We start from the raw sequence: 54,205 nt of genomic DNA on the forward strand, positions 1-54,205 counted from the left end.
TCCCATCCCGAACTCAGTAGTGAAACGATGCATCGCCGATGGTAGTGTGGGGTCTCCCCATGTGAGAGTAGGTCATCGTCAAGATTCATTTCGCAAAACCCCTATCTGCGCAAGCAGGTAGGGGTTTTGTCTTTTCCGCGATCCATAAGATCCAGAGCTGCTGCGCAGCCTAAAATTGTCGCTCCAGCTACCATTCCCGGCACTTTTACCCCATCCAGCGCTCATAACGAAGTGCCAGTATGCTTATGTCTCGCATCAGGGCGGCCACGCGTCTCCCACAATGCGAGCCAGAACACTAGAATAGAGCCCACGCTTCCACTCAGACGCCCATATGCCCAACCCTGCCGACCCCGAAGTGCTGGCCAATCTGCCGCTGGACGACCTCATCGCCTGCCATGAGTGTGACCTGCTGCTGCGCAAGCCGCCCCTGCAGCACAATGAGAAGGCGCTGTGCCCACGTTGCGGCTACGAGCTGTACGCTCACCGCCATAACGTGGTCAATCGCAGCCTGGCGTTGGTGCTGGCTGCGCTGCTGCTTTATATACCCGCCAACTTCTTGCCGATCATGCAGCTGCACCTGCTCGGGCAGACCTCCGACGATACCGTCTGGAGCGGTGTGCTTGGCTTGTACAACTCACAAATGCACCTGATCGCCGTGGTGGTGTTTCTCTGCAGCATGGCCATCCCCTTGCTCAAGCTGCTGTGTCAACTGGCAGTACTGCTGAGCATCCGTCTGGACATCGGGCGCAGCTACGGCTTGCTGATCTACCGGATGTACCACCACCTGCGCGAGTGGGGCATGCTCGAGGTGTACTTCATGGGCGTGCTGGTGGCCATGGTCAAGCTGCTCGACCTTGCCCAACTGAATATCGGTATTGGCCTGTTCTGCTTCATCAGCCTGCTGCTGGTGCAAGTCTGGTTGGAAGTGGTGATGTCGCCGCATCAGATCTGGGTGGCGTTGTCCGGGGAGGATCTGCATGCGGGCGATTGATGCCGGGATTCTGGTGTGCAATGAATGCCACGAGCTGAACCGTCAGGAAGGCGATGACGCTGGGCAGACCTGTATCCGCTGCGGTGCCATCCTCCACCCTCGACGGCCTAACAGCATCGTGCGCACCTGGGCACTGCTGATCACTGCGTTCATCCTGTATATCCCAGCGAACCTATTGCCGATCATGACGGTCAGCTCGCTGGGCAAGGGCAGCCCCGACACGATCATGTCCGGGGTCATCACGCTGATGCACCACGGCATGTTGCCTATCGCAGCCGTGGTGTTCATTGCCAGTATCCTGGTGCCGACCTTCAAGTTGGTCGGCATCGGCCTGCTGCTGTACTCGGTGCAAAGACATCAGCCGCTGTCGGCCCGGCAGCGCATCTGGATGTACCGCTTTATCGAATTCATCGGGCGCTGGTCGATGCTCGACATCTTTGTCATTGCCATTTTGGTGGCGGTGGTCAATTTTGGCCGGATCGCCAGCGTCGAAGCTAATCTGGGCGCCATCGCTTTCGCCTGCGTGGTGATCCTGACGATGTTTGCTGCCTTAACTTTCGATCCCCGACTGATCTGGGATAACACGGAGTCGGATGACGACCATGAGTGACGTGCCTACGGCAAAAACCCGACCTGCCTCGAACTGGTCGGCCATCTGGATCCTGCCCCTGATCGCGTTGATCATCGGCGGCTGGCTGGGCATTCAGGCCTACCGTTCTGCCGGGGTGGAGATCCAGGTGCGCTTCAAGACTGGTGAAGGGATCGTCGCCAACAAGACCGAGGTGATCTACAAGGGTATGCCAGTCGGCAAGGTTACCGAACTGGAGCTGGATGCCACCGGCAGCAACACCGGGGTGATCGCCACCATCGAGATGAACAAGGCGGCAGACACCCAGCTGACCACCGGCACGCGCTTCTGGCTGGTCAAGCCGAGCGTTACCCTGGCGGGCATCTCCGGCCTGGAGACACTGGTATCGGGTAACTATATTGCCGTCGACCCGGGCAAAGGCGAGCCGACCAAAAGCTTCAAGGCGCTGGCCTCGGCGCCGCCGCTGTCTGACTCCGAGCCCGGCCTGCACCTGACCCTCAAGGCCGATCGACTTGGCTCGCTCAATCGCGACAGCCCGGTGTTCTACAAGCAGATCCAGGTCGGTCGGGTGAAGAGCTACAAGCTGTCAGAGGATCAGGGCACCGTTGAGGTCAAGGTGTTCATCCAGCCCGCCTACGCCAGCCTGGTGCGCAAACATACTCGCTTCTGGAATGCCAGCGGCATCAGCATCGATGCTGACCTGTCCGGGGTCAAGGTGCGCAGTGAGTCGCTCAGCAGCATCGTTGCCGGTGGTATTGCCTTTGCTACCCCTGAGCACCGCAAGGACAGTCCGCCGACTGATCCAAGCCTGCCATTCCGCCTCTATGAAGACTTTGACGCTGCCCAGGCGGGTATCCGCATCAAGGTCAAACTGACTGATTTTGAAGGCCTGCAGGCAGGGCGTACGCCAGTATTGTACAAAGGCATTCAGATCGGCTCGCTGAAGACCCTGAAGATCGAAGACGACCTGGCCAGTGCCTCAGCCGAACTGACCCTTGATCCTCTGGCCGAGGATTATCTGGTCGAGGGCACGCAATTCTGGGTGGTCAAGCCGTCCATTTCCCTGGCGGGCATCACTGGCCTGGAGGCGCTGGTGAAGGGCAACTACATTGCCATCCGTCCAGGTGACAAGGGCGCACGGCCGCAGCGCGAGTTCGAAGCACGGGCCAAGGCGCCGCCGCTCGATCTGAAGTCGCCAGGGCTGCATATGGTGCTGTTTGCCGACAGCCTCGGCTCGCTCGAGGTCGGCAGCCCGGTGATGTATCGCCAGGTCAAGGTCGGCAACGTGCAGAGCTATCAGTTTGCCCGCAACAGCAAACGTATCCTGATCGGCGTGCACATCGAGAAGGAGTACGCCAATCTGGTCAACGGCTCAACGCGCTTCTGGAATGCCAGTGGTATCACCCTGACCGGCGGCCTGTCCGGGATCAAGGTCAAGAGCGAGTCATTGCAGACCCTGATGGCGGGCGGCATTGCCTTCGATACGCCGAAGCCGGATGTACCGCTCAAGCGTCATATCCCGCGCTTCCGTCTGCATGAGAGCGAAGAGGCAGCCAATCGCGCCGGTACCCTGATCACCATCCGTGTCGAGCGCGCTGATGGCCTCAAGCCGGGCACGCCGATCCGCTTCCGCGGCCTGGAGGTGGGCAGTATCGAGAGTACCGACCTGACCGACGATCTGCAGGCGGTACTGCTGCGTGCGCGCATCAACGAAGCTGCCGACCGCATCACCCGTGTCGGTACGCAGTTCTGGGTGGTCAAGCCAGCATTGGGGCTGGTCAAGACCGAGAACCTCGATACGCTGATCGGTGGGCAGTACATCGAGGTGCAGCCAGCCGCCAGGAGCCAAGGCTCACAGCGTGACTTCATCGCTCTGGCGGAGGCGCCAGAGGTGAAAGGTCAGGAGATCGGCTTGCCGATTACCCTGAGTGCTCCGCGACGTGGCTCGATCAAGCCGGGCGTGCCGGTCACCTACCGCGAGGTGGCGGTGGGCAAGGTCACTGGCTTTGAATTGGGACAGAACGCTGATCGAGTGCTGATCCACATCCTCATCGAACCGCGCTATGCCGGGCTGGTGCGCGGTGGCAGCCGGTTCTGGAACAGCAGCGGCTTTGGCTTCGACTGGGGCTTGTTCAAGGGGGCAACGGTGCGTACCGAGTCGCTGGAAACGCTGATCGACGGCGGCATTGCCTTTGCCACGCCAGAGGGCGAGCAGATGGGTAACCCGGCACGACCGAAGCAGACCTTTGCCTTGTTCGACAAGCCTGATGACGTGTGGCTGCAGTGGGCGCCGAAGATACAGTTGGGCAAGTAAGCAATACGGCTGCGCTGCAGATCTTGCAGCAGCGGCCTGTGTCGCGAAAGGGGTGCGCAGCGCCCCCAGCAGTTCTGCGGCCTTGCCTAAATCGCGGGGCCGCTGCGCGCCCCTTTCGCGACACAAGGCCGCTCCTACAGGGGTCGCATCCAGGCGGGGATAAATCGCAGGCAATAAAAAACCGACCCTAGGGTCGGTTTTTAACAAGCGCGTCGCTTAGGCAGCTGCAGTTTCTTTCAGCGCCTTGATGTGGCCATTCAGACGGCCTTTATGGCGAGCAGCCTTGTTCTTGTGGATGATACCTTTGTCGGCCATACGGTCGAGGACAGGCACAGCCAGGGTGTAAGCGGCTTGCGCTTTTTCGGCGTCTTTTGCGTCAATGGCTTTAACTACATTCTTGATGTAGGTACGAACCATGGAACGCAGGCTGGCGTTGTGGCTGCGACGCTTCTCAGCCTGTTTTGCGCGTTTCTTGGCGGAAGGTGAGTTGGCCACCGTCGAGCTCCTTGAAAGACTTTAGGGAAATAGCAAACAAAATAGGCCGCGAATCATGCCGATGCGTACGACAGATGTCAAGGCCACCTGCAAGGTTCCGCCGAGTGGTGGGTCCGCGAGAGGGAAATATTCCTTTCTGCGCCGCGACCTGTAAACTCGGGAATTTTGGCTCCCCTGCGAAGGCGCGGGAGTATCGCACATCTTGGCGGCTTTAGTAGCGTCCTCCGTCCCCAGCGTGAAAATTTTTCGATGAACCTGCTCAAATCCCTGGCTGCAGTCAGCTCCATCACCATGATTTCACGGGTGCTGGGCTTTGTCCGCGACACCATCCTGGCGCGCGTATTCGGTGCCGGCGCGGCAACCGATGCGTTCTTCATCGCCTTCAAACTGCCCAACCTGCTGCGGCGTATCTTCGCTGAGGGCGCATTCTCGCAGGCCTTCGTGCCGATCCTGGCCGAGTACAAGACCCAACAGGGTGAAGAGGCGACGCGCACCTTTATTGCCTACGTCAGTGGCTTGTTGACTCTGGTACTGGCCGTTGTTACTGCGCTGGGCATCTTCGCCGCGCCGTGGATCGTGTGGGTCACGGCGCCGGGCTTTGCCGCCGACGCCGAGCGCTTCGCCCTCACCACCGACCTGCTGCGGGTGACCTTCCCTTATATATTGCTGATCTCGCTGTCATCGCTGGCAGGGGCGATCCTCAATACCTGGAACCGCTTTGCGGTACCGGCGTTCACCCCGACCCTGCTCAACGTGGCGATGATCGCCTTCGCCCTGCTGCTGACGCCGTACTTCGAGCAGCCGATCATGGCCCTGGCCTGGGGTGTGTTGGCGGGCGGCCTGGCGCAGTTGCTGTATCAGCTGCCGGCATTGAAGAAGATCGGCATGCTCGTGCTGCCGCGCCTGAACCTGCGCGACAGCGGTGTATGGCGGGTGCTCAAGCAGATGCTGCCGGCGATTCTCGGCGTGTCGGTCAGCCAGATCTCGCTGATCATCAACACCATCTTCGCTTCCTTTCTGGTGGCCGGATCGGTGTCGTGGATGTACTACGCCGACCGCCTGATGGAGCTGCCCTCAGGCGTGCTCGGGGTAGCGCTCGGCACTATCCTGTTGCCGACCCTGGCCAAGACCTACGCCAATCGCGACCGCCACGAGTACTCGCGGATTCTCGACTGGGGCCTGCGCCTGTGCTTCCTGCTGGTACTGCCGTGTACCCTGGCCCTGGCAATTCTGGCCGAGCCGTTGACCGTGTCGCTGTTCCAGTACGGCAAGTTCAGCGCATTCGACGCGGCCATGACCCAGCGCGCCTTGATCGCCTACTCGGTCGGCCTGCTGGCGATCATCCTGATCAAGGTGCTTGCGCCGGGCTTCTATGCGCAGCAGAACATCCGCACGCCGGTAAAGATCGCGATCTTCACCCTGATCTCGACCCAGCTGCTCAACCTGGTGCTGGTCGGCCCGCTGGCCCATGCCGGGCTGGCCCTGGCCATCAGCATCGGCGCCTGCCTCAACGCCGGCTTGCTGTACTGGCGCCTGCGCCGCCAGGACCTGTTCCAGCCGCAACCAGGCTGGGCGCGGTTCCTGCTCAAGCTGATCCTCGCGGTCAGCCTGATGTCGGCCGTGTTGCTGCTGGGCATGCATTACATGCCAGCCTGGGAAGAGGGCGGCATGCTCGAGCGCTTCCTGCGCCTGGGTGCCCTGATCGGTGCCGGCGTCGTGACCTATTTCGGTTGCCTGTTCGCCTGCGGCTTGCGTCCTCGGCAGTTTGCCCGCAATGCCTTGCATTAAGGTGCCAGGCGGCCAGGCGTCGGTTTTACACATTAGTCGCCACCCCAGGGCGCTGCTGCCTGTCACCAGCGCCCGGGTGTGGTTATAATCGACCACTTTATGAGCAAGAAGCGCGTTATGCAGCTGGTTCGAGGTCTTCACAACCTGCGCCCCGAGCACCGGGGGTGTGTCGCCACCATTGGCAACTTCGACGGGGTTCACCGTGGCCACCAGGCAATCCTGGCGCGCCTGCGCGACCGCGCCCGGGAGTTAGGCCTGCCCACCTGCGTGGTGATCTTCGAGCCACAGCCGCGCGAGTACTTTGCCCCCGAGACTGCGCCGGCACGCCTGGCGCGGCTGCGTGACAAAGTGCAGCTGCTGGCCGCCGAAGGCATCGACCTGGTCCTGTGCCTGGCCTTCAACCAGCGCCTGAGCCAGCTCAGCGCCGATGAATTCGTCAAGACGATCGTGGTCGATGGCCTCGGCGTGCGCCACCTGGAGGTCGGTGACGACTTCCGCTTTGGCTGCGACCGTGCCGGCGACTTTGATTTTCTGGTCGAGGCCGGCAAAAGGTACGGCTTTACCGTCGAGGCCGCCAACACGGTCGTGCAGGACGGCTTGAGGGTCAGCAGCACCAAGGTGCGTACCGCCCTGGCCAATGCTGACTTTGCCCTGGCCGCACACCTGCTGGGCCGCCCGTACACCATCACCGGGCGCGTCCTGCACGGCCAGAAGCTGGCTCGTCAGCTCGGCACGCCGACCGCCAACATCCAGCTCAAGCGCCGCCGCATCCCACTCAGCGGGGTCTACCTGACCAGCGCCGAGATCGACGGCAAGCGCTGGCCGGGTGTTGCCAATATCGGGGTACGACCCACCGTTGCTGGTGATGGTCGTCCTCACCTGGAGATTCATCTTCTTGATTTTGCCGGCGACCTGTATGGCCGGCGTCTGACGGTGGAGTTCCACCAAAAGCTGCGCGAAGAGCAGCGATTCGCCTCCCTGGAGGCGCTGAAGTCGGCGATCGACGCGGACATCGCCGCCGCACGTGCCCACTGGCACGCTCAACCGCTAACCAAGAGCCTGAAATGACCGACTACAAAGCCACGCTTAATCTTCCGGACACCGCCTTCCCGATGAAGGCCGGCCTGCCCCAGCGCGAACCGCAGATCCTGCAGCGCTGGGACAGCATTGGCCTGTACCAGAAGCTTCGCGAAATTGGCAAGGATCGTCCCAAGTTCGTCCTGCACGATGGCCCGCCCTACGCCAACGGCAAGATCCACATCGGTCATGCGCTGAACAAGATTCTCAAGGACATGATTGTCCGCTCCAAGACCCTCTCCGGTTTCGACGCGCCGTACGTCCCGGGTTGGGACTGCCACGGCCTGCCGATCGAGCACAAGGTCGAGGTCACCCATGGCAAGCACCTGAGCCCGGACCAGACTCGTGAGCTGTGCCGTGCCTATGCCGCCGAGCAGATCGAAGGGCAGAAGACCGAGTTCATCCGCCTGGGTGTGCTGGGTGACTGGGACAACCCCTACAAGACCATGAACTTCGCCAACGAAGCGGGCGAAATCCGCGCGCTGGCCGAAATCGTCAAGCAAGGCTTCGTGTTCAAGGGCCTCAAGCCTGTGAACTGGTGCTTCGACTGCGGCTCGGCCCTGGCTGAAGCTGAAGTCGAATACGCCGACAAGAAGTCCTCGACCATCGACGTCGCCTTCCCTATCGCCGATGCCGACAAGCTGGCCAGCGCCTTTGGCCTGGCCGCGCTGGCCAAGCCTGCCGCCATCGTCATCTGGACCACCACGCCGTGGACCATTCCCGCCAACCAGGCGCTGAACGTCCACCCGGAGTTCACCTACGCCCTGGTCGACACCGGCGAGCGTCTGCTGGTACTGGCCGAAGAGCTGGTCGAAGCCTGCCTCAAGCGCTGGGACCTGCAAGGCTCGGTCATCGCCACCGCGCCAGGTTCGGCGCTGGAACTGATCAACTTCCGTCACCCGTTCTACGAGCGTATGTCGCCTGTCTACCTGGCTGAATACGTCGAGCTGGGCGCCGGTACCGGTGTTGTCCACTCGGCACCTGCCTACGGCGAAGACGACTTCGTGACCTGCAAGCGCTATGGCATGGTCAACGACGAAATCCTCACCCCGGTGCAGAGCAACGGCGTCTACGTGCCATCGCTCGAGCTGTTTGGCGGCCAGTTCATCTGGAAGGCCAACCCAGCCATCGTCGACAAGCTGCAGGAAGTTGGTGCGCTGCTGCACACCGAAACCATCAGCCACAGCTACATGCACTGCTGGCGCCACAAGAGCCCGCTGATCTACCGCGCCACCGCGCAGTGGTTCATCGGTATGGACCGCGAACCGGCCAGCGGCGACACCCTGCGTGAGCGTGCGCTCAAAGCCATCGAAGAAACCAAGTTCGTGCCGGCCTGGGGCCAGGCGCGCCTGCACTCGATGATCGCCAACCGCCCTGACTGGTGCATCTCGCGTCAGCGCAACTGGGGTGTGCCGATCCCGTTCTTCCTCGACAAGCAGAGCGGCGAGCTGCACCCGCGTACAGTCGAGCTGATGGAAGAGGTCGCCAAGCGCGTTGAACAAGAGGGCATCGAAGCCTGGTTCAAGCTCGACGCCGCCGAACTGCTCGGTGACGAAGCCGGCCAGTACGACAAGATCACCGACACCCTCGATGTCTGGTTCGACTCCGGTACTACCCACTGGCACGTACTGCGTGGCTCGCATGACATCGGTCACGCCACCGGCCCGCGCGCCGACCTGTACCTGGAAGGCTCCGACCAGCACCGCGGCTGGTTCCACTCGTCGCTGCTGACCGGCTGCGCGATCGACAACCATGCGCCTTACCGCGAGCTGCTCACCCACGGCTTCACCGTCGATGAGAACGGCCGCAAGATGTCCAAGTCGCTGGGTAACACCATCGAGCCGCAGAAGGTCAACGACACCCTCGGCGCCGACATCATGCGCCTGTGGGTTTCGGCCACCGACTATTCCGGTGAAATGGCCGTCTCCGACCAGATCCTCCAGCGTAGCGCCGACGCCTACCGACGCATCCGCAATACCGCGCGCTTCCTGCTGTCGAACCTGTCCGGCTTCGATCCGGCCCGCGACCTGCTGCCGGCCGAAGACATGCTTGCGCTGGACCGCTGGGCCGTCGACCGCGCGCTGCTGCTGCAACGCGAGCTGGAGGAGCACTACAGCGAGTACCGCTTCTGGAACGTCTACTCCAAGGTGCACAATTTCTGTGTGCAGGAGCTGGGCGGGTTCTACCTCGACATCATCAAGGACCGCCAGTACACCACCGGCGCCAACAGTGTTGCCCGGCGTTCGTGCCAGACCGCGCTGTACCACATCAGCGAAGCGCTGGTGCGCTGGATCGCGCCGATCCTGGCGTTCACCGCCGACGAGCTGTGGCAGTACCTGCCAGGCGAGCGCAACGAGTCGGTGATGCTCAACACCTGGTACCAAGGCCTGACCGAACTGCCAGAAGGCTTCGAGCTGGACCGCGCCTATTGGGAGCGGGTCATGGCGGTCAAGGCAGCGGTCAACAAGGAACTGGAAAACCAGCGTGCGGCCAAGGCCATCGGTGGCAACCTGCAAGCCGAAGTGACCCTGTTTGCCGAAGAAAGCCTGAGCGCCGACCTGGCCAAGCTTGGCGACGAACTGCGCTTCGTGCTGATCACCTCGGCCGCGAGCGTGGTGCCGTTCGTGCAGGCGCCGGCCGATGCCGTGGCCACCGAAGTCGAAGGCCTCAAGCTGAAAGTGGTCAAGTCCGGTCACGCCAAGTGTGGCCGTTGCTGGCACTTCCGCGCCGATGTCGGTGCCAATCCCGAGCATCCGGAAATCTGCGCACGCTGCGTCGACAACCTGAGCGGTGCGGGCGAGGTGCGTCACTATGCCTAATCCTGCAGTGGGGCGCTTCGGGCGCCTCGCCTGGCTGTGGTTGAGCCTGCTGATCGTGGTGGTCGACCAGGTGACCAAGCTGTACTTCAACAGCAACCTGAGCATGTACCAGCAGATCGTGGTCATCCCTGACTACTTCAGCTGGACCCTGGCCTACAACACCGGCGCTGCGTTCAGCTTCCTGGCCGACGGCGCTGGCTGGCAGCGCTGGCTGTTTGCCCTGATCGCGATCGTGGTCAGCGCGGTGCTGGTAGTCTGGCTCAAGCGCCTTGGTCGCAGCGAAACCTGGCTGGCAGTTGCCCTGGCGCTGGTACTCGGCGGCGCGCTGGGCAACCTGTACGACCGTGTCGTGCTCGGTCATGTGGTCGATTTCATCCTGGTCCACTGGAAGAATACGCATTACTTCCCGGCATTCAACGTTGCCGACAGTGCCATTACCGTTGGCGCGATCATGCTGGCGCTGGATATGTTCAAGAGCAAGAAGTCCGAGGAGCCTGCGCATGACTGAGACCCGTATCGGCCAGAACAGCGAAGTCACTCTGCACTTCGCCCTGCACCTGGAAAACGGCGACACCGTCGACAGCACTTTCGACAAGGCTCCGGCCGTGTTCAAGGTTGGCGATGGCAACCTGCTGCCGGGTTTTGAAGCCGCATTGTTCGGCTTCAAGGCCGGCGACAAGCGCACGGTCAGCGTGCCCCCGGAAAACGCCTTCGGCCAGCCGAACCCGCAGAACGTGCAGATCATGCCGCGTTCGCAGTTCGCTGACATGGAGCTGTCCGAAGGGTTGCTGGTGATCTTCAATGATGCAGCCAACGCCGAGCTGCCTGGAGTGGTCAAAGCCTTTGACGAGCACCAGGTGACGATCGACTTCAACCACCCATTGGCTGGCAAGACCCTGAGCTTCGAGGTGGAGATCCTCGCGGTGAAGGCCTTGTAAGCCTGGAGCCGAGCATGCAAATCAAACTCGCCAACCCTCGCGGCTTTTGTGCGGGGGTCGACCGGGCGATCGAGATCGTCAACCGTGCCCTGGAAGTGTTCGGCCCGCCGATCTACGTGCGTCACGAAGTGGTGCACAACAAGTTCGTGGTCGAAGACCTGCGCAACCGTGGCGCGATCTTCGTTGAAGAACTCGACCAGGTGCCGGACGACGTCATCGTCATCTTCAGCGCCCACGGCGTCTCCCAGGCTGTGCGCCAGGAGGCCGCAGGCCGTGGCCTGAAGGTGTTCGACGCCACCTGCCCGCTGGTGACCAAGGTCCACATCGAGGTGGCCAAGTACAGCCGCGATGGCCGTGAGTGCATCCTGATCGGCCACGCCGGCCACCCGGAAGTCGAAGGCACCATGGGTCAGTACGACGCCAGCAACGGTGGCTCCATCTATCTCGTCGAAGGCGAGAAAGATGTGGCCAGTCTGCAGGTGCGCGACCCTGATCACCTGGCCTTCGTTACCCAGACCACCTTGTCGATGGACGACACCAGCCGGGTTATCGACGCCCTGCGCGCGCGCTTCCCCAACATCGGCGGGCCGCGCAAGGACGATATCTGCTACGCCACTCAGAACCGCCAGGACGCGGTCAAGCAATTGGCTGATGAGTGCGATGTGGTGCTGGTGGTCGGCAGCCCGAACAGCTCCAACTCCAACCGCCTGCGCGAGCTGGCCGAGCGTATGGGCACTCCGGCGTACCTGATCGACGGCGCCGAGGACCTGCAGCAAAGCTGGTTCGATGGCATTGGCCGGGTGGGTGTCACTGCCGGTGCTTCGGCACCTGAAGTGCTGGTGCGCGGGGTGCTTGAGCAGCTCACGGCCTGGGGCGCAACCGGTGCCGAAGAGCTCGACGGGCGCCCGGAGAACGTGACCTTCTCGATGCCCAAGGAACTGCGGGTGCGCTCGCTGCTCTGAGCCACCCCTCAGGGGCCTGCGCACAATGGCTCAACGGCCATGTCCGTGCGCAGGCGCACCCTGCCGCTGGGCGCCAGGACGATCTGGCGTGGTTGCCCGCCTTCTGCGTGTGGGCATATCTGCAAACTCCCGCCGTGAAACCCGCCGTTACCGCGCAACGGTACGCCCTGTGCGCTGAAGCGCACACCGTCAGCCAAGTTGCCAACGATCCGTACCCGCTGCGGTAAACGTTGCTCAGCCAGTAACAGCCCGCTATCCGCGTCCACCACGCGCCAACCCACTCCCCAGCCTGCCTCCAATGGCTCGACCCGCACGGCCTGCTGCTGCAACAAGGCCTGGCTACGTGCCGAGCGAAAGGCCTGGAGCAGCTGTTGCGCCGCTGCCGCCCGTTGCAAGTCCTGGCTGAGCGCGGTGTAGGACGGCGTCGCCAGCTGCGCCAGAACCGCGACCAGCGCGAGCGCCAACATCATTTGTATCAGTGTTGCCCCGTGTTGCCACACCGTGCATTCCTCCCTGGAAGTGCTTCGCTGTAGCTTCAGACACGGCGGACATGAGGTCCAGTCGGCCACTTGGCTGGCACATTGCGGGAAATTTCCCAAGGAGCGCATAGATGCGCAAAGGACAGCAGGGCATCACGCTGCTCGAGGTCGTGCTGGGCATGCTGGTGCTGGCGCTTGGCCTGTTTGCGGCAGCGGCTTTACAGGTCAAGGCATTGCAGGCTACCGCCAGCGCTCGGCAGCACAGCCAGGCCACCTATCTCGCCCAGAGCCTGCTGGAGCAGGCGAGGGCGGGCGGGTCAGTGGAGGATTCAGGGCAATGGCAGGCGCAGGTAAGGCTGGCCCTTGGCGCGCAGGCCGAGGGCTGGGTGCGAAGTTCAGGGTCATCGCTGAAGGTCATCGTCGACTGGCCCGATGCGCGTGACCCGGAGCATCAGGGCGTAAGCCTGCAGGGCTGGCCATGAACGGCAGTCAGGCGGGTTTCAGCCTGCTCGAAGGGCTGCTCGCGCTGGCCTTGGGCTTGATGCTGCTGGCCGCAGCGAGCCAGGTGTTTGTCGCTACGGTGCAAGCCTGGCGCTTGCAGGGCGCGCTGGCGCAGCAGCAAGAGGATGCCCGCCTGGCGCTGCAACGGATCGCCCAGGATATCCGCATGACCGGTGTGTTCGGCTGTTTGCGCTTGCACGCCAGCGACTTCGACTCACCCAACGCAGCGGCCGCCTTTGCCAGGCCTGTGCAAATCAACCAGGGTGGCGCACAACTGAGTCTGTTGGTGGGGCAGTTGCCCGGCAGCGGTAGCCGGCCCGACTGGACGGTGTTGAGTGATTGCCGCAGTTGGGCTCAGGTCCGGGCCGACGCCCACGAGGGTGACGAGCAGACCCTGGCCTTGCCGGTCAGCCGCATCACCTACGAGCTGCGCGATGGCAGCCTGCGGGTGGTGCGCCGAGGCTCGCCGCAGGCTTTGATCGACAATGTGCGCAGCCTGCAGGCTAACTTGGTAACGAACGCGCAGGGCCAGCGGGTCGACCTGCAACTAAGCCTGTTCGACCCACAGCACGATCTCGAACAGCAGTACGCCATCAGCGTAGCTCTACGCAATCGGCTGCCAGAACAATGAAGCGCCAACGCGGCATGGTGCTGCTGACCGCTCTCATATTGAGCCTGCTGCTCGGTCTGCTCGCCGCCGCCGCCCTGCGCGAAGCAGCGCTGCAGACACGCATGGCCGGGCTTTTGCTGGCCAGCAGCCAAGCGCTGGAGCAGGCCGAGGCAGTCTTGCTGGAGGGCGCAGCGCGGCTCGCCGTGGCGCCACCCAACGAGTGCCAGCCCTGCTCGCCGCCAGCCGACTCCCATGACGTAAACGCCGCTGGTGGCGACTGGCAGGGAGCCGGGCAGGGCTGGTTCAACCTGCAGAACCTTGGCCAAAGCGACCGGCCCGCGCACCTGCCCGTGGGCACCCAGGCCACCCTCTACCGAGTGACCGCAGTCAGCCAGCAAACCCGCGCGCGGCGTGTGCTCGAAGCCGTATACGCGCAGCCCGTAGACCCGTCGCAGGCACTGCGAAGAATCCTCTGGCGGCAAAGAGTGCAGGAGCCATGACATGCAGCAAGGCCTGAGCCTGATCGAGTTGTTGATTGTCGTCGCCGTCAGCGGCATTCTGGCAGCCATTGCCTACCCCGCTTACAACGAACAATTGCGCCGCGCCGCCCGCAGCGAAGTGGTCGGCCTGCTGCACGACGCTGCGTTGCGTCTGGAGCGCCACCATGCGCGCAGCGGCCAGTACAGCGACACTGACCAGCATCAATTGAGCTTGCCCGCCGATAGCCGCTATTACCGCCTGCAGTTGCAACGCGATGACGCCAGCTTCCGCCTGCAGGCGCAGCGCTTGCCGACCGGTTTGATGGCGCAGGACCAGTGCGCTGACTATCAGCTCGATCAGGCGGGTGTGCGTAGCAACCCGGGCAGCCAGGACGCTGCGGGTTGCTGGAGCGGTTGACGGGGTAGCTCGGTTTTTTCAGGTATTGGATCGACAGATGAACAAGCAAGTAGTGGTTGTCGGCGGTGGCGTGATCGGCCTGCTGACTGCGCTCAACCTGGCAGCAAAGGTCGAGCGGGTGGTGGTGTGTGATCAAGGCGAAGTCGGCCGCGAGTCGTCGTGGGCCGGTGGCGGCATCGTCTCGCCGCTGTATCCGTGGCGCTACAGCCCGGCAGTCACGGCGTTGGCGCATTGGTCACAGGCGTTTTATCCACAGCTGGGCGAGCGCCTGTTCGCCAGCACCGGCGTCGACCCCGAGGTGCACGTCACCGGCCTGTACTGGCTGGACCTTGAGGACGAAGCTGAGGCGCTGGCGTGGGCGGTGCGTGAGCAGCGGCCGTTGACGGCTGTGGATATCTCGGCGGCATATGACGCCGTGCCGGGCCTCGGCGCCGGCTTCACACGGGCGATCTTCATGGCTGGGGTGGCCAATGTGCGCAATCCACGGCTGGTTAAGTCGTTGAAAGCAGCGCTGGCGGCTCTGCCCAATGTCACTCTGCGCGAGCACTGCCAGATCACCGGCTTTGCCCAGCAAGACGGGCGTATCAGCGGTGTGCACACGGCCGATGGGCTGCTCGAAGCCGATGACGTGGTGCTCAGCGCGGGCGCCTGGAGTGGTGACCTGTTGGCCACGCTGGGCCTGACCTTGCCGGTCGAACCGGTCAAGGGCCAGATGATCCTCTACAAGTGCGCCGAAGACTTTTTGCCGAGCATGGTTCTGGCCAAGGGCCGCTACGCGATCCCGCGGCGCGACGGGCATATCCTGATCGGCAGTACGCTGGAGCATGCCGGCTACGACAAGACCCCGACCGAGCAGGCACTGGAGAGTCTCAAGGCCTCCGCCGTTGAGCTGTTGCCCGGGCTTGCTGACGCCACGCCGGTGGCGCACTGGGCCGGTCTGCGTCCAGGCTCACCCGAGGGTGTGCCGTACATCGGCCCGGTGCCGGGGCATGCCGGGCTGTGGCTGAACTGCGGGCATTACCGCAACGGCCTGGTGCTGGCGCCGGCTTCGTGCCAGCTGTTTGTAGATTTGCTGACGGGCGTTGAGCCGATCATTGATCCCACCCCATATGCCCCGGCCGGGCGGCTGGCTTGAGATTTTGGGGCTGCAAAGCAGCCCCCGGCGCCCCTCAGCCGATAACCGGTGCCTGCAGATGGCGAGTCGGGTAATGCTGCTCGTACGCCTTGCACACCCGCAGCACCTGCTCATCGGCGAAGCGCCCGGCCACCACCTGCAGTCCCACCGGCAGCCCTTCGCGGGTGAAGCCACACGGCACCGAGGCTGCCGGTTGTTGGGTCAGGTTGAACGGGTAGCTGAACGGCGTCCACTCCATCCACTGCTCCAATCCCGACCCTGGCGGCACGTTGTGCCCGGCGGCAAACGCCACCAGCGGCATCATTGGCGACACCAGCACGTCGTAGCGCTGATGGAAGGCGTTCATCCGCGCCACCAGCTCAGCCCGTGCTTCCAGCGCTGCGGTGTACTGCTCGAGACTGATGGCCGCGCCTTGCTCGGCAATCCAGCGCAGGCCCGGATCGAGCAGCTCGCGCTGGGCTGACGTCAACTGGCTGGCCAGCCGCGCCGCGCCGGCGAACCACAGGGTATTGAAGGTTGCCAGCGGGTCGGCAAAACCTGGGTCGACTTCTTCGACCTGCGCCCCTAATCGCGCCAGGCGCTGCACTGCCTGAGCGGTCAGAGCCTGAATCTGCGGGTCGACGCTGACGTAACCGAAGTCGGCGCTGTAGCCGATGCGCAGCCCGCTCAAGTCCTGCTCTGCGGCCAGCCAGGGTCGCTGGCGCGGTGCTCCGGCGAGACCGTCGCGCGGATCGGGGCGAGCCACACAGTCGAGCATCAGCACAGCATCGTCGACCGTGCGCGTCATCGGCCCCAGGTGCGAGAGGATGGTCATGGCACTGGCCGGCCACTGCGGCACATAACCAAAGGTCGGTTTGATGCCGAAGGTGCCAGTGAACGCGCAGGGGATGCGGATCGAGCCGCCGGCATCGCTGCCCTGGTGCAACACGCCGAGATTGAGCGCCGCTGCCGCCGCCGCACCGCCCGATGAGCCGCCGGCAGTCAGGCGCGTATCCCACGGGTTGCGCGTGATGCCATACAGCGGGTTGTCGGTGACACCCTTCCAGCCGAACTCAGGCGTGGTGGTCTTGCCCAGCAGCACCGCGCCGGCTTCGCGCATGAACCCGCTGAACGGTGCGTCGACGTCCCACGGCCCAGCTGCCGAAGACGTCAGCGAGCCCTTGCGGGTGGGCATGCCACGGGTCAGGGTCAGGTCCTTGATCGAGGTCGGCAGCCCATCCAGGCGGCCACAGGGCTCGCCGCGCTGCCAGCGCTGCTCGCTGGCGCGGGCGGCGGCGCGGGCGCCTTCGGCATCGACATGGCAGTAGGCGTTGACGGCCGGGTTGTGCTGGTCGATGCGGGTCAGCACGTCATCGATCACCTCGAGCGGAGACAGCTGGCGCCGTTGATACAGGTCGAGCAGCTCGACGGCGGTGAACTCGCCTATAGCGGTTTTGCCGGTCATCTCAATGGGCTCCCTGATTGGCGGCCTGGACCATTGCCCGCAGCAGTACATCACAGCCATCGGCCAGGTCCTGCGGCGCAGCGTTTTCGATTTCGTTGTGGCTGATGCCGCCTTCGCACGGCACGAAGATCATCCCCGCCGGGCCCAGCTCGGCGACGAAGATCGCATCGTGGCCAGCGCCGCTGACGATATCCAGATGGCTCAGGCCCAGCGCGACTGCGCCCTGGCGCACAGCGTCGACACACTGCTCGGCAAAATACAGCGGCGGGAAGTCAGCGGTTGGCGTCAGCTCGAAGCTCAGGCCATGCTTGGCCGTGGTGGCTTCGATCACCGCGCGCACCTCGGCGACCATCGCATCGAGCTGCTGCGGGTCGAGGTGACGCAGGTCGATGGTCATGTGCACCTGGCCGGGGATCACGTTGCGCGAGCCAGGATGCAGGCTCAGGCAGCCGACCGTGCCGCAGGCATGCGGTTGATGGGCATGGGCAATGCGGTTGACCGCGCTGACTACATCGGCGGCGCCGACCAGTGCATCCTTGCGCAGGTGCATCGGCGTAGGCCCGGCGTGGGCTTCGACGCCGGTCAACACCAGGTCGAACCACTTCTGCCCGAGGCAACCCTGCACCACGCCAATGGTGGTGCGCTGGTCTTCCAGCACCGGGCCTTGTTCGATATGCGCCTCGAAGTAGGCGCCGACCGCATGGCCGGTGGGCACACGCGGGCCGGCGTAGCCGATGCGCGTAAGCTCGGCGCCGACTGACAGGCCTTGCTCGTCGCGCTTGGCCAGGGTCTCGTCGAGGTCGAACTTGCCGGCAAATACCCCGGAACCCATCATGCATGGCGGGAAGCGCGAGCCTTCTTCGTTGGTCCACACCACCACTTCCAGCGGTGCTTCGGTTTGCAGGCCGAGGTCGTTGAGGGTGCGGATCACCTCCAGCCCGGCCATCACCCCGTAGCAACCGTCGAACTTGCCGCCGGTGGGCTGGGTGTCGATATGGCTGCCGGTCATCACTGGCGCCAGGTCCGGGTTGCGCCCCGGACGGCGGGCGAAGATATTGCCGATGGCATCGACACTGACGCTGCAGCCCGCCTCGGTGCACCATTGCACGAACAGGTCGCGCGCCTGGCGGTCGAGGTCGGTCAGGGCGAGCCGGCACACGCCGCCCTTGGCGGTGGCACCGAGGCGTGCGAGGTCCATCAGCGACTGCCAGAGGCGCTCGCGGCTGATCAAGGCGCCCTGGCCGAGTGTTGCTTGCGTTGGATCGATAGGGTTTTGGCTGTTCATGGTCGGTCTCCTTCAGGCGCTCAAGGCCAGGTAGCGGTTCTTGATGCTCGGGTCGGCGCGGAACTGCTCGGCGCTGCCCTGATAGGCCACGCGGCCTTGTTCCAGCACGTAGTGACGGTCGGCGAGGGCGTCGCAGACCTTGAGGTTCTGCTCGACCAGCAGGATCGACAGGCCTTCGTCCTTGATCCGCCGCAGGATCTTCACCAGTTCGTCGACTATCACCGGGGCCAGGCCTTCAGTCGGCTCGTCGAGGATCAGCAGCTTGGGCCCATTGAGCAGCGCGCGGGCAATCGCCAGCATCTGCTGCTCGCCCCCGGACAGGGCAAAGCCGCTGTTGCGGCGACGTTCCTTGAGCCGCGGGAACATCGCGTAAACGTCCTCCAGCTGCCAGCGGCTGTGCTTGCGCGCGGCGATCTTGAGGTTCTCTTCGACGTCCAGCTGGCGGAAGATGCCGCGGTGCTCCGGCACCAGCGCGATGCCCTGGCGGGCGATGTCAAAGATCTCGCGACCGACCAGCGGCTGGCCGTTGAAGTGAATCTGGCCCTGGCGCGGGCGGACGATGCCGAGAATGCTGCGCAGGGTGGTGGTTTTGCCGGCGCCGTTACGCCCGAGCAGGGTCACCAGCTCGCCGGCCTCGACCTTGAGCGAAACGCCCTCGAGCACATGGCTCTTGTCGTAGTAGGAATGGATCGATTCGACGCTGAGCATCAGGCGGCCTCTCCAAGGTAGGCGGTACGCACGCGTTCGTCGTTGCGCACCTGATCCGGGGTGCCTTCGACCAGGATCTGGCCGTGGCTCATGACGGTAATGCGTTGGCTGATCGACATGACGATGCTCATGTTGTGTTCGATCAGCAGCACGGTGTGGTCGCGGCCCAGGTCGCAGATCAGGTCGGTCATCACCGGGATGTCATCGATGCCCATGCCCGAGGTGGGCTCGTCGAGCATCAGCAAGGTGGGCTTGGCGCAGATCGACATGCCGACTTCCAGCACCCGCTGCTGGCCGTGCGACAGCTCGCCAGCGAGGGTCTCGGCGCGGCCGTTGAGCTTGAGCCGTTCGAGCACCTGGTCAGCGGTGTCCCAATGGCTGCGCTTGTGCTCGACGCTGCGCCAGAAGTTGAGCGCGCCAAGGCCATCGCGGCCCTGCGCGGCCAGGCGCAGGTTCTCGCGCACGCTGAGGTTCTGGAACAGGCTGGTGAGCTGGAACGAGCGCGCCATGCCCAGAGCGACGCGGCCGTGAGACGGTTTGCGGACGATGTCCTGGCCGTTGAGGAGGATCTTGCCGGCGGTGGCCTGGCGCTCACCGGTGAGGCAGTGGAACAAGCTGGTCTTGCCGGCGCCGTTGGGCCCGATCACGGTGTGGATGGTGCCGGCACGGACTTTCAGGTCGACGCCATCGACGGCATGGAACGGCCCGTAGGCCAGTTGCAGGTTGTGTGTTTCGAGGAGGAATTCGCTCATTACAGCTGCTCCTTGGTTTTGCCATCGACGGCAGGCGAAGGGCGCAGGCGCTTGGCCAGATCAGCCAGGCCACCCCACAGCCCACCGCGCATGAACACCACCACCAGAATCAGGATCACCCCCAGCAGCATCAGCCAGCGCGGCCACAGCTCCGACAGCACGTCCCCGAGCAGCACGATCGCGCCGGCGCCGAGCAACGAGCCGAACAGCGAGCCGGTACCGCCGACGATGGTCATGATCAGGATGTTTTCACTCATCATCAGGTCGATGTTCGACAGCGGGGCAAAGTGCAGCAGCATCGCGTACAACGCCCCGGCGATACCGGTGATGGCGCCAGACAACATGAACACCAGGATCTTGAAGTGGCGAATGTCATAGCCGATGGCCGCAGCGCGGGTTTCGTTTTCGCGGATCGCCAGCAAGGTGCTGCCGAACGGTGAGCGGATCACCCGCAGGGCGCCGGCAAAGATCAGCAGGAACAGCACCGCGACAAACGCGTAGAAGTGGCGCGGGTCGGCAAGGTCGAGCAACACATGCCCGGCAACCGTGATATTCGGCCGTGGCACGTCGAGCAGGCCGTTGTCGCCGCCGGTCCAGCTGCTCAGGGTGTAGGCCAGAAAGTACGCCATCTGGCTGAAGGCCAGGGTCAGCATGACGAAGTAGATGCCCTTGCGCCGAATCGCCAGCGCACCGACCAGCAAGGCCAGCAGCGCGCCGAACAGCGCCGCGCCAACCAGCGCGCCGAGCATGCCCCATTGCAGGTGAATCATCAGCAGCGCCGCGCCGTAGGCACCGGCACCAAAGAAGATGCCCTGGCCGAACGAGAGCAGGCCGGTGTAGCCCAGCAGCAGGTTGCAGGCCAGCGCGGCCAGGCCAAAGATCAGGATCTCGGTGGCGAGGGTGGTCGACGGCAGGATCAGCGGCAAGCCGATCAGGGTCACAAGCAGCAACAGCAGCAGCGCCGGGCCATGCCCTTTGGCCACGGCCAGTGGATTTTTCTCAGTCATGTTCATGCTCTCCCGAACAGGCCGTAGGGACGAACCAGGATCACCGCCGCCATCGCGCCGTAGATCATCAGGCTGGCGCCTTGCGGCCAGAGGCTGCTCATCATGCTTTGCACCACCCCGACCAGCAGGCCGCCAACCAGCGCACCGCCAAACGAGCCCATGCCGCCGATCACCACCACGACGAAGGCGATGCCGAGAATCTCCGGGCCAACGAACGGCTGCGCCCCGCGCAGTGGCGCAAACAGCACCCCGGCCACGCCCGCCAGGCCCACGCCAAGGGCAAAGGTCAGCGAGAACAGGCGGAAGATGTTGGTGCCCAGCAGCGACACCGTCTCGGTGCTTTCACTGCCGGCTCGCACCAGGGCGCCGAAGCGGGTGCGCTCCAGCAGCAGCCACAGGCCAAGGCCGATCAAGGCGGCGAAGCCGATCAGGAACAGGCGGTAATAGGGGTAGATGAAGTCGCCGATGATCAGCACCCCGCGCAGCTCCGGCGGCACCGCGATGTGCTTGCCGACCGGGCCCCAGATCAGCACCGAGGCTTCCTGGATGATCAGCGCGATACCAAGGGTGACGAGAATCTGGAAGGTGTGCGGCAAGTGGTAGATGCGCTTGATCAACACCCGCTCGACCACCCAGGCCAGCGCGGCTACCGCCAGCGGCGCGATCAGCAGCGCTAGCCAGAAGTTGCCGGTCAGCGCCACGGCGGTGTAGCACAGGTAGGCACCCAGCAGAAAAAACGCACCGTGGGCGAAGTTGACGAAGTTGAGCAAGCCGAAAATGATTGTCAGGCCCACGGCAATGAGGAAGTAGATCATCCCCAGGCCAAGGCCGTTGAGCAGCTGGAACAGGTACAAATCGAGCATGAACGTGCCCTCTGCAGCGCGCCGCGCGCCTGCAATTTTGTCGAGTGGGAAGGCGTGGCGTCAGGCCAGGGCGCAACCGGTTTGAGAGACCTCGATGAACGAACGGCCGGCGTGCAGCACTTCGGCCAGGTCATCGTCATCTCGCATCTGTGCTTGAGGTTTGCCGCGCAGCAGGTAGTAGTCCTTGAGCACCTGATGGTCACCCGGGCGGATCAGCTCGTCGCCGGTCGGGCCCTGGAAACTCATGCCCTGCAGGGCTTTGGATACTGCGGCGCCGTCGAGGCTGTTGGCCTTGATGATGGCTTCGAGCATGACCCGGGTGCCGATGTAGTCGGCCGCCAGCGGGTAATTGGGGTTGATGCCGTAGGCCTTGCGCGTGGCCGCGACCAGCTCGCGGTTGAGCGGGGTGTCGACCTGATGCCAATACTGCGCGCCGAGGTACACGCCTTCCAGTACATCGCTGCCCAGCTCCTGGAATTGATCGAGCCCGGCCGACCACACCAGCAGCACTTTCATCCTGTCCTTGATGCCGAAGTTGACCGCCTGGCGCAGGGCATTGGATGACTGGCTGCCGAAGTTGAGCAGCACCAGTACGTCCGGCTTGGCGGCAATGGCGTTGGTCAGGTAGCCGGAGAACTCCTGCTCCTGCAGCGAGTGGTAGCTGTTGCCGATGTGCTCGATGCCGTGTTCGCTGAAGACCTTGCGTGCATTGTCCAGCAGGGCATCGCCAAACACGTACTGCGGGGTGATGGTGTACCAGCGCTTGGCCTCGGGCAGCAGCTTGATCAGCGGCACCAGGGTTTCGCGAATGGCGCCGTAGGTCGGCACCGACCAGCGAAAGGTAGAGCTGTTGCAGTCCTTGCCGGTGATCTCGTCGGCTCCGACCGGGGTCATGAACACGCCGCCGGCCTTGTTGATCTCCTTCGACACCGCCAGCGCCGAGGACGACAGCGTGCAGCCTTGAAAGAACCGCGCTCCGTCCTGGCCGATGGCTTCCTGGACCTTGCGTACCGCCTTGCCGGCGTTGCCCTCGGTATCGATGACCTTGTACTTGAGCGGCTGGCCGAGCAGCTGCGGGTGTTCGGCAATCGCCAGGCGCGAGCCCATGTCGGCATATTTACCGTAACTGGCAAACGGCCCGGACATCGACTTGAGGCCATAGAAGGTCAACGGTTGCTCGGCGAACACCCGCGACGCTCCCAACGGGAGGCTGCCGAGGGCGCCGAGGGCAAGGCCTGCTTTGAGCAGGGTACGTCTTTGCATGAGTAACTCCTTGTTTGTGGTTATTAGGCAGGAGTGGCAATGACAAAGCGGGTACGGCCGGGCCTGTGTGCAGGCCTCTGTCCAGGCGAATCAGTGGTTGTGGCTGAACTCCAGGAGGAAATTGCGGGCGACTTCGCCTTCCAGCGCAGTCATGTGGTGTTCGGCGTCGCACATGTGCTCGTGCATCAAGCGGCGCACGGCGGCTTCATCGTTGGCGCGCAGGGCGTCGAGCAGCTGCTTGTGGTAGTCGATGTTGGCCGCGGCGAACTGCTGGCGCTTGGGCAGGTAGGCTTTTTTCAGCACCACCAGGTCGCGCAGCAGGTCGTTGAGAAACACCGCCATGAAGCTCAGCAGCGGATTGGCGCAGCGACCGGCCAGCAGGGTATGAAACTCAAGCTCGGCCAAACGCTGCTCGCGCTGGCCTTCTTCGCTGTCTTCCGGGGTGCTGCAGAAATCGATGTTGGCTTGCAGCGCGGCATAGTCGGCGTCGCTGAGGCGGCCCATCACTGAAACCGCCAGCTCGACCTCGATGACCTTGCGCAGTTGGTACACCTGCTCGCCATCCAGGTGCTGAAAATGCAAGTAGTTGCGCAGCGCACGGCTGGCCGGTTCGGTGCCGACTTCATTGAGGTAGGCGCCGCCGCTCGGGCCGGTGCGGGTGCTGACCAGGCCCTCGACCTCGAGCGCCTTGAGCGCCTCGCGGGCGGTGCCCTTGGAACACTCGAAGTGCTCCATCAGCTCGCGCTCGGTCGGCAGCCGATCACCGGGGTGCAGCGCCTCGGTGACGATCGAGCGCTTGACCGACTCGACGATCATGTCCGACAGCTTCTGACGTTTGCGCTTGGGTTTGAGCATGCGGGCTATTTTTCATATTTATGCGGATAAATAGGATTTAGCGAATTTGCCGCCGGTGGGTCAAGAGTTGAGGCGGGGAGGGCGTCGTAAATGGAGCGGATGGGTCGGCTACGGGTATGTGTGTTCAGCGAGCGGGCATGAAAAAGCCGCTGTAACCGTGTTACAGCGGCTTGGCCGGAGCAGACCGTTGATCAGTCTTTCGGGCCTTGCTCCAGATGGGCTGGGCTGCAGTACCACTGATTGCCACGGTGCAGCGCCCGGTCATTGGGCAGGTGCACGCCGCAGTGCGCGCAGCGCACCATGGTCAGCGGGTCATCCAGGCGCTGCGCGGGGCGCGCCTGCTGGCTGAGCTTGAATTTGCGCCACAGCCAGAACGCGGCGGCGATCAGGGCGATCCAGAAAAGTAGGCGAACCATGGTGTCCAGCTTGGTCGAGAAGAAGAGCCGACAGTCTAGGACGCGGGCAAAAAAAAAGGGAGGCCTTGGGCTTCCCTTTCTTTTTTGTTTTTTCCGACATCGTGCTTGCTGTGTGTAGGAGCGGCCTTGTGTCGCGAAAGGCCTGCGCAGCGGGCGCCAGCAATTCTGCGGCGCTGCGTAGATTGTGGGGCCGCTGCGCAGCCCTTTCGCGACACAAGGCCGCTCCTACAAGGGCAGCCTGTATCAAATCAATCAAACAGACCAAAGGTTGCGTAGCTGAACCACGAACGGCTCTCTTCGGCTTCTTTCGGACCGGCTGGCAGAATCGGATCACCGTCTTCATCTTTAGGCAGCAAGTCTTGCGGAATCTCCGAACGGGCATCCTTGAACTGGCGAACCACGTCCTGATTGGCGCGGGTCTCACCTGGCGGCAGCGGCGTGTCGGTCTCGATCAGGCCCAGGGTCGCCTTGGACAGCCACGAACGCTGATCACCATCAGCTTGCTTGGGCTCGAAGCTGCCGTCGACCAGGCTTGGGTGATCTGGGTAGTTGAGCTTGAGGGTTTCCAGGCTGGTATTGGCCAGGTCGTCCAGGTGCAGATGCTGGTAAGCCTCGACCATCACCGCCAGGCCGTCACCGACCGATGGGGTTTCCTGAAAGTTCTCGACCACGTAACGGCCACGGTTGGCCGCAGCGACATAGGCCTGGCGGCTCATGTAGTAGTCGGCAACGTGGATTTCGTAGGCGGCCAGCAGGTTGCGCAGGTAGATCATGCGCTGCTTGGCGTCAGGCGCGTAGCGGCTGTTGGGGAAGCGGCTGGTCAGCTGGGCGAACTCGTTATAGGAGTCGCGGGCAGCGCCCGGGTCACGCTTGGTCATGTCCAACGGCAGGAAGCGCGCCAGCAGGCCACGGTCCTGGTCGAACGAAGTCAGGCCCTTGAGGTAATAGGCGTAGTCGACGTTCGGGTGCTGCGGGTGCAGCCGGATGAAGCGCTCGGCAGCCGACTTGGCAGCCTCTGGCTCGGTGTTCTTGTAGTTGGCGTAGATCAGCTCGAGCTGGGCCTGGTCGGCGTAACGGCCGAACGGGTAGCGCGATTCCAGGGCCTTGAGCTTGTTGACGGCACTGGTGTAGCTCTTGTTGTCCAGGTCGGCCTGCGCCTGCTGGTACAACTCGGCTTCGCTGAGGTTCTCGTCAATCACTTCCTTGTTCGAGGAACAGGCAGCGGTAAGCCCGAGGAGGGCGATCAGCAGCAGGTGTTTCACTTGCATGGCGGCTTGCGTCCTTTGACGGCCGCTGTCTTGGGCGGTGCCGTCCTGTTATGATGAGCGCCCCCGGGTTGACCCCAGGGCAAAAGAAGCCGTATTTAACCACAAGCGCGCAGTTGAAACCAAAGGCTGTGCGCCAGCCGAATCGAGCATGTCCGAGATCATCCAACTTAGCGAAGAGGTCCCGTCCGAAATGGGCGGCCAGCGCCTCGACCAGATCGCCGCCCAACTGTTCGGCGAGTACTCGCGTTCGCGCCTGACCACCTGGATCAAGGACGGCCGTCTGACGGTCGACGGTCAAGTCGTGCGTCCACGCGATCCGGTCTATGGCGGTGCCAAGCTGGTCCTTGAGGCCGAGCAGGAAGCCCAGGGCGAGTGGATCGCCCAGGACATCCCGTTGAACATCGTCTACGAAGACGAGCAGATCCTGGTGATCAACAAGCCTGCCGGGCTGGTTGTCCACCCGGCTGCCGGGCATGCCGATGGCACCCTGCTCAACGCCTTGCTGCACCACGTGCCAGACATCGTCAATGTGCCGCGTGCGGGCATCGTCCACCGCCTGGACAAAGACACCACCGGCCTGATGGTCGTAGCCAAGACCCTGCAGGCGCAGACCAAGCTGGTCGAGCAGATGCAGAGCCGCAGTGTCAGCCGCATCTACGAGTGCATCGTGATTGGCGTGGTCACCTCCGGTGCCACCATCAACGCCCCGATCGGTCGCCACGGCGGCTCGCGTCAGCGCATGGCGGTGACCGAGACCGGCAAGCCTGCCGTCAGCCACTACCGCGTGCTCACCCGCTTCCGTTCGCACACCCATGTGCGGGTCAAGCTGGAGACCGGCCGTACGCACCAGATCCGCGTGCACATGGCCCACGTCGGCTATCCGCTGATTGGTGACCAGACCTACGGCGGTCGCTTCCGCATCCCGCCTGCGGCCGAGCCGGAAATGGTCACTGCGCTGAAGACCTTCCCGCGTCAGGCCCTGCACGCACGCTTCCTCGCCCTCGATCACCCGCTCACGGGTGAGCGGATGCAATGGAAGTCGGCGCTGCCGGAAGACTTCGTCGGCTTGCTGGAGCTGCTCCAGGAAGACCGCGACAGCTTTATCGGATGAACGGTCTGACGCAGTTGCTGCGCCCTGATTGGCCAGCGCCGGCCACAGTGCGCGCCTGCGTCACCACCCGTGCGGGTGGCATCAGCCTGCCGCCGTACGACAGCTTCAACCTCGGCGATCATGTCGGCGACGACCCGGCTGCCGTCAGCGAAAACCGCCGACGCCTCAGTGAGCAATTTGACATTCATCCCGCCTGGCTCAAGCAAGTCCACGGCGTGCTGGTGGCTGACGCTGACCCGGCGCAGGTAATCGAAGCCGATGCGAGCTGGACCGACCAGGCGCACATTGCCTGTACGGTGATGACCGCCGACTGCCTGCCAGTGTTGTTCTGCGATCGCGCCGGTACCCGCGTTGCCGCAGCCCATGCCGGCTGGCGCGGGCTGGCGGGCGGCGTGCTCGAGGCTACTCTCGAGCGCCTGGCAGTGCCGGCCGATCAGGTGCTGGCCTGGCTCGGCCCGGCCATTGGCCCGAGCGCATTCGAAGTAGGCGAAGAAGTCCGTGACGCCTTCACTGCCGAGCACCCGCAAGCCGCCGAAGCATTCGTGCCGGGTGAGCGTGCGGGCAAACTGCTGGCCGACATCTACCAGCTGGCACGCATCCGCCTTGCGGCGCGCGGCATCACTGCTGTTTATGGTGGTGGCCTGTGCACGGTCAGCGACCCACGCTTCTATTCGTATCGGCGCACCCCGCAGGGTGGGCGCTTCGCTTCGCTGGTTTGGCTCGATCCGCTCTGCGTCTGATTTGAGAGCGCCGGGGCTGCGTTGCAGCCCTTTCGCGACACAAGGCCGCTCCTACGGGGACCGCGTACTACCTGGAGGAGCGGCCTTGTGTCGCGAAAGGGCGCAAGCGCCCCAGCATTGCCAGCTCCTCATGCAGTCATCGTTCTTGTAGGACATTCCCGTAACTGATCTCGATCAACCCCGCTAAGCTTGAAACTCCCAGAATAAGCCTTATCTATTAGTCATCTCTGGCAGGTTTCTTCATCAGGTGTGTCCATCGCTCCGGCCTGCCCTTATTTAGGAAGGTATCCCCATGCGAATAGACCGATTAACCAGCAAACTGCAATTAGCGTTATCTGACTCGCAATCCCTGGCGGTGGGCATGGACCACCCGGCCATCGAGCCGCTGCATCTGCTGCAAGCACTGATCGACCAGCAAGGTGGTTCGATCAAGCCGCTGCTGATGCAGGTCGGCTTTGACGTCAACAGCCTGCGCAAGGCGTTGAGCAAAGAGCTCGACCAACTGCCGAAAATCCAGAACCCGACCGGCGACGTCAACATGTCGCAGGACCTGGCGCGCATGCTCAACCAGGCCGACCGTCTGGCCCAGCAGAAGGGTGACCAGTTCATCTCCAGTGAACTGGTGCTGCTCGCGGCCATGGACGAGAACAGCAAGGTCGGCAAACTGTTGCTCGGCCAGGGCGTGAGCAAGAAAGCCCTGGAAAACGCCATCAATAACCTGCGTGGCGGTGCGGCCGTCAACGACGCCAACGTCGAAGAGTCGCGTCAGGCCCTGGACAAGTACACCGTCGACCTGACCAAGCGTGCCGAAGAAGGCAAGCTTGACCCGGTGATCGGCCGTGACGACGAAATCCGCCGCACCGTGCAGGTATTGCAACGCCGGACCAAGAACAACCCGGTGCTGATCGGCGAGCCTGGCGTGGGTAAAACCGCCATCGCCGAAGGCCTGGCCCAGCGCATCATCAATGGCGAAGTGCCGGACGGCCTCAAAGGCAAGCGCCTGCTCGCCCTGGATATGGGTGCGCTGATTGCTGGCGCCAAGTACCGCGGCGAATTCGAAGAGCGCCTCAAAGGCCTGCTCAACGAGCTGTCCAAGCAGGAAGGGCAGATCATTCTGTTCATCGACGAGCTGCACACCATGGTTGGCGCTGGTAAAGGCGAGGGCGCCATGGACGCCGGTAACATGCTTAAACCGGCACTGGCCCGTGGCGAGCTGCACTGCGTTGGCGCCACCACGCTCAACGAGTACCGCCAGTTCATCGAGAAGGACGCGGCGCTCGAGCGACGCTTCCAGAAGGTGCTGGTCGAGGAGCCGAGCGAGGAAGACACCATCGCCATCCTGCGCGGCCTGAAAGAGCGCTATGAAGTGCACCACAAGGTGGCCATCACCGACGGTGCGATCATTGCCGCGGCCAAGCTCAGCCACCGCTACATCACCGATCGCCAGCTGCCGGACAAGGCCATCGACCTGATCGACGAAGCGGCCAGCCGCATCCGTATGGAGATCGACTCCAAGCCTGAAGTGCTCGACCGTCTCGACCGTCGTCTGATTCAGCTCAAGGTCGAATCCCAGGCGCTGAAAAAAGAAGAAGACGAGGCGGCGAAAAAACGCCTCGAGAAACTTCACGAAGAAATCCAGCGGCTGGAGCGCGAGTACTCCGACCTGGAAGAGATCTGGCAGTCGGAAAAAGCCGAAGTACAGGGCTCGGCGCAGATCCAGCAAAAAATCGAGCAAGCCCGTCAGGAGCTTGAAGCTGCGCGCCGCAAAGGCGACCTGAGCCGCATGGCCGAGCTGCAGTACGGGGTGATCCCGGACCTGGAGCGCAGCCTGCAGATGGTCGACCAGCACGGCAAGAGCGAGAACCAGCTGCTGCGCAACAAGGTCACCGAGGAAGAGATCGCCGAAGTGGTCTCGAAGTGGACCGGCATCCCGGTGTCGAAAATGCTCGAAGGCGAGCGCGACAAGTTGCTGAAAATGGAAGCGCTGCTGCACCAGCGCGTGATTGGCCAGCACGAGGCCGTGACCGCCGTGGCCAACGCCGTGCGCCGTTCGCGGGCCGGGCTGTCTGACCCGAACCGGCCAAGTGGTTCGTTCATGTTCCTCGGCCCGACCGGCGTGGGTAAAACCGAACTGTGCAAAGCCTTGGCCGAGTTCCTGTTCGACACCGAAGAGGCCATGGTGCGTATCGATATGTCCGAGTTCATGGAGAAACATTCCGTGGCTCGCCTGATCGGTGCTCCACCAGGCTATGTAGGTTACGAAGAAGGCGGGTACCTGACCGAAGCCGTGCGCCGCAAGCCGTACACCGTATTGCTGCTGGACGAGGTCGAGAAGGCCCACCCGGATGTATTCAACGTGCTGCTGCAAGTGCTTGAAGACGGTCGCCTGACCGACAGCCATGGCCGTACGGTGGACTTCCGCAACACGGTCATCGTGATGACCTCCAACCTCGGCTCGGCACAGATCCAGGAGTTGGTCGGCGACCGTGAGGCGCAGCGTGCGGCGGTAATGGACGCGGTGGGTAACCACTTCCGGCCGGAGTTCATCAACCGGATCGACGAGGTGGTGGTGTTCGAGCCGCTGGGCCGTGAGCAGATCGCCGGTATCACCGAGATCCAGCTGGGCCGCCTGCGCAGCCGTCTGGCCGAGCGCGAGCTGTCGCTGGAACTGAGCCCGGAGGCGATCGACAAGCTGATCGCGATTGGCTACGACCCGGTGTATGGCGCACGTCCACTGAAACGCGCGATCCAGCGCTGGATCGAAAACCCGCTGGCGCAGTTGATCCTGGCAGGGCAGTTCATGCCGGGGACGACGATTACCGCCAAGGTCGAAGGCGAAGAAATAGTCTTCGAATAAAAAATAATCTTGAGCCCCGCACGTGCGGGGCTTTTTTTTTGAAAATTTTCTGGGTTTTTTTACCCAAAAACGGCTTTGACCCTGAGAAAAACGCCTGCCACGACGATTATTCTGCCCATCCCGAAGCGAGATTCAGCAGCGTTTTCTGCCCTCCAGTTGGCTCGCAGGGCGCTCGTAAGCTACTGATTATCCCAGTAAAACCCCCAGTTTACGGGGGCTCGCGGCAACCCCGTAAAATTATTGAAATTTATGCTTGCATCTAAAATCGAGTGCTCCTAATATACGCCCCGCTGTCAGCCACTAAGCAGATCGCCAGCGGTAACGACGATCTGAAAACAGTTTGCAAATCAGTAAGTTGAATGCAAATTTGGGGTTGACAAGCAAAACGAAGGATGTAGAATAGCCGGCCTCAGAGACGCAAACGCAGAAATGCAGAGTGTTGAAGAGATCGAAGCTTAAACAGCCTTCGAGATCGGAAGATCGAAGTTTAGTTCCGCGATAGCTCAGTCGGTAGAGCAAATGACTGTTAATCATTGGGTCCCTGGTTCGAGTCCAGGTCGCGGAGCCATTTCGGGGTGTAGCGCAGTCCGGTAGCGCGCCTGCTTTGGGAGCAGGATGTCAGGAGTTCGAATCCCCTCACCCCGACCATTTTCCGGGTCGTTAGCTCAGTTGGTAGAGCAGTTGGCTTTTAACCAATTGGTCGTAGGTTCGAATCCTACACGACCCACCAGTAAGATAAGGGTACCTCGACTGAGGTGCCCTTTTTCTTCGTCTAGTGTTTGCTTTTGTACAGTTTCATTTTCGGGGTGTAGCGCAGTCCGGTAGCGCGCCTGCTTTGGGAGCAGGATGTCAGGAGTTCGAATCCCCTCACCCCGACCATATTCCGGGTCGTTAGCTCAGTTGGTAGAGCAGTTGGCTTTTAACCAATTGGTCGTAGGTTCGAATCCTACACGACCCACCATGTAAGAGAAGGGCACCTCGACTGAGGTGCCCTTTTTCTTTGTCTGGATTTTATCTCTGCAGGTTTTCCCGCCTGCCCCCGCCACCTTGCCGACCTGCCTGCACAGCCTTTCCTGGGCGTGCTCCGACGGCGAGCGCCAGCAAGATCAGCAGCATCGACGCCAACCCCAATGCACTTGGCCATTGCCCCAGTATCAGCATCGAACTGACGATGCCGAACAGCGGGATCAGCAGCGACAGCGGTGCTACCTGTGATACCGGGTATTCGCGCAGCAGCAGGTTCCACCCCCAGTAGCAAAACAGCGTCGCGCCGTATACCTGAAACGCCAGCGAAAACAAGGTAAACCCGTGCAACTGGGCCGGCAGTGCGGTGAATGGTGCTGAGCCGTGTGAAAGCCAGGTCAATAGTAATAGCGGGATTGGCGGGAACAGGCTGGCCCAGACCACAAAAGCAAAGATTTCCTGCACCTTCGACTTTTTGATCAGTACATTGCCGATGCTCCAGGCCAGGGCGCTGGCGATTACCAGCGCTAAACCGACAGTGCTGACGGTGCCTGAGCCATCCACCAGCACGCCGAACAGGCCAAGAGCCGCCAGGCATATGCCGATCAGTTGTGGCCGATTCAGGCTTTCGCCAAACCACAATACGCCCCAGCCCAGGGTGAAAAACGCACTCAGCTGAATCAGCAGCGAGGCACTGCCAGGTGGTACGCCCAAGGCGATGCCCTGGTTGATAAGCGCCCACATGGCCACGCCGAAGATCAAGCCGTAGCCGGCCAGCCAGCGAAACCTTACCTGCGGCCGCTTGACCACGAATACCCAAGGCACGGCGGCAAGGCTGAAGCGCAGCGCGGTCAGCAGCAGCGGATCGATCTCGGCCAGGCCGAGCTTGGTGATGGGGAAGTTCAACCCCCAGATGGCCGTGACCATGACGGCCAGGCACAGGTGCTTTTTCTGCATTGTCAGACTTTTCCCGGAACAACGAGCGCACAGGCGCTAGAGCGGGAAATATGCGAGAAATGGCGCTGGCCTGCTTTCAGCTTGAGGCCAACTATCATTAAAATCAGGCCATGAAAGAATCTCTCGGTCTTGATCCTTACCAGAACGTCCCGCGTGATGCGGTGGTGACGGTGCGTGATTACGCCGACGGCCAGGTATTTGCCGCGCACAGCCATCAACGCGGGCAGTTTGCCTACGCCTCATGTGGCGTCATCACCGTGTTTACCGACAGGGGTAATTGGGTGGTGCCGCCCCAGCGGGCTATCTGGGTGCCGGCGCGGCTGGGTCATGCCATGCACATGCGTGGCCCGGTCACCATGCTCAACACCTATATCCGCGAGCCTGCTGCACTGGCTTTGGGCTTGCCGGAGGCGTGCCAGGTGTACGGTGTATCTGCACTGCTACGGCAGTTGCTGGACAAGGCGATTGAGGTCCCTGCGCTGTATGCCGCAGAGGGGCGTGATGGCCACCTGATGGGCCTGTTGTTGCATGAGATCGCGGCCATGCCGGCGCTGTCATTGAATGCGCCACTGCCGCATGAGCCGCGGCTGGCGCAGGCCTGCCGTGAGTTTCTCGAGCAGCCTTCATTGGAGGTCGGCATTGACGCCATGGCCCAGCGCACGGCCATGAGCCGGCGCACGTTCACCCGCGTGTTCAGGGCGCAGACCGGCATCAGCTTCATCGAATGGCGGCAACAGGCTTGCCTGCACGCGGCGGTGATCAGGTTGGGCAACGGCGAGCCAGTCACGCAGGTGGCAATAGCGCTTGGCTACAGCAGCTCAAGTGCCTTTGCGACTGTTTTCAAGCGGGTGTTGGGCGAGGTGCCGAGCCGTTATATGGCGGAGTCAGCAAGCGGCAGGAGAGGCGGTTAGCGAGGCGTAGCCACCGGGGCCGCAAGGCTGCGGCCCGGCAGTTTTTACATCAGTGCAGCTTGAGTCGCGGTTCGGTGCCGCGGCCGATCTTGCTGCCAATCATCAGCATCGCCGTGCGGAATGCGCCATACAGCGCCATCTGGTGCATGCGGTACAGCGACACATAGAACATCCGCGCCAGCCAGCCTTCCAGCATCACGCTGCCGGTCAGGTTACCCATCAGATTGCCCACTGCCGAGAAGCGCGACAGCGAGACCAGCGAGCCGTAATCCTTGTAGGCATAGGTTGGCAGCGGCTTGTTCTCCAGGCGCGCTTTCAGGCTCTTGGCCAGCATTGAGGCCTGCTGGTGCGCAGCCTGCGCGCGAGGCGGCACATTGCGGTCGCTACCCGGCTGTGGGCATGCAGCGCAGTCGCCAAAGGCGAAGATATCGTCATCCAGTGTGGTCTGCAGGGTAGGGCGCACCACCAGCTGGTTGATCCGGTTGCTTTCCAGGCCGTCGATATCCTTGAGGAAGCCCGGCGCGCGAATACCTGCCGCCCACACTTTGAGGCTGGCCTGGATGACTTCGCCGGAGGCGGTTTTCAGGCCATCTTCGGTCACTTCACTGACCGAGGCGTTGGTCAGCACCGTTACCCCGAGTTTCTCCAGGGTCTTGTGCACTGGCACGCTGATGCGCTCAGGCAATGCCGGCAACACCCGCGGGCCGGCTTCGATGAGGGTGATGTGCATGTCTTGCGGCTGGATCTTGTCCAGGCCGTAGGCTGCCAGCTCGTGCGCGGCGTTGTGCAGCTCAGCGGCCAGCTCGACGCCCGTGGCGCCGGCACCGACGATGGCCACGCTGATTTTTTCGCCCGCTGCATTACCGGCATGGGCGCGCAGGTAGTGATTGAGCAACTGCTGATGGAAGCGCTCGGCCTGCTTGCGGCTGTCGAGGAACAAGCAGTGCTGCGCCGCGCCCAAGGTGCCGAAATCATTGGTATTGCTGCCAACTGCAATTACCAGGGTGTCGTAGCCTAGGGTGCGCGCTGGCAGCAGCTCGCGGCCGTCTTCATCGAGGGTGGCCGCCAGCTGGATCTGCTTGCTCTCACGCTCCAGACCACTCATGCGGCCGAGCTGGAAGTTGAAGTGGTTCCATTTGGCCTGGGCGACGTAGTTGAGCTCGTCTTCCGAAGAGTTCAGCGAGCCGGCCGCCACTTCGTGCAGCAGCGGTTTCCAGATGTGGGTCAGGTTGGCGTCGACCAGGGTGATTTCGGCCTTTTTGCTCTTGCCCAGGCTTTTACCCAGGCGGGTCGCCAGTTCCAGGCCGCCGGCGCCGCCGCCGACAATCACGATGCGATGTGTCATGGAGATATCTCATAAGGTTAAACGAATGCTTGGCCCTGAGGGCCGGCGTCGTGGCCGAGGGGAGGGCGAGCGCAACGCAGCTCATAGCACCAGTCCACTCAACAAACGACTCAAGAGGCCCAGACCGATGGTCACTGCCACCACCAGCGCCAGGAGCAGCCACGGCCGAAAAGGCCTGCGCTCGACTTGGTGCTGAGGGGCTTTGAGATACTCATCGACGCGACGCTGATCTTCAGGATTCAGGCGGCTGGTCATGGTGGGCCTCGTCAGATAGACGCTTGAGACTGCACGAACGCTACAGGGTTCGTGCACCAGGCAGCAACGAATGATAATACTTTCTGTGTATGCCGCCGAGTGTACGCCGCTGCAAAGACTCTCGGCAGTGGATCAAAGACTGATCCCGACATCGAAAACGATACTGCGTCCCAGGTTACCGCGCAGAAAATCCGGCGCGTCCGGGTGGGCGAACAGCACCCGGGCAAAGGTTGGTCCGACCAGCGACAACGACCGCCAGCCCTGGCGCAGGTATTCGGTCGGCGGCGGGAAATGGCTGTTCAGGTCGAGCACTTCACGCTTGAGGCTGGCAAAAGCGATGATATCCAGCTCGTTCAGCTCCAGGCCGCGCTCGCGGTAATTGTGGGCTTTCTTGCGCAAGGTCGGTGCCAGGCGCAGCAGCAATTCCTGCGCGCTGATGCGTCTGGGCCGGGCTTCGCGGCGTACCAGCTGGCTCAGCGAGAAAGCACTGCGCCGCCGTTGCAGCTCTTCGCGCCACTCGTCATTCAGGCGCCGACCCTCATCGAGCACGAAAAATACCTCGAATGCCGCGTCGCGAAACAGCACGTCCGGCGGCTCCTGCCCGGCGGGGGTGAAGTCTTCGTTGCGGTAGGGAATGTTCAGCCCCTGCAGCAGGCGCTGGCAGACCCAACGCTCGCGTTCCCATTTGCGGGCATTGGACAGAAAGGCATTGGCCTGTTCGGCCTGGATAGTAAGCAGGCGCAGGTAATCTGAGTCATCCATGGCTCAAGCTTAGCCGCTAATCTGTGAAGGTAAGATGTTGTTTACCGATGTAAATCAGCCCACCTCCAGGTCAACGCGGTCCCGTAGGAACGGCCTTGTGTCGCGAAAGGCCAGCGAAGCTGGCCCGGCGATATCAGCGGCGAAGCTGAAAATGTGGGGCCGCTGCGCAGCCCTTTCGCGACACAAGGCCGCTCCTACGCCGAGCGCGCCAGGTTTGGAAGAATGGATAGTCAACACAGGAGACATCAAACGTGATCAGCGCACAGGTCCTGTCCACCACCAGCCTCACCCTCGGCTGGCTGGCCTACCTGCCACTGCTGCTCTGGGCCATATCGCGCAGCAGCTGGATCGAACTGTGCAGCGATCGTCGCCGCCAACACCTGCTGTTCGGCGCGATATTCGCCTTGTTTGCGTTATGGCTGGTTCGTCGCGACTTCGACACCGGCGTCTCCTACCACTTCATCGGCATGACTGCCGTAACCCTGCTGCTCGACTGGCCGTTGGCGATCATCGCCGGCTTCATCGCTCAACTCGGGCTGTTGTCGCTCGGCCGGCAGGATTGGGCCGCGCTCGGCATCAACGGCCTGCTGATCGTCGGCCTGCCGGTGCTGGTTACCGAAACCTGCGCGATCCTGGTCGAGCGGGCGCAGCCGCGTAACCTGTTCATCTATATCTTTTCAGGCTTTTTCGCCGCTGCGCTGTCAGCCCTGCTGTGCCTGACGGCTGCGCTGGGCCTGCTCTGGGTCGATGGCCTGTTCGCCATGCCCGAGTGGCTGACGGACTTTGTCGGTTACCTGTGGCTGATGATGTTTCCCGAAGCCTTTATCAACGGCATGGTCATCAGTGCGCTGGTGGTGTTCTGCCCGGAATGGCTGGAGACCTTCAACCGCACCCGCTACCTGCAGGCGCCGTGGAAGGATGACGAGCGCTGAGGCCCATCACCCAGGCATGGACTCAGTGACGCGGCTCCAGATCAGCCGAATACAACTCATCTTCCGATTCCGGCGCGCCGGCAATCTTGTGTTCCTCAGCCGCCCAGGCGCCAAGGTCGATCAATTTACAGCGGTCGGAGCAAAACGGCCGGTTGACGCTGGCCTCGGTCCATTCCACAGGTGCGCCACAGGTTGGGCAATCAACGGACAACGGCTGGCTCATGGCTGGCCTCCTCGTAAAGTCAGGTAAAAGTGGTGCAACTGGTCGATCTGCTCGTGCAGCCAAGGCACATCACGATCATTCACCAGCACATCGTCGGCATGCCGCAAACGCTCCTCGCGGGTCGCCTGAGCCGCCAGAATCGCCTGCACCTGCTCAGGGCTGGTGCCGTCGCGCTGCAATGTACGCTGCACTTGTAGCGCCTGCGGCACATCGATCACCAGCACGCGCTGGGTCTTGCGATACTGCCCCGACTCGATCAACAGCGGCGAAACATACACCGCATAGGGCGACTCGGCCTTGGCCAGGTAGCTGAAGATCTCCTGCCCGATCAAGGGGTGCAGCAACGCTTCAAGCCAGCGCCGCTGTTCAGGGTCGGCAAAAATCAGCTGGCGCAGTGCCGCTCGATCGAGCTGGCCATCGCCTTGCAGCACGCCCGCGCCAAAGCGCTCGACGATACTGGCCAACGCTGGCCGCCCAGGCTCGACCACCCAGCGCGCAGCCTGATCAGCGTCGACCAGGTGCACACCCAGCTCGACAAAACGCTCGGCCGCAGCGCTCTTGCCACTGCCGATGCCGCCGGTCAGGCCCAGGATCCAAGGGGAAAACGCCGCAGTGGTCATCAGATTCCAAGCAGTTGCAGGTAAGAGGCGTACATTTCATCACCCCAGAGCACAGCAATCCACCCCGCAATTGCCAGATACGGACCAAACGGCATCGCCGTGCCCAGCGAAGCGTTACGCCAACGCAGCAAACACAGGCCGATCAACGCCCCCACCAGCGATGACAACAGCAGCGTCAACGGCAGCACCTGCCAGCCACCCCAGGCGCCGAACAACGCCAGCAGCTTGAAGTCGCCATAGCCCATGCCGTCCTTGCCGGTCACCAGCTTGAATAGCCAGAACACCGTCCACAGGCTCAGGTAGCCCATCACCGCGCCCCACAGCGCGTCCGGCAACGGCACGAACATACCCGTGGCATTGAGCATCAAACCGATCCACAGCATCGGCAGCACCAGCACATCGGGTAGCAACTGATGCTGGCTGTCGATCAAGCTCAATGCCAGCAGGCACCAGGTCAGTAACAGCGCAGACAGCGCCTGCAGCCCAGGCCCGTAGTGCCATGCCACCACCAGCGACAGCCCGGCGCAGGCCAGCTCCACCAGCGGGTAACGCCTGCTGATCGCTCCCTTGCAGCCCGCGCATTGCCCCCGCAGCAGCAGGTAACTGAGCACAGGAATATTCTCCCAAGCCCGGATCCGATGCCCACAGTGCGGGCAATGCGAAGCCGGCAGCGCCAGATCAAACCGCCCATGTTCGGCGACCGGCAACTCCAGCACCTCCTGCGCTTCACGCTGCCACTGCCGTTCCAGCATGATCGGCAAACGGTGCACCAACACATTGATGAAGCTGCCCACCAGCAAGCCCAGCAGTGTCGCCAAACAGGTGAAATAAACCGGCTGTGCGGTCAAAAGCGTCCACAGATTCATATTCAGACCAAACTACCCAACTGGAAAATCGGTAGATACATCGCCACCACCAAACCACCGACCAGTACCCCGAGGATCAGCACGATGGCCGGCTCGAGCAGGCCGGTCAACTGATCCAGCGCCTGGCTCACCTGCTCTTCATAATGACTGGCGGCCTTGCCCAGCATCTGGTCCAGCGTGCCACTGGATTCGCCGATGGCCGCAAGCTGCACCAACAACGGCGGAAACAACCGATCCGCACTCATCGCCTGATGCAACCCCAGCCCATTGGCCATGCCCTGACGCAAACGCAGGATCGCCTGCTCATGCACCACGCCACCACTGACCGACGCCACTGTCGCCAACGCATCCAGCAATGGCACCCCCGCTGTGTACGCTGTGCCCAAACTGCGGGCAAAACGCGCCAGTGCCGCCTGCGCCAGCAACCGCCCCAGCACCGGCACCTCAAGTACCCGCAAAGATATCCACAAGCGCGCCACAGCGTTGTGCCGATACAGCCAACGCAGCGCCACTGTGGATAACACCACCAATGCCCCCAGCCAAGGTGCATGCCGCGCCAGCCCTGTGGACAAGTCCAGCACCCACTGGGTGAACGCCGGCAAGCTCTTGTCAAAACCGGCAAACAACCCCTGAAAGCGCGGCACCACCTCCAGCAGCAGCAGCGCCGAAACCCCCAGCCCCGTCAGTAACAACAGCAACGGATAAATCATCGCCTTGCGCACCCTCCGCTGCAGCGCCTGACGCTGCTCCAGCATGTTCGCCAGCTCCTCCAGCTGCCCATCCAGCTTCCCTGACTGCTCACCCACCCGCACCAGGTTGCAGTACAGCCGATCAAACCAAAGCGGCTGGCGCTGCAACGCATCCGCCAATCCCAACCCCGCTGCCACATCCTGCTGCAATTTCACCAGCAACCGCCCCAGGCCCTCGTCGCCACCACTGCGCCCCATCACCTCAAACGCCTGCAACAACGGCACCCCCGCCTTCAGCAGCGTCGCCAACTGCCGACTGAAGCCCGCCGCATCCGGCTTACCCCGCCGCTGCGGCCAACTCAGCTGCCAGCCACCAACCGGACGCAGCCGCGCAATGCTGATGCCCTGCCGCACCAGCCCAGCCCGCACCCACGCCGGGCTGCGCCCCTCGCACTGGCCGCTGACCCGGGCACCGCTGCGGTCGGTGCCCTCCCAGATGTAAATACGCGATGTGGTACTCATGCACAGCTCCTTGCGGCTGATGCGACAAGCCCGGTAACAGCTTGCCGCGCCCATCCATGGGCGGGTTGTGAAGATGCTCACTAGAGTAGTTCAGCGAACATGACGTCCAGCCGAGCAGGGGTGACAAAAGGTGTCTGTTGAGGCCTACTGCGCGCCTGCCAGGCTGACGTCCACAGTGGATGAAGGCTCAGCCGAATCAACAAGGAAACGCGTTCATGAAAGCCCAACAAGGCATCACCCTGATCGAACTGATGATCGTCGTCGCAATCATCGGCATCCTCGCCACCATCGCCGTGCCGATGTACACCAATCACCAGGCACGTACCAAAGCCGCGGCTGGGTTGCTGGAGATATCCGCGCTGAAGACCGCGATGGACTTGCGCCTGAACGAAGGCAAGGACGTGCCCGATGTGGCTGCGCTCGGTGGACAGGCGACTACTGCGCATTGTGCAATTGCTGCCAGTGGCGCTGCGGCTACCGGGGTAGGGAGTATTGCCTGCACGCTGGTGGAAGCGCCGGGGAATGTGGTGGGCAAGGTGATTACCCTGAGCCGGTCGGCGGCGGGGTGGGTTTGTAGTACCGGTATTGAAGAGGATTTGGCGCCTTCGGGGTGTAAGGCTGGCTGAGGCCGTGCTTCGGTCTGTTGCCCTCCGCGCGGGCGGTCTTGAGCTGTGAATCGCGCCTGCGGGATTGAGGAGAAGTAGGGGTTTGCCTAAGCGTTGCGGCTAGTGGTACGTTCGCAACACGCCGGTGTAGCTCAGTCGGTAGAGCAGCGCACTCGTAACGCGAAGGTCGCAGGTTCGATTCCTGTCTCCGCACCATGACATCAGATTACAGAAGTCTGAAACTTTCCAAGCAATACCCAAGAGCCCGCCTACTGCGGGCTTTGCTGTTTCTGATGTCCTCGTTTAGAAGTCTGTTCACGGAGCCGCCGGCCTGCGCAGGCCAGCAAGTTGAAGTGCTGGCGTCTGTCCACACCCACCGGCCAGGAGTCCGTTTTATGCCTACAGATCTGGACGCGTTGCCTTCAAGTGGTCACGACTGCAAAAGTTACGAAGCGAGGAGGCAGCATCCGGTCGCTACTTTTTCAAAGCCTGTCAGCCAGGGGTATAACTGCGAGTCGTTGCGAAAAGACCAGAGATCTAGAGGAACACGTCGTAAGACAGTTTGCTGATCAGGATCAGTAATAACACCAGGAATAGCGCGCGGACAAAAGGCACGCCTTTGTGAACCGCCAGCCAGGTGCCAGTGAGCGCTCCGAGAATGTTGAACGCAGCCATGGGGATCGCGATCAGGTAGAGCACGTTACCCGTCGGAATGAAGAACATCAGTGCCGCGATATTGGTAGCGATGTTCACGAGTTTCGCCGATGCCGAGGCGTGCAGAAAGTCGAAGGCGAAGCAGCGGATAAACAAAAAGATCAGGAAGCTGCCAGTGCCCGGACCGAACAGGCCATCGTAAAAACCGATGGCGCCGCCGATGACGATCGCCAGCAGTTTTTCCCTGGTACCGATGCGCATCGGTTTATGCAGGGCGCCGAAGTCTTTTTTCCAGAAGGTGTAGATCGCCATCAGCACAATCAGCACCAGCACTGCCGGCCGCATCACTGACTGCGGTACGAAAGATACCGTGGCGGCGCCTAAGAACGCCATGACAAAGGCCGCACAGGCCGCAGGGATCACAAGCCCCCAGTCGATCACCACCTTGCGTATGAAGGAGCGAGCCGCGAATGCTGTACCGCAGGCGGCCGCGACCTTGTTGGTACCCAGCAGCGCTGCCGGTTGAGCGCTGGGTAGTACGTTGAACAGTGCGGGTATCTGGATCAGTCCGCCGCCGCCCACCGCCGCATCGATCAGGCCGGCAGCGAAAGCGAACACGCAAAGGATGACAATATCGACCATGAACTAAGGCTCTGACTATCTAGGTGGGGGGCGCATATCGCTGCAACCAGAGGACATGCTGATCTGCCTGACGGGAAGGTTAACGGAAGGGCTTTTTCTGTGTTGCAATGCCGCATTGTGAAAAGTGCAATGAGGTGGAGCGTGGCATTGAACATGTTGGCGGAACTTGAAGCCTTTGCGGCCGTAGCTCGCAAGCGCAGCTTCGTCGCCGCGGCACGTGCCTTGGGACGCTCCCCTAGTGCACTGACCCGCGCCATTCAAGCCCTGGAGGAAAGTGTCGGGCTCAAGTTGTTCAATCGCTCGTCCAATACCGTGAGCCTGACTGAGGCGGGTGAGTGCTTGTTACCCCACGCCTACAGAATGCTCGAACTGCAACGCGAGGTGGATGAAGACCTGGCCGGTCTCAGCGGCCTGGCCTCCGGCTGGATCCGTTTTTCCGCCCCCGAGGTACTTGGACATGGGGTATTGCCTAGGTTGATCGCGCAGTACTGCGAGCGTTATCCGGAGGTCAATATCGATGTGATTTTCACCGATGAGCTGCTCGATCCGGCCAAGAGCAAGCTGGACTTCTCGATCCGCGGGGCATTTCCACAATCCAGCGACTTGATCGGTTTCCCGCTCTGGAGTTACGCACGCCATCTGTATGCCGCCCCCGGGTACCTGGAGCGCAAAGGCGTGCCCGACTCTATCGAGGCGCTGGAGTCGCATTCGCTGATCCTGCATACGGCGCCGCGGATTCTCAAAGAGTGGAATTTTCGCTGCGACGGGCAGGCCATCAGCTTTCGGGTTCATCCCAAATTTCGTTTTAGTTCTGGTCTGGCGGTCTTCCAGGCAGCCTTGGCGGGCGTCGGGATCGCCCGCTTGGCGGATTGGATGGCTGAGCCCGAAGTGGAAGCGGGGCGCTTGGTGCGGGTTTGCCCTGACTACAAACTCACCTCCAGCAGCGGCGAGAGCCCACAGATGCATGCGGTTTACCCGGCCGCAAATCTGCCGCTGCGGGTGAGGGCGTTGCTGGAAATGATTCGTGGCGTGGGTGAGAGCCCGAAATATAGCCGCGGCACAACACTGATATGAGATTACAGGGCGTTCAGCCCGGCGGTATGTCTGACGTCAGTACGCGCATTGTCAAACATGGCCATATCTTGTGATCTGTGTGCTTGAGGCCATACCCTGAGCGCCGGAACCCGTCGTGGTGCTTTCACAGGGGCAGGTATCGATACCTGCAAAGCTACGAAGCAAAAGTCGAGGCCATGGCCGGCGATCCGGTGCGGATCGTCGCGCGATATGCCGGGACGACGCGATCACCCATGCTCCGCCGCCAACATTGATCTGAACTGAGAAATGCTCTCTGCAGATAGCCTGGCACCTTCAAATCAAACGGGTGCGGTGCCCGAGGAGTGCGGGGTTCTGCGTGAGCGGCACGCGCGCATGCAGGAACGCCCCAGCGTGCAGGAATGGCGAGCAATGGTGCAGCGTGGAGCGCCGCAAAAGTGAAGTGGTTACCGCGCACGCGGGGTCGATGACAGCCACCCCGGCTCAACACGAGGTGCTGTACTGCTGATCAGTGCAGTACCTGACTCAAGAACAATCGACTCCGCTCACTCTGCGGATTCTCAAAAAACTCCCTGGGCGTAGCCTCCTCAACAATCTCCCCCTGATCCATAAATACCACCCGGTGCGCCACCGTCCGGGCAAAGCCCATCTCATGCGTCACGCACACCATGGTCATGCCGTCTTCGGCCAGGTCGACCATGGTCTGCAGCACTTCCTTGACCATCTCCGGGTCCAGCGCCGAGGTGGGTTCGTCAAACAGCATGATCTTTGGCTTCATGCACAACGCCCGGGCAATCGCGACGCGCTGTTGCTGGCCGCCTGAAAGCTGGCCGGGGTATTTATGCGCCTGTTCGGGAATGCGCACCCGTTCCAGGTAATGCATCGCCACCGCCTCCGCCTCCTTGCGCGGCATCTTGCGCGCCCACATCGGGGCGAGGGTGCAGTTCTGCAGGATGGTCAGGTGCGGAAACAGGTTGAAGTGCTGGAACACCATGCCGACTTCGCGGCGGATGGTTTCGATCTGTTTGGCATCATTGGTCAGCTCGGTGCCGTCGACGACGATGCGGCCTTGCTGGTGTTCTTCGAGGCGATTCAGGCAGCGAATGGTCGTCGATTTGCCCGAGCCAGACGGGCCGCACAGCACGATGCGTTCACCTTGGCGCACGCTGAGGTTGATGCTCTTCAGTACCTGGAACTCGCCATACCACTTGTTGACGTTCTCCATCTGGATCATGGTCTGTGCGCCCAGTGGATCAAGGGCTTTGCCGGTCGCTTGACTCATTTGAAACTCCTTGCCGGAGCACAGGCGCGCCGTCCCGGTGGAGGCGGGCACGCCGGGTGTGGAAGAGGATGTTGAAGTCAGTGCAGGACGCTTTCCAGGAACTGCCGGGTGCGAGGCTCCTTCGGTGCGCTGAAGATTTCCGCCGGCGGGCCCATTTCGATGATCTTGCCGCCGTCGAAGAACACCACGCGGTCGGCCACTTCCCGGGCGAAACCCATTTCGTGAGTGACAACGATCATGGTCATGCCCTCGGCCGCGAGGCCTTTCATCACGTTCAGCACGTCACCTACGGTCTCCGGATCGAGCGCGGAGGTGGGCTCGTCGAACAGCATCAGCTTGGGTTTCATCGCAAGAGCCCGCACGATCGCCACCCGCTGTTGCTGGCCGCCGGACAGCTCCGCCGGGTAGTGCTCGGCCTTGTGCCGCAGGCCAACGCGGTCGAGCAGGGCGAGGGCGTGAGCCTGGGCTTCTTGCTTGTTCGAGCGCTTGAGCTTGACCGGGGCGAGCATCATGTTCGCCAGCACGCTCATGTGCGGGAACAGGGTGTAGTCCTGAAACACCATGCCCACCTCTTCGCGCAGCCTGGCCAAAGCCTTGCGGTCACCGGCATTGGCCGAGTCGCCATTGGCGATTACCACGGTACCGAGGGTCGGCTCTTCCAGGCTGTTCAGGCAGCGGATGAAGGTCGACTTGCCCGAGCCGCTGGGGCCGATGATGACCACCACTTCACCTTGGCGAACGTCCATGTCCACGCCCTTGACCACCTCGTGCGCGCCGAAGCTTTTGTGCAGGTCGCGAACCGTCAGGATCGTGCTCATACGCCCGCCTGTGCCCGGGTCAGGGTTTGCAGGTTGAGGTTGGCCGCGCTGAGGCGCTCGCGGCGCTGCTGGTTGGCAATGCGCTCGGCGCTCAGGCGCTCGCTGGCACGTGCCAGGCTGGGCTTGAGTGAGCCGAGCGAGGGGCCGCCTGCGGAGCTGCGACCTTGCACGTTGCTGACCGGGTCGAGGCAATCACGGACTTTCTGCTCGGGCAGGTTGAGGGCGTGGCCCAGTTGCTCGAGGGCGCAGGCATCGACCATCTGCGTGGTGATCTGGTTGGCCGGCAGGCCCTGGTCCATGGCCATGCGCACCACGCCGCCGACCACATGGTGGGCTTCGCGGAACGACAGGTCGACTTCGCGCACCATCAGGTCGGCAAGGCCGGTGGCGGTGGAGAAGTCTTCACCGGCGCGGCGTACCGCCAGGTCGATGTTGGGCGTTGCGGTGCGCAGCACCAGGTCGAGCAGTTTCAGGCAGCGTAGAGTTTCTTCGGCGGCTTCCCAGAAGCCGCGGGTGCCTTCGCGGTTGCCGTCGCCGGTGTGGGAAAAGTTGGTGCCCTTGATGCTCACGCTGGCGCCCATCAGCAGGCCGACGATGTGCCCGCTGCGGCCCTTGAGGTACTCGAGCACGGTGGGGTTTTTCTTTTGCGGCATGATGCTGGAGGTGGCGGCGACGCTGTCGGGGAAGTCGATGAGGTTGAACTCATGGGTGCTCCAGACAAAGTAGTCCTGCGCGACGCGGCTCCAGAACACCGCCAGGTGACTCAGGTGCGACAGGCTTTCGAGCAGGAAGTCGCGTGAGCCGATGGCGTCCAGCGCGTTGTCCAGGTAGCCGTCGAAGCCGAGCAGCTCGGCGGTGCGTGCGCGGTCGATGTCGAACGGCGTGCCGGCGAAAGCGGCTGCGCCGAGTGGACACTGGTTCATCGACTCCAGAGTCTGGATCAGGCGTTTGCTGTCGCGCTCCAGCGCCTGTTCCACCGCGCTCAGGTAGTAGCCGTAGGTGATCGGTTGCGCCGGCTGCAGGTGGGTGTAGCCGGGCATCACCACTTCGGCGTACATCGCGGCGCAGCGCAGGGCCGTGGCGCGCACGGTCACCAGTTCATCGATCAGGTCCATCAACAACTCGCGGCAGCGCAGGCGGTCGAGTGTGGCGAGGATGTCGTTGCGGCTGCGACCGGTGTGCAGGCGCCCGCCGATGTCGGCGCCGATCTGTTCGATCAGGTGCGCTTCGTAGTTGAAGTAGGCGTCTTCGCGGGACGGGTCCAGCTCGACCGCATCCGCCCCGGCCTGCTCCATGTCCAGCACACCCTTGGCCAGCGCACTGGCATGTTCGCCGCGAATCAGCCCCTGTTCGGCAAGCATCAGGATGTGCGCCTTGTTGACGTTGCCCAGGTTGGCGAAACCGCTGGCGAAGCCTTCCAGGCGCGGGCGATAGATGTACTCGTTGACTTCCGGCGCGGTGCTTTCTTTCAGACGCCGACTGACTTTGGATTCTTGCATGTTGGAACCTCTCCAATGGAAGTACGTACCGCCGGGCGGCCCAGACGACGTTCGAGATAACGGCTAAGCCAGGTCAGTGCCGAGCAGATGACGAAGTACACCAGCAACACCACGGCGTAGACCGAGAAGGCCGGGCTGACGCCGGTCATGACGGTTTCTCGTTCGATGATGATCTGGCCGACCTTGAGGAATTCGCCTACACCGACCAGGGCACCCAGCGACGTGGCTTGCACCAGGATCGTCAGCAGCCCGGTATAGGCCGGCAGAATGGCTTTCATCGACTGCGGCACGATCACGTGCAGGTAGATCTGCCATGGGCGCAGGCCCAGGGCCCAGGCGCTTTTCCACTGGTGTCGGGACACCGACTCCAACCCGCCCCGCACGATCTCGATACCGTTGGCGCTGCCCCACAAGGTCAGGCCGACGGTGACCGCGGCGAATGGGCTTAGATCGACGCCGAACATCGGCGCGCCGAAGAAGATGAAGAACACGTTGACGATCAGCGGAATGGAGCGGAACAGCTCCACATAGGCGTGAATCGTCCACCACAGCACGCGGTTCTTGACCGTGGCCAGTACGCCGAGCACGGCCGAAATCAGCGTGGTGAACAACAGCACCACCAGCGCCAGCTGCAGGGTCATCAACAACCCTTTTAAAACGAAGCTCCAGTTTTCGAAGATGAAGTTCATGCTCGCCTCACTGCCGGAAAGGGCGTTGTAAGTGGGCGGAAAGGCGCGCAGTCAGCAGCGCGAGCACGCCGACCAGCACCAGGTACATGACGCAGATGGCCGTGAACATCTCGATGGCGCGAAAGTCCGTGGCGATGCGGTCCACCGCGACGAAGGTCAACTCCGCCAGGCCGATGGCCTGCAGGTACGAAGAGTTTTTCAGCAGCGAGATCGCGGTGTTGAGCATCGCCGGCAGGCTGGTGCGAAACGCGATCGGCAGGGCGATCAGGGCAAAGTACTGCGCCGGCTTGAAGCTGAGTGCCAGGCTCGCCTCGCGCATGCCGCGCTCCACGGTGGCCAGGCCGCCGCGGATGTTCTCGATCTGATAAGCCCCAGCCCACAGTGACAGGCACACCACCCCCGACCAGAACAGCGACAACCCTAAGCCAATGGCCGGCAGACCGTAGAAGATGAAGAACAACTGCACCAGGATCGGCGTATTGCGGATCAACTCCACGTACAGCACCACGGCCTGCGACAGCACCGGCACTTTCATCACCCGCACCGCGCCGCCCAGCACACCGATCAGCATTGAAAAGAAGATGGCCAGCGCGGTGATCTTCAGCGTCATCAACACGCCGTCGAGCAGCGCAGGCCACTGCGCTATCAAGTAATGGATGTCGAAATCCATGATCGCGGCCGATCAGAGCGATTCGGCAGGTTTGGCCTGCTCGAACACACTGATGTAATAGCCCTGGATATTCTTCGGTACGAACTGCTCTACCCAGCCGCGGTACAGGTGCTCTTCACGCATGCGCAGCACCGCCGCGCTGAGGAAGTCGCGCCACTGCTCTTCGTTCTTGCGCACACCGATGGCCGCGTCGGAGATCTGGAACGGTTCGCCGATCAGGCGGGCGTCCTTGTCGTTGTCGGCCACCACCACCAGCGTTGCGGCGTCGTGGGTGTAGGCATCGGCGCGGCCTTGGCGGAAGGCTTGCAGGGCATCGGCGGCGCTGTTCATGCGCAGGGTTTTCACGTCGGGCATGTGGTCTTCGAACCACTTGGCCTGCACCGAGCCCTTGAGCGTGGCGAGGGTCTTGCCCTTGAGGTCGGCGATCTTCTGTGCCGGGCTGTCCTTCTTCACCACCACGTCACTCGCGCCCCAGCGGTACGGCGTGGTGAAGTCGATCACGCGCTGACGCTCCGGGGTTACGCCGAGGGTGGCGATGAGGAAGTCGACCTTGCGCCCGAGCAGTTGTGGCACTCGGTTTTCGGCAGTCACGCAGGTAAAGCTGACCTTGTCCTTGGAGCCCAGGGCCCACAGTGACACCTGCTTTGCCATCTCTACTTCGACGCCGGCAAAGTCGCCCTTGTTGTCTTGATAGCCATAAGGCGGCTGGTCGCAACGCACGCCAGCTCGCAGCTGGCCTGCCTCTTTGATAGCTGCAGGAACGGCCGGCAAGTCGACGGCCTGTGCGGTGGACACCGCCGCCATGGACACGCACGAAAGGGCCAGTGCAGCGCTTAGTTTTTTATACGAGAACGACATGATGCCTCCTGATTACCGGGCTGCATCGCCCCACTGGCGTGCGGCGAAACGATGAGTACAAGGGCAGACCTGAAATGAAGCTTGAGCACCGGTTTTGTTTTTGTTGTTGCGGGTATGCGCTCGGTTGGCATCGCGCTGCATCGGGGCAGACGTCGATGTAGATCTAGTTATAAAATCTTCGGGTCATGCAATCAAATGACAATCCATCAACCAGTCATGCAGAAATGATATGGCCATTAACTTCAAGCAGATCGAAACCTTCCGCGCGGTGATGGTCAGCGGCTCCATGACGGCGGCGGCGCAGGCGTTGCACACCTCGCAGCCGAACGTCAGCCGCCTGATCGCCCAGCTCGAACGGGCCAACGGCTTCAAATTGTTTGAGCGGGTGGGCGCGCGATTGGTGCCAACCGATGAAGGCGCGCAGTTTTTCGCCGACGTCGAGCGCGCCTTTATCGGCCTGCACAGCCTGGAAAACTCCGCCCAGCACCTCAAACGTGGCGGTACCGGGCGCTTGCGCATCGGCGCTGTGCCGTCGCTGACCCACGGCCTGCTGCCGGCGATCATTCAGCGTTTTCGCCAGCAGAACCCCCACGTGCATATATCGATCCACACCAACGACTCGCCCAACGTCGCGCACTGGGCGGCGACCCGTTTCTGCGATGTATGCCTGGTGTCCTACGTGGCCGAAGACATGGCCGGTGTGCAGTCGGAAATCATCTGTGATGTGCCTGGCGTGTGCATTTTCCCCAAAGGGCATCGGCTTGGTGCCTTGGAGGTAGTGACACCGGCAGATTTGAAGGGCGAGGAATTCATCTCGCTGTCGCACACCGACGGCTCCCGCACGCGGCTCGACCGACTGTTTGCCGAAGAAGATCCGCGCGTGCTGAACATGGATGCGACCCATGCTGCCACTGTCTGCTCACTGGTCGGGCTTGGGCTGGGCGTCAGCGTGGTCAGCCCGCTGGTGGCCAACGAGTACCTGCATACCGATATCGACATCCGGCCGTTTGCGCCGGAGCTGCGCTTTTATACCTATTTGCTGCTGTCGTCCGACCGGCCTGAGAACGTGCTGACGCAGAGGTTTCGGGTGTTGGCGGGGGAGATGTTGAGGGAGGCGGCGCGGGGGAGTTTGGAGAGGGAGCGGTAGGCAACGTGGCTTCCTGGCCCGCTAGATAAAGCAAGTATTCAGAGTTGCCTTGAGCTATTGTTAGTTGCGCAAAAAATTGCCTGATGCACTTTTTCAAGGATTGAAATGAAAGTTCTATTGCTTGTGCTATCGACCTTGCTCCTGCTTTCCGGCTGCTCCACGCCGCTCACCGCTACCAAGGCCAGCCCCTCGATCGCCGAAACCAAATCGGTGCAGTTCGGTGGGAAGACGTTTGTCCTCAAGTTCCAGAAGCAGGGGCTGTTGGAGTATTTCCCTGAAGACGAAAGCATGGATGCCTGGACCGAGATGGTCGACTTTACTGTCGTCCCTCGCGAGATGAACCGCTTCAAGCCCCTCGACCTGGCCAGACGTGCCATCCAGCTGCATCAGCAGGAAAACCCGAACATGCCGGCAGTCCTGCTGACAAAAAATAGAACCGGGATCGACTACGCGATGATGTACTACCCCGATTCAGTCCGTAAAGACGGGCAGTTTTCGGAGATTAGTTACTTCAAGTACTACACCGATGGCACCACTGGCCAGACCATAATTTTTCACTTCGCCCGGACCATTCCAAAACCGAACGATCCCACCGAGAGCGCAACAGCGATGGGGCAGGAGATCCCGCCGCTGATGGAAGCATTCCCGCTGTACCGGCCGTGACACCCTCAGTGTTAGGCAAGGCGGTGAAAGGGCGCTAATTAAAATTTCATCCCTTTCAAGCAAAATTAATTAAAATCTCTGTTTTAGGTTAGCCATGAAAAATCTACGGATTGCTTGCATCCTGTTGGGTTCGGCGGTGTCTGTTAAGGTTTTAGCGAACACGCTAGAGGTCGAGCATCAGCGGATTGAGCAACGCTGGTATTCGTTCAGCGAGGTAGTAGAGAAAAGAAAGAAATATGACCGAGTGGATATTTCTCGAGGGTATATCGAATACTACTTCGAGGGTGAAAACCATGCCTCCAACGCTCCGGAGGAACGCCTGTCGCCGCGTGAAAAATTCTACGCCAATCATGCAACCGTTGGCACTTATGCCGTTGCTGATTACGTGACCGCGCTGGACAAGGCGTGTGTAGATGTGGTCTCTGAGTCGCTGGGATCGTTCAGAGGCAGCTATGAAAACGCTAAGAGACCTGACAGGCAACAATATAAGAGAACGGTCGTTGGTATCAGGTCATTAAGCTACAAAGGTCCTGAGTTTAACTTCAAGAGTCCTGCCTCTTGGTCGTCGATAGAGTTGCCGAAGGACAAGAGAAGCCTTCTGTGTGAGATTTATGAAGTCAAGGATGAGGCCGATGACGTAAAATACATCGTCTACGCTGCATCGGTGACAACCGCTATGTTCGACGAAATTCATTCGGCACCACTGCCCGCTAACAAACCGAATAATTAGTTTCTTTGCGACAATGCTGCGGCACCTAACGCTGTGGCATCAAGCAGATCAGCTTTGAGCCTTGGCACGCTCAGTAATTGTCTGCCAATCGACCCATTTTGCTGTCTGACAGCCGTCGTACTGTTAGATCACGACCAGCGGATACGGGCAATTTCTGCGTCGCTCATCTGGCGCCAATCATCCTTGCTGATCCCGTAATCCTGCTCGGCGGATTCCAGAGCCTGCTCCAGTGTAATCATCAAATGATCGCCTTCAACCTGCTGGCAGGCGTAGTCCACGAAGCGAATCTCCATGTATACCGGCGGCTCGTGCTCACCCGCGACCTCAAGACCAAACAACACGATCGTCGAGACGCTGGGGCGGTATGCGCAAGGTACTTTCACATCGGCAACCAAGTGCAACGGTTGTGGCTTCATCTGGATACCTGAGTCGCTGGGCCTGTGTGTAGCCGCTATCTGACGTCTGTGCCGGGGTACAGCTCGGGCGGTGGCTGGTAGTCAGGGTTTTCGAATTGACTGTTGTTGTAGAAGGTCTCGGCGGTGGGCCCAGCATTCTTGTAGGTTACATTTTCGTTACGGACCAGATGCCAGCCAGTACCTTCTTTGTCACGCTCGATCAGCGTTGGGGACAGCGTGCACTTCCCACTGGAACCAGAAGTGAGGAGGAACTGATAGTAGCGCCCGGCTTCAGGTGTGAATTGGGTTGTGACAAAGCAGGTCCTGGTACGCGAGCCCTCCCATGTCATATACACAGTCGTTTCCAGGCCCGGCCGAATCGTTGATTCGTAGTAGTCCCAGGTCAGGTCTTGACCCGCTTTGGGCATGCCAATGTCTTGGGTATGGGTAAAGGGGAGAGGCCCGGTACGCACCACACCGCCGGTCCTCACACCGTTGTCGGTCTGGTAGATTGCCGCATGCTGGGTGAAATTGACCACACGAATCCAGGCCGGATTCGGCTCATTCGCGGGTGCGACAAAGTAATCGGTGTGGGGGAAATACTTGCAACCTGCGAACATTGGCAACAGCACTAAACAGAATCTCGAGCGTGTCGTCATTGATCCATTTCCCTGCAGAATTTTCGCTATGACCGCGTCTGCAGGAGTTTATTCGTCACCCGCACTGATTTCCTCGGGGTGGATGGCTATTGGTCTGCGTGCCTGATCACGAGCTTCTGGAACGAGCCAGGCAATTTCCCCTGACCCCAAATGCGCCCCGCTATCGCGGGGCTCAACACAGAGGGAGGCTCGTAGTCAGAACGACTCGACTGGCTTCTGGGCTTGTTGAACAAGCTTGTTTCCATCCAGTTTCGGGAAGGAAAAATTAATGATGATACTGGACTCGTCATCCACGCCAGAGATGACTAAATCAGCACCCCTGACATTGGCAGGTGCTGACTTCATCAGGCTCTGAAGGTTGGTGGCCGCTTTGTCGGTCAGGTATGCACTGCTCAACACCGGCAATCCATTCGGTGACGCCGCAGGCCATCTCTCGGTCTCTTGAAAGACAGTTGGGTCTGCCGGGCGCCGTTTCTTCGATTCGCCAACCCAGGGCAGCGACAACACCGATAACAGCTTGCATGCTGTGATCAATCCTGTCGCTACCGCAGTCAGTTCACCACGTGACCGTTTAAAGAGCCGCTTCCGGACTACGCCCGAGTACCCGGTTGTACTCCAACTTCGCAGTCTTCTCGGTGAACTCCCCAGACCACTTCGATACCACTACTGTCGCCACACTGTTGCCAATGGTATTGCACGTCGCAATCGCCATCGACATGAAGCGGTACACGCCAAACAGCAGCGCCAAACCTTCTACCGGCAGGTTGCCAATGGCGGTCACGGTCGCGGCGAACACCACGAAGCTGCCGCCCGACACCGCTGCCGCACCCTTGGAGGTGACCAGCATGACGGCGAGGATACCCAGCTGTTGTTCCCAGCTCAGGGGCACGCCATAGGCGTTGGCAATAAACAGTACGCACAACGACATATAGATGGAGGTGCCGTCGAGGTTGAACGCATAGCCAGTCGGCAACACCAGGCCAACGCTCTGCTTGGAGCAACCGAACTTCTCCAGTTTCTGCAGCAGGCGCGGCAGCGCGCTTTCCGACGAGGCGGTGCCCAGTACGATGAAGATTTCATCCTTGATGTACTTGAGAAAGCGCCACAGGCTGAAGCCCGATACACGACACACCACGCCCAGTACGACGAAGATGAAGAACGCGATGCAGACGTAGAACATCAGCACCAGGTTGGCCAGCGACATTAGCACCGCAGTGCCATTGCTGCCCACGGCATAAGCGACCGAGCCAAATGCACCCAGCGGGGCGAACTTCATGATCAGGTTGATGAACTCGAAGAAACACTCCGAGACGCGGTTCAAGCCGTCTTCGATGACTTCACGACGCTCAGGCTTGAGCGCCAGCAAGGCGAAGCCGAACAGCACCGAGATCACCAGCACTTGCAAGAGCTGGCCGCCGGAGAAGGCGCCGACGAAGTTGTCCGGGAAGATCGCGTAGATGAAGTCCAGGGTCGAGGCCGGCGCGTGGCCTTTGGCAACTGCTGCAGCCGAGGCCGCAGTGGCTGCGCTGCTTGGGTGGGCGTCGTGCATGCCCGAGCCGATTTGCAACAGGTTGCCCCACAGCAGGCCGATGGCCAGGGCAATGGTGGACACTACTTCGAAGTAGATCAACGCACGTACACCAACCTTGCCCACGCGCTTGATGTCGCCGGCGGAGGCAATGCCATGCACCACGGTGAAGAACACCAGCGGCGCGACAGCGGTCTTGATCAGTTTGAGGAAGATATCCCCGAGGATCTTGAACTTGGCGGCCAGCTCCGGCGCGATGAAGCCAAAGGCAATGCCCAGCAGCATGGCGGCAACGACCTGAAAGGTCAGATCCTTGTAGAACGGTTTTTTAGCGGTAGCATTCATGACTGCGATCTCGTTGTTTTTATTCGTAATCGATAGGCAGCGAGGTGCGGCGCACCCCGGGAACATTCAGCGTTTGACCTTGCCCTCGCGGGCCAGGGCGATGTCGACCATCTGCGGCGCCAGGCCGATGTAGTTGGTCGGGTCGGTCAGGCGCTTGAGTTCTTCGATGTCCAGCTGTGCCGTGGCTTCGCCTTGCGCCAGCAGCGCGTCAAGCAGGCTGGTGCCTTGGTCGTTGGCCATGCGGCAGGCGGCATAGACCACGTCGTGGGCTACCTGGCGACCCAGCGCCGGGGCCAGGCCCATCATCACGGCTTCGGCAACGATCAGGCCTTGGGTCATGTCGAGGTTCTTGAGCATGCGCTCGGTGCGCACTTCCAGGCCGGCCAGCATGAATTTCGCCTGGCCTAGCGACGCAGCGCTCAGGGCGAAGGCTTCTGGAATGGCGATCCATTCTGCCTGCCATGGGCCGGTGGAGCGTTCGAAGTCCTGGATCATCGCGTCGAGCATCAGCCCGGCTTGCTGGCGCACACCTTTGGCGGCGGCGTACATCAGCTCGCAGGAAATCGGGTTGCGTTTCTGAGGCATGGTGCTGCTGGCGCCACGGCCTTTGACGAAGGGTTCGTACACCTCGCCCAGCTCGCTGGTCATCATCATCATCACGTCGAGGGCGACCTTGCCCAGCGAGCCGGTGACCAGGCCAAGGAAGTTCAGGGTCTCGGCCAAGCCGTCGCGGGCGACGTGCCACGTGGCTTGCGGTAC

56 protein-coding genes, 6 tRNA genes, 1 rRNA gene and 1 pseudogene (1 of these 64 cut by a window edge) are annotated in these 54,205 nt (G+C 61.9%); 32 read left to right on the forward strand and 32 right to left on the reverse strand.

Annotated elements, in window-relative coordinates:
* From rrf to AC58X1_RS23210, 4 genes are all read left to right on the forward strand, one after another.
* Positions 1–84, forward strand: a 5S ribosomal RNA gene (gene rrf / locus AC58X1_RS23195); the annotation flags it as partial.
* A gap of 247 nt (positions 85–331) precedes the next feature.
* Positions 332–991 (forward strand): paraquat-inducible protein A, encoded by a 660-nt coding sequence (locus AC58X1_RS23200; RefSeq protein ID WP_497429533.1) that lies wholly within the window; start codon positions 332–334, stop codon positions 989–991.
* Positions 978–1,601: a paraquat-inducible protein A gene (locus AC58X1_RS23205; protein WP_497429534.1), complete on the forward strand. Its 624-nt coding sequence runs from the start codon at positions 978–980 to the stop codon at positions 1,599–1,601. The genes AC58X1_RS23200 and AC58X1_RS23205 overlap by 14 nt, the downstream gene beginning before the upstream one ends.
* The gene (locus AC58X1_RS23210; protein WP_497429535.1) at positions 1,594–3,894 is read left to right on the forward strand and encodes a PqiB family protein; all 2,301 of its coding nucleotides are present in this window, start codon (positions 1,594–1,596) and stop codon (positions 3,892–3,894) included. The genes AC58X1_RS23205 and AC58X1_RS23210 overlap by 8 nt, the downstream gene beginning before the upstream one ends.
* A gap of 216 nt (positions 3,895–4,110) precedes the next feature.
* Here the strand turns inward: AC58X1_RS23210 and rpsT are convergent, their stop codons facing one another.
* Positions 4,111–4,389: a 30S ribosomal protein S20 gene (gene rpsT, locus AC58X1_RS23215; RefSeq protein WP_101316189.1), complete on the reverse strand. Its 279-nt coding sequence runs from the start codon at positions 4,387–4,389 to the stop codon at positions 4,111–4,113.
* 249 nt (positions 4,390–4,638) lie between these two features.
* Here rpsT and murJ point away from each other — a divergent pair, with 249 nt between their 5' ends.
* From murJ to ispH, 6 genes are all read left to right on the forward strand, one after another.
* A complete protein-coding gene (gene murJ, locus AC58X1_RS23220) occupies positions 4,639–6,177 on the forward strand; it encodes a murein biosynthesis integral membrane protein MurJ (RefSeq protein WP_101316193.1) in 1,539 nt (512 codons plus the stop codon).
* A gap of 117 nt (positions 6,178–6,294) precedes the next feature.
* Entirely contained in the window at positions 6,295–7,245 is a 951-nt protein-coding gene (ribF, locus tag AC58X1_RS23225) for a bifunctional riboflavin kinase/FAD synthetase (protein WP_220633027.1), read from the forward strand.
* The gene (gene ileS, locus AC58X1_RS23230; protein ID WP_150569967.1) at positions 7,242–10,073 is read left to right on the forward strand and encodes an isoleucine--tRNA ligase; all 2,832 of its coding nucleotides are present in this window, start codon (positions 7,242–7,244) and stop codon (positions 10,071–10,073) included. The genes ribF and ileS overlap by 4 nt, the downstream gene beginning before the upstream one ends.
* On the forward strand, positions 10,066–10,581 hold the full coding sequence (gene lspA, locus AC58X1_RS23235) for a signal peptidase II (RefSeq protein ID WP_103435953.1): 516 nt from the start codon (positions 10,066–10,068) through the stop codon (positions 10,579–10,581). The genes ileS and lspA overlap by 8 nt, the downstream gene beginning before the upstream one ends.
* Positions 10,574–11,011: an FKBP-type peptidyl-prolyl cis-trans isomerase gene (fkpB, locus tag AC58X1_RS23240; protein WP_103435954.1), complete on the forward strand. Its 438-nt coding sequence runs from the start codon at positions 10,574–10,576 to the stop codon at positions 11,009–11,011. The genes lspA and fkpB overlap by 8 nt, the downstream gene beginning before the upstream one ends.
* Before the next feature lie 14 nt (positions 11,012–11,025).
* Positions 11,026–11,973 carry a 4-hydroxy-3-methylbut-2-enyl diphosphate reductase gene (ispH, locus tag AC58X1_RS23245; protein ID WP_497429536.1) on the forward strand — a complete coding sequence of 316 codons (948 nt, stop codon included), beginning with the start codon at positions 11,026–11,028 and terminating at the stop codon, positions 11,971–11,973.
* An 8-nt stretch (positions 11,974–11,981) separates the two neighbouring features.
* On the opposite strand, the gene AC58X1_RS23250 is transcribed toward ispH, so the two are convergent.
* Complete coding sequence (locus AC58X1_RS23250) at positions 11,982–12,440, reverse strand: GspH/FimT family protein (protein WP_224786408.1); 459 nt, start codon at positions 12,438–12,440, stop codon at positions 11,982–11,984.
* Positions 12,441–12,583: 143 nt separating this feature from the next.
* Between AC58X1_RS23250 and pilV the strand changes: the two genes are divergently transcribed.
* Genes pilV through thiO form a run of 5 tightly spaced genes read left to right on the forward strand, consistent with a single transcriptional unit; the run spans position 12,584 to position 15,595 of the window.
* The gene (gene pilV, locus AC58X1_RS23255; RefSeq protein ID WP_157831727.1) at positions 12,584–12,934 is read left to right on the forward strand and encodes a type IV pilus modification protein PilV; all 351 of its coding nucleotides are present in this window, start codon (positions 12,584–12,586) and stop codon (positions 12,932–12,934) included.
* A complete protein-coding gene (locus AC58X1_RS23260) occupies positions 12,931–13,584 on the forward strand; it encodes a PilW family protein (protein WP_150572768.1) in 654 nt (217 codons plus the stop codon). Before pilV ends, AC58X1_RS23260 begins: the two co-directional genes overlap by 4 nt.
* Positions 13,581–14,063 carry a hypothetical protein gene (locus tag AC58X1_RS23265; RefSeq protein ID WP_497429537.1) on the forward strand — a complete coding sequence of 161 codons (483 nt, stop codon included), beginning with the start codon at positions 13,581–13,583 and terminating at the stop codon, positions 14,061–14,063. The genes AC58X1_RS23260 and AC58X1_RS23265 overlap by 4 nt, the downstream gene beginning before the upstream one ends.
* 1 nt (position 14,064) lies before the next feature.
* Positions 14,065–14,460, forward strand: coding sequence for a type IV pilin protein (locus AC58X1_RS23270; RefSeq protein ID WP_101316213.1), 396 nt, complete (start codon positions 14,065–14,067; stop codon positions 14,458–14,460).
* 37 nt (positions 14,461–14,497) lie between these two features.
* Positions 14,498–15,595 carry a glycine oxidase ThiO gene (thiO, locus tag AC58X1_RS23275; RefSeq protein ID WP_150572770.1) on the forward strand — a complete coding sequence of 366 codons (1,098 nt, stop codon included), beginning with the start codon at positions 14,498–14,500 and terminating at the stop codon, positions 15,593–15,595.
* 34 nt (positions 15,596–15,629) lie between these two features.
* On the opposite strand, the gene AC58X1_RS23280 is transcribed toward thiO, so the two are convergent.
* The 10 genes from AC58X1_RS23280 to AC58X1_RS23325 form a co-directional block, all read right to left on the reverse strand.
* A complete protein-coding gene (locus AC58X1_RS23280) occupies positions 15,630–17,039 on the reverse strand; it encodes an amidase (RefSeq protein ID WP_150569973.1) in 1,410 nt (469 codons plus the stop codon).
* Position 17,040: 1 nt separating this feature from the next.
* Positions 17,041–18,324 carry a Zn-dependent hydrolase gene (locus tag AC58X1_RS23285; RefSeq protein ID WP_259407013.1) on the reverse strand — a complete coding sequence of 428 codons (1,284 nt, stop codon included), beginning with the start codon at positions 18,322–18,324 and terminating at the stop codon, positions 17,041–17,043.
* A gap of 12 nt (positions 18,325–18,336) precedes the next feature.
* Entirely contained in the window at positions 18,337–19,032 is a 696-nt protein-coding gene (locus AC58X1_RS23290) for an ABC transporter ATP-binding protein (RefSeq protein ID WP_101316221.1), read from the reverse strand.
* Positions 19,032–19,784: an ABC transporter ATP-binding protein gene (locus AC58X1_RS23295; protein ID WP_101316223.1), complete on the reverse strand. Its 753-nt coding sequence runs from the start codon at positions 19,782–19,784 to the stop codon at positions 19,032–19,034. The genes AC58X1_RS23290 and AC58X1_RS23295 overlap by 1 nt, the downstream gene beginning before the upstream one ends.
* A complete protein-coding gene (locus AC58X1_RS23300; protein ID WP_497429538.1) occupies positions 19,784–20,791 on the reverse strand; it encodes a branched-chain amino acid ABC transporter permease in 1,008 nt (335 codons plus the stop codon). The genes AC58X1_RS23295 and AC58X1_RS23300 overlap by 1 nt, the downstream gene beginning before the upstream one ends.
* Before the next feature lie 2 nt (positions 20,792–20,793).
* The gene (locus AC58X1_RS23305) at positions 20,794–21,654 is read right to left on the reverse strand and encodes a branched-chain amino acid ABC transporter permease (protein ID WP_101316227.1); all 861 of its coding nucleotides are present in this window, start codon (positions 21,652–21,654) and stop codon (positions 20,794–20,796) included.
* A 60-nt stretch (positions 21,655–21,714) separates the two neighbouring features.
* The gene (locus tag AC58X1_RS23310; protein ID WP_101316229.1) at positions 21,715–22,917 is read right to left on the reverse strand and encodes an ABC transporter substrate-binding protein; all 1,203 of its coding nucleotides are present in this window, start codon (positions 22,915–22,917) and stop codon (positions 21,715–21,717) included.
* Between the two features lie 90 nt (positions 22,918–23,007).
* On the reverse strand, positions 23,008–23,772 hold the full coding sequence (locus AC58X1_RS23315) for a FadR/GntR family transcriptional regulator (RefSeq protein ID WP_150572773.1): 765 nt from the start codon (positions 23,770–23,772) through the stop codon (positions 23,008–23,010).
* Between the two features lie 191 nt (positions 23,773–23,963).
* Positions 23,964–24,188 carry a PP0621 family protein gene (locus AC58X1_RS23320; protein WP_101316233.1) on the reverse strand — a complete coding sequence of 75 codons (225 nt, stop codon included), beginning with the start codon at positions 24,186–24,188 and terminating at the stop codon, positions 23,964–23,966.
* A gap of 248 nt (positions 24,189–24,436) precedes the next feature.
* Complete coding sequence (locus AC58X1_RS23325; protein ID WP_497429539.1) at positions 24,437–25,456, reverse strand: outer membrane protein assembly factor BamD; 1,020 nt, start codon at positions 25,454–25,456, stop codon at positions 24,437–24,439.
* Positions 25,457–25,604: 148 nt separating this feature from the next.
* Between AC58X1_RS23325 and rluD the strand changes: the two genes are divergently transcribed.
* The 8 genes from rluD (at position 25,605) to AC58X1_RS23365 (ending at position 31,125) form a co-directional block, all read left to right on the forward strand.
* Positions 25,605–26,567 (forward strand): 23S rRNA pseudouridine(1911/1915/1917) synthase RluD, encoded by a 963-nt coding sequence (gene rluD, locus AC58X1_RS23330; RefSeq protein ID WP_101316237.1) that lies wholly within the window; start codon positions 25,605–25,607, stop codon positions 26,565–26,567.
* Positions 26,564–27,307, forward strand: coding sequence for a peptidoglycan editing factor PgeF (pgeF, locus tag AC58X1_RS23335; RefSeq protein ID WP_497429540.1), 744 nt, complete (start codon positions 26,564–26,566; stop codon positions 27,305–27,307). Before rluD ends, pgeF begins: the two co-directional genes overlap by 4 nt.
* A 292-nt stretch (positions 27,308–27,599) precedes the next feature.
* Positions 27,600–30,164: an ATP-dependent chaperone ClpB gene (clpB, locus tag AC58X1_RS23340; protein WP_101316241.1), complete on the forward strand. Its 2,565-nt coding sequence runs from the start codon at positions 27,600–27,602 to the stop codon at positions 30,162–30,164.
* 492 nt (positions 30,165–30,656) lie between these two features.
* Positions 30,657–30,732: transfer RNA gene (locus tag AC58X1_RS23345), tRNA-Asn, on the forward strand.
* A 3-nt stretch (positions 30,733–30,735) separates the two neighbouring features.
* Positions 30,736–30,812 (forward strand) — tRNA-Pro (locus AC58X1_RS23350).
* A gap of 6 nt (positions 30,813–30,818) precedes the next feature.
* Positions 30,819–30,894 (forward strand) — tRNA-Lys (locus AC58X1_RS23355).
* 72 nt (positions 30,895–30,966) lie between these two features.
* Positions 30,967–31,043, forward strand: a tRNA-Pro gene (locus tag AC58X1_RS23360).
* Positions 31,044–31,049: 6 nt separating this feature from the next.
* Positions 31,050–31,125 (forward strand) — tRNA-Lys (locus AC58X1_RS23365).
* A gap of 50 nt (positions 31,126–31,175) precedes the next feature.
* Here the strand turns inward: AC58X1_RS23365 and AC58X1_RS23370 are convergent.
* Positions 31,176–32,084, reverse strand: a complete 909-nt coding sequence (locus AC58X1_RS23370; protein ID WP_497429541.1) for an EamA family transporter — start codon at positions 32,082–32,084, stop codon at positions 31,176–31,178.
* A gap of 110 nt (positions 32,085–32,194) precedes the next feature.
* On the opposite strand from AC58X1_RS23370, the gene AC58X1_RS23375 reads away from it, so the two are divergent.
* The gene (locus tag AC58X1_RS23375) at positions 32,195–32,995 is read left to right on the forward strand and encodes an AraC family transcriptional regulator (RefSeq protein WP_497429542.1); all 801 of its coding nucleotides are present in this window, start codon (positions 32,195–32,197) and stop codon (positions 32,993–32,995) included.
* Positions 32,996–33,044: 49 nt separating this feature from the next.
* Here the strand turns inward: AC58X1_RS23375 and AC58X1_RS23380 are convergent, their stop codons facing one another.
* The 3 genes from AC58X1_RS23380 to AC58X1_RS23390 all read right to left on the reverse strand — a co-directional run bounded on the left by AC58X1_RS23380 (position 33,045) and on the right by AC58X1_RS23390 (position 35,357).
* On the reverse strand, positions 33,045–34,340 hold the full coding sequence (locus tag AC58X1_RS23380) for an NAD(P)/FAD-dependent oxidoreductase (protein WP_181089067.1): 1,296 nt from the start codon (positions 34,338–34,340) through the stop codon (positions 33,045–33,047).
* 81 nt (positions 34,341–34,421) lie between these two features.
* Positions 34,422–34,595 carry a DUF3094 family protein gene (locus tag AC58X1_RS23385; protein ID WP_101316250.1) on the reverse strand — a complete coding sequence of 58 codons (174 nt, stop codon included), beginning with the start codon at positions 34,593–34,595 and terminating at the stop codon, positions 34,422–34,424.
* 132 nt (positions 34,596–34,727) lie between these two features.
* A complete protein-coding gene (locus tag AC58X1_RS23390; protein WP_101316252.1) occupies positions 34,728–35,357 on the reverse strand; it encodes a DUF1780 domain-containing protein in 630 nt (209 codons plus the stop codon).
* 251 nt (positions 35,358–35,608) lie between these two features.
* Between AC58X1_RS23390 and AC58X1_RS23395 the strand changes: the two genes are divergently transcribed.
* Entirely contained in the window at positions 35,609–36,289 is a 681-nt protein-coding gene (locus tag AC58X1_RS23395) for an energy-coupling factor ABC transporter permease (protein WP_150572779.1), read from the forward strand.
* A gap of 22 nt (positions 36,290–36,311) precedes the next feature.
* Here AC58X1_RS23395 and yacG read toward each other — a convergent pair whose 3' ends face one another.
* From yacG to AC58X1_RS23415, 4 genes are read right to left on the reverse strand one after another with little or no spacing between them, the layout of a single operon-like run.
* Positions 36,312–36,512: a DNA gyrase inhibitor YacG gene (gene yacG, locus AC58X1_RS23400; protein WP_101316256.1), complete on the reverse strand. Its 201-nt coding sequence runs from the start codon at positions 36,510–36,512 to the stop codon at positions 36,312–36,314.
* Positions 36,509–37,132, reverse strand: a complete 624-nt coding sequence (gene coaE / locus AC58X1_RS23405) for a dephospho-CoA kinase (RefSeq protein WP_101316258.1) — start codon at positions 37,130–37,132, stop codon at positions 36,509–36,511. The genes yacG and coaE overlap by 4 nt, the downstream gene beginning before the upstream one ends.
* Positions 37,132–37,998, reverse strand: coding sequence for a prepilin peptidase (locus tag AC58X1_RS23410; RefSeq protein WP_150569981.1), 867 nt, complete (start codon positions 37,996–37,998; stop codon positions 37,132–37,134). The genes coaE and AC58X1_RS23410 overlap by 1 nt, the downstream gene beginning before the upstream one ends.
* A 2-nt stretch (positions 37,999–38,000) precedes the next feature.
* Positions 38,001–39,209: a type II secretion system F family protein gene (locus AC58X1_RS23415; protein ID WP_497429543.1), complete on the reverse strand. Its 1,209-nt coding sequence runs from the start codon at positions 39,207–39,209 to the stop codon at positions 38,001–38,003.
* 215 nt (positions 39,210–39,424) lie between these two features.
* Here AC58X1_RS23415 and AC58X1_RS23420 point away from each other — a divergent pair, with 215 nt between their 5' ends.
* Both AC58X1_RS23420 and AC58X1_RS23425 read left to right on the forward strand, forming a co-directional pair.
* A complete protein-coding gene (locus AC58X1_RS23420) occupies positions 39,425–39,835 on the forward strand; it encodes a pilin (protein WP_150569983.1) in 411 nt (136 codons plus the stop codon).
* A 120-nt stretch (positions 39,836–39,955) separates the two neighbouring features.
* A tRNA-Thr gene (locus AC58X1_RS23425) sits at positions 39,956–40,030 on the forward strand.
* Positions 40,031–40,351: 321 nt separating this feature from the next.
* Here the strand turns inward: AC58X1_RS23425 and AC58X1_RS23430 are convergent.
* Positions 40,352–41,110 (reverse strand): sulfite exporter TauE/SafE family protein, encoded by a 759-nt coding sequence (locus tag AC58X1_RS23430; RefSeq protein WP_497429544.1) that lies wholly within the window; start codon positions 41,108–41,110, stop codon positions 40,352–40,354.
* Between the two features lie 141 nt (positions 41,111–41,251).
* Here AC58X1_RS23430 and AC58X1_RS23435 point away from each other — a divergent pair, with 141 nt between their 5' ends.
* Positions 41,252–42,184: a LysR family transcriptional regulator gene (locus AC58X1_RS23435; protein WP_497429545.1), complete on the forward strand. Its 933-nt coding sequence runs from the start codon at positions 41,252–41,254 to the stop codon at positions 42,182–42,184.
* Positions 42,185–42,493: 309 nt separating this feature from the next.
* Positions 42,494–42,604: pseudogene (locus tag AC58X1_RS23440) on the forward strand (glutathione S-transferase); the annotation flags it as partial.
* Positions 42,605–42,671: 67 nt separating this feature from the next.
* Here the strand turns inward: AC58X1_RS23440 and AC58X1_RS23445 are convergent.
* From AC58X1_RS23445 to AC58X1_RS23470, 6 genes are all read right to left on the reverse strand, one after another.
* Positions 42,672–43,445, reverse strand: coding sequence for an amino acid ABC transporter ATP-binding protein (locus AC58X1_RS23445; RefSeq protein ID WP_497429546.1), 774 nt, complete (start codon positions 43,443–43,445; stop codon positions 42,672–42,674).
* Positions 43,446–43,522: 77 nt separating this feature from the next.
* On the reverse strand, positions 43,523–44,263 hold the full coding sequence (locus AC58X1_RS23450) for an amino acid ABC transporter ATP-binding protein (protein WP_497429547.1): 741 nt from the start codon (positions 44,261–44,263) through the stop codon (positions 43,523–43,525).
* Positions 44,260–45,762, reverse strand: coding sequence for an argininosuccinate lyase (gene argH, locus AC58X1_RS23455; protein ID WP_497429548.1), 1,503 nt, complete (start codon positions 45,760–45,762; stop codon positions 44,260–44,262). Before argH ends, AC58X1_RS23450 begins: the two co-directional genes overlap by 4 nt.
* Entirely contained in the window at positions 45,732–46,451 is a 720-nt protein-coding gene (locus AC58X1_RS23460; protein WP_150569989.1) for an amino acid ABC transporter permease, read from the reverse strand. Before AC58X1_RS23460 ends, argH begins: the two co-directional genes overlap by 31 nt.
* Before the next feature lie 7 nt (positions 46,452–46,458).
* Positions 46,459–47,121 (reverse strand): amino acid ABC transporter permease, encoded by a 663-nt coding sequence (locus AC58X1_RS23465; RefSeq protein WP_497429549.1) that lies wholly within the window; start codon positions 47,119–47,121, stop codon positions 46,459–46,461.
* A 12-nt stretch (positions 47,122–47,133) separates the two neighbouring features.
* Positions 47,134–47,979, reverse strand: a complete 846-nt coding sequence (locus AC58X1_RS23470; protein ID WP_220633047.1) for a transporter substrate-binding domain-containing protein — start codon at positions 47,977–47,979, stop codon at positions 47,134–47,136.
* 229 nt (positions 47,980–48,208) lie between these two features.
* Between AC58X1_RS23470 and AC58X1_RS23475 the strand changes: the two genes are divergently transcribed.
* The 3 genes from AC58X1_RS23475 (at position 48,209) to AC58X1_RS23485 (ending at position 50,519) form a co-directional block, all read left to right on the forward strand.
* Positions 48,209–49,126, forward strand: coding sequence for a LysR substrate-binding domain-containing protein (locus AC58X1_RS23475; protein WP_189691832.1), 918 nt, complete (start codon positions 48,209–48,211; stop codon positions 49,124–49,126).
* A gap of 105 nt (positions 49,127–49,231) precedes the next feature.
* Complete coding sequence (locus tag AC58X1_RS23480; protein WP_497429550.1) at positions 49,232–49,789, forward strand: HI_0983 family protein; 558 nt, start codon at positions 49,232–49,234, stop codon at positions 49,787–49,789.
* A 94-nt stretch (positions 49,790–49,883) separates the two neighbouring features.
* A complete protein-coding gene (locus AC58X1_RS23485; protein ID WP_497429551.1) occupies positions 49,884–50,519 on the forward strand; it encodes a hypothetical protein in 636 nt (211 codons plus the stop codon).
* A 128-nt stretch (positions 50,520–50,647) separates the two neighbouring features.
* Here AC58X1_RS23485 and AC58X1_RS23490 read toward each other — a convergent pair whose 3' ends face one another.
* The 5 genes from AC58X1_RS23490 to AC58X1_RS23510 form a co-directional block, all read right to left on the reverse strand.
* Positions 50,648–50,935: a hypothetical protein gene (locus tag AC58X1_RS23490; protein ID WP_497429552.1), complete on the reverse strand. Its 288-nt coding sequence runs from the start codon at positions 50,933–50,935 to the stop codon at positions 50,648–50,650.
* Positions 50,936–50,970: 35 nt separating this feature from the next.
* Positions 50,971–51,573 carry a hypothetical protein gene (locus AC58X1_RS23495; RefSeq protein ID WP_497429553.1) on the reverse strand — a complete coding sequence of 201 codons (603 nt, stop codon included), beginning with the start codon at positions 51,571–51,573 and terminating at the stop codon, positions 50,971–50,973.
* A 195-nt stretch (positions 51,574–51,768) separates the two neighbouring features.
* Complete coding sequence (locus AC58X1_RS23500; protein WP_497429554.1) at positions 51,769–51,969, reverse strand: hypothetical protein; 201 nt, start codon at positions 51,967–51,969, stop codon at positions 51,769–51,771.
* 175 nt (positions 51,970–52,144) lie between these two features.
* Positions 52,145–53,446 (reverse strand): C4-dicarboxylate transporter DctA, encoded by a 1,302-nt coding sequence (dctA, locus tag AC58X1_RS23505; RefSeq protein WP_150569994.1) that lies wholly within the window; start codon positions 53,444–53,446, stop codon positions 52,145–52,147.
* 66 nt (positions 53,447–53,512) lie between these two features.
* Positions 53,513–54,205: the 3' portion of a class-II fumarase/aspartase family protein gene (locus AC58X1_RS23510; RefSeq protein ID WP_101316314.1), read on the reverse strand. The gene runs 663 nt beyond the window's last position; 693 of the gene's 1,356 nt are visible here — the last part of the coding sequence; the start codon falls outside the window, past its right edge — the gene reads right to left on this strand; it ends in the stop codon at positions 53,513–53,515.

Source organism: Pseudomonas sp. PGPR N4, assembly GCF_059693665.1.

Bases quoted from the DNA above. Each gene is read 5' to 3' on its own strand.
- AC58X1_RS23200 (WP_497429533.1), top strand. From the start codon at position 332: ATGCCCAACCCTGCCGACCCCGAAGTGCTGGCCAATCTGCCGCTGGAC.
- AC58X1_RS23205 (WP_497429534.1), top strand. From the start codon at position 978: ATGCGGGCGATTGATGCCGGGATTCTGGTGTGCAATGAATGCCACGAG.
- AC58X1_RS23210 (WP_497429535.1), top strand. From the start codon at position 1,594: ATGAGTGACGTGCCTACGGCAAAAACCCGACCTGCCTCGAACTGGTCG.
- murJ (WP_101316193.1), top strand. From the start codon at position 4,639: ATGAACCTGCTCAAATCCCTGGCTGCAGTCAGCTCCATCACCATGATT.
- ribF (WP_220633027.1), top strand. From the start codon at position 6,295: ATGCAGCTGGTTCGAGGTCTTCACAACCTGCGCCCCGAGCACCGGGGG.
- ileS (WP_150569967.1), top strand. From the start codon at position 7,242: ATGACCGACTACAAAGCCACGCTTAATCTTCCGGACACCGCCTTCCCG.
- lspA (WP_103435953.1), top strand. From the start codon at position 10,066: ATGCCTAATCCTGCAGTGGGGCGCTTCGGGCGCCTCGCCTGGCTGTGG.
- fkpB (WP_103435954.1), top strand. From the start codon at position 10,574: ATGACTGAGACCCGTATCGGCCAGAACAGCGAAGTCACTCTGCACTTC.
- ispH (WP_497429536.1), top strand. From the start codon at position 11,026: ATGCAAATCAAACTCGCCAACCCTCGCGGCTTTTGTGCGGGGGTCGAC.
- AC58X1_RS23250 (WP_224786408.1), bottom strand. From the start codon at position 12,440: ATGTTGGCGCTCGCGCTGGTCGCGGTTCTGGCGCAGCTGGCGACGCCG.
- pilV (WP_157831727.1), top strand. From the start codon at position 12,584: ATGCGCAAAGGACAGCAGGGCATCACGCTGCTCGAGGTCGTGCTGGGC.
- AC58X1_RS23260 (WP_150572768.1), top strand. From the start codon at position 12,931: ATGAACGGCAGTCAGGCGGGTTTCAGCCTGCTCGAAGGGCTGCTCGCG.
- AC58X1_RS23265 (WP_497429537.1), top strand. From the start codon at position 13,581: ATGAAGCGCCAACGCGGCATGGTGCTGCTGACCGCTCTCATATTGAGC.
- AC58X1_RS23270 (WP_101316213.1), top strand. From the start codon at position 14,065: ATGCAGCAAGGCCTGAGCCTGATCGAGTTGTTGATTGTCGTCGCCGTC.
- thiO (WP_150572770.1), top strand. From the start codon at position 14,498: ATGAACAAGCAAGTAGTGGTTGTCGGCGGTGGCGTGATCGGCCTGCTG.
- AC58X1_RS23280 (WP_150569973.1), bottom strand. From the start codon at position 17,039: ATGACCGGCAAAACCGCTATAGGCGAGTTCACCGCCGTCGAGCTGCTC.
- AC58X1_RS23285 (WP_259407013.1), bottom strand. From the start codon at position 18,324: ATGAACAGCCAAAACCCTATCGATCCAACGCAAGCAACACTCGGCCAG.
- AC58X1_RS23290 (WP_101316221.1), bottom strand. From the start codon at position 19,032: ATGCTCAGCGTCGAATCGATCCATTCCTACTACGACAAGAGCCATGTG.
- AC58X1_RS23295 (WP_101316223.1), bottom strand. From the start codon at position 19,784: ATGAGCGAATTCCTCCTCGAAACACACAACCTGCAACTGGCCTACGGG.
- AC58X1_RS23300 (WP_497429538.1), bottom strand. From the start codon at position 20,791: ATGACTGAGAAAAATCCACTGGCCGTGGCCAAAGGGCATGGCCCGGCG.
- AC58X1_RS23305 (WP_101316227.1), bottom strand. From the start codon at position 21,654: ATGCTCGATTTGTACCTGTTCCAGCTGCTCAACGGCCTTGGCCTGGGG.
- AC58X1_RS23310 (WP_101316229.1), bottom strand. From the start codon at position 22,917: ATGCAAAGACGTACCCTGCTCAAAGCAGGCCTTGCCCTCGGCGCCCTC.
- AC58X1_RS23315 (WP_150572773.1), bottom strand. From the start codon at position 23,772: ATGCTCAAACCCAAGCGCAAACGTCAGAAGCTGTCGGACATGATCGTC.
- AC58X1_RS23320 (WP_101316233.1), bottom strand. From the start codon at position 24,188: ATGGTTCGCCTACTTTTCTGGATCGCCCTGATCGCCGCCGCGTTCTGG.
- AC58X1_RS23325 (WP_497429539.1), bottom strand. From the start codon at position 25,456: ATGCAAGTGAAACACCTGCTGCTGATCGCCCTCCTCGGGCTTACCGCT.
- rluD (WP_101316237.1), top strand. From the start codon at position 25,605: ATGTCCGAGATCATCCAACTTAGCGAAGAGGTCCCGTCCGAAATGGGC.
- pgeF (WP_497429540.1), top strand. From the start codon at position 26,564: ATGAACGGTCTGACGCAGTTGCTGCGCCCTGATTGGCCAGCGCCGGCC.
- clpB (WP_101316241.1), top strand. From the start codon at position 27,600: ATGCGAATAGACCGATTAACCAGCAAACTGCAATTAGCGTTATCTGAC.
- AC58X1_RS23370 (WP_497429541.1), bottom strand. From the start codon at position 32,084: ATGCAGAAAAAGCACCTGTGCCTGGCCGTCATGGTCACGGCCATCTGG.
- AC58X1_RS23375 (WP_497429542.1), top strand. From the start codon at position 32,195: ATGAAAGAATCTCTCGGTCTTGATCCTTACCAGAACGTCCCGCGTGAT.
- AC58X1_RS23380 (WP_181089067.1), bottom strand. From the start codon at position 34,340: ATGACACATCGCATCGTGATTGTCGGCGGCGGCGCCGGCGGCCTGGAA.
- AC58X1_RS23385 (WP_101316250.1), bottom strand. From the start codon at position 34,595: ATGACCAGCCGCCTGAATCCTGAAGATCAGCGTCGCGTCGATGAGTAT.
- AC58X1_RS23390 (WP_101316252.1), bottom strand. From the start codon at position 35,357: ATGGATGACTCAGATTACCTGCGCCTGCTTACTATCCAGGCCGAACAG.
- yacG (WP_101316256.1), bottom strand. From the start codon at position 36,512: ATGAGCCAGCCGTTGTCCGTTGATTGCCCAACCTGTGGCGCACCTGTG.
- coaE (WP_101316258.1), bottom strand. From the start codon at position 37,132: ATGACCACTGCGGCGTTTTCCCCTTGGATCCTGGGCCTGACCGGCGGC.
- AC58X1_RS23410 (WP_150569981.1), bottom strand. From the start codon at position 37,998: ATGAATCTGTGGACGCTTTTGACCGCACAGCCGGTTTATTTCACCTGT.
- AC58X1_RS23415 (WP_497429543.1), bottom strand. From the start codon at position 39,209: ATGAGTACCACATCGCGTATTTACATCTGGGAGGGCACCGACCGCAGC.
- AC58X1_RS23420 (WP_150569983.1), top strand. From the start codon at position 39,425: ATGAAAGCCCAACAAGGCATCACCCTGATCGAACTGATGATCGTCGTC.
- AC58X1_RS23430 (WP_497429544.1), bottom strand. From the start codon at position 41,110: ATGGTCGATATTGTCATCCTTTGCGTGTTCGCTTTCGCTGCCGGCCTG.
- AC58X1_RS23445 (WP_497429546.1), bottom strand. From the start codon at position 43,445: ATGAGTCAAGCGACCGGCAAAGCCCTTGATCCACTGGGCGCACAGACC.
- AC58X1_RS23450 (WP_497429547.1), bottom strand. From the start codon at position 44,263: ATGAGCACGATCCTGACGGTTCGCGACCTGCACAAAAGCTTCGGCGCG.
- argH (WP_497429548.1), bottom strand. From the start codon at position 45,762: ATGCAAGAATCCAAAGTCAGTCGGCGTCTGAAAGAAAGCACCGCGCCG.
- AC58X1_RS23460 (WP_150569989.1), bottom strand. From the start codon at position 46,451: ATGAACTTCATCTTCGAAAACTGGAGCTTCGTTTTAAAAGGGTTGTTG.
- AC58X1_RS23465 (WP_497429549.1), bottom strand. From the start codon at position 47,121: ATGGATTTCGACATCCATTACTTGATAGCGCAGTGGCCTGCGCTGCTC.
- AC58X1_RS23470 (WP_220633047.1), bottom strand. From the start codon at position 47,979: ATGTCGTTCTCGTATAAAAAACTAAGCGCTGCACTGGCCCTTTCGTGC.
- AC58X1_RS23475 (WP_189691832.1), top strand. From the start codon at position 48,209: ATGGCCATTAACTTCAAGCAGATCGAAACCTTCCGCGCGGTGATGGTC.
- AC58X1_RS23480 (WP_497429550.1), top strand. From the start codon at position 49,232: ATGAAAGTTCTATTGCTTGTGCTATCGACCTTGCTCCTGCTTTCCGGC.
- AC58X1_RS23485 (WP_497429551.1), top strand. From the start codon at position 49,884: ATGAAAAATCTACGGATTGCTTGCATCCTGTTGGGTTCGGCGGTGTCT.
- AC58X1_RS23490 (WP_497429552.1), bottom strand. From the start codon at position 50,935: ATGAAGCCACAACCGTTGCACTTGGTTGCCGATGTGAAAGTACCTTGC.
- AC58X1_RS23495 (WP_497429553.1), bottom strand. From the start codon at position 51,573: ATGACGACACGCTCGAGATTCTGTTTAGTGCTGTTGCCAATGTTCGCA.
- dctA (WP_150569994.1), bottom strand. From the start codon at position 53,446: ATGAATGCTACCGCTAAAAAACCGTTCTACAAGGATCTGACCTTTCAG.